Origin of the sequence: Actinoalloteichus hoggarensis (assembly GCF_002234535.1) — a bacterium.
GTDB lineage: Bacteria > Actinomycetota > Actinomycetes > Mycobacteriales > Pseudonocardiaceae > Actinoalloteichus_A > Actinoalloteichus_A hoggarensis.
In genome coordinates this window covers 3,510,722-3,568,392 of record NZ_CP022521.1, presented here as the reverse complement: position 1 = coordinate 3,568,392, position 57,671 = coordinate 3,510,722, and the positions used below count along the sequence as shown (strand labels likewise).

37 protein-coding genes (2 of these 37 running past the window's edge) are annotated in these 57,671 nt (G+C 70.9%); 13 read left to right on the top strand and 24 right to left on the bottom strand.

Annotation, left to right across the window (positions count from 1 at the left end):
* Positions 1–562, top strand: partial view of a MaoC/PaaZ C-terminal domain-containing protein gene (locus AHOG_RS15395; RefSeq protein ID WP_093941977.1) — the end only. Its footprint begins 881 nt before the window's first position; 562 of the gene's 1,443 nt are visible here — the last part of the coding sequence; its start codon lies beyond the left edge, outside the window; its stop codon occupies positions 560–562.
* Positions 563–564: 2 nt separating this feature from the next.
* Positions 565–1,389, top strand: a complete 825-nt coding sequence (locus tag AHOG_RS15390) for an SGNH/GDSL hydrolase family protein (RefSeq protein WP_093941976.1) — start codon at positions 565–567, stop codon at positions 1,387–1,389.
* Between the two features lie 55 nt (positions 1,390–1,444).
* On the opposite strand, the gene AHOG_RS15385 is transcribed toward AHOG_RS15390, so the two are convergent.
* From AHOG_RS15385 to AHOG_RS15290, 20 genes are all read right to left on the bottom strand, one after another.
* On the bottom strand, positions 1,445–2,227 hold the full coding sequence (locus AHOG_RS15385; protein ID WP_093941975.1) for an FkbM family methyltransferase: 783 nt from the start codon (positions 2,225–2,227) through the stop codon (positions 1,445–1,447).
* Positions 2,224–4,491, bottom strand: a complete 2,268-nt coding sequence (locus AHOG_RS15380) for a S41 family peptidase (protein WP_093941974.1) — start codon at positions 4,489–4,491, stop codon at positions 2,224–2,226. The genes AHOG_RS15385 and AHOG_RS15380 overlap by 4 nt, the downstream gene beginning before the upstream one ends.
* A gap of 3 nt (positions 4,492–4,494) precedes the next feature.
* A complete protein-coding gene (locus AHOG_RS15375) occupies positions 4,495–5,970 on the bottom strand; it encodes a TfuA-like protein (protein ID WP_157736836.1) in 1,476 nt (491 codons plus the stop codon).
* Positions 5,971–5,978: 8 nt separating this feature from the next.
* On the bottom strand, positions 5,979–7,166 hold the full coding sequence (locus AHOG_RS15370) for a YcaO-like family protein (protein WP_211290407.1): 1,188 nt from the start codon (positions 7,164–7,166) through the stop codon (positions 5,979–5,981).
* Positions 7,163–7,696, bottom strand: a complete 534-nt coding sequence (locus tag AHOG_RS15365; RefSeq protein ID WP_093941972.1) for a pyridoxamine 5'-phosphate oxidase family protein — start codon at positions 7,694–7,696, stop codon at positions 7,163–7,165. Before AHOG_RS15365 ends, AHOG_RS15370 begins: the two co-directional genes overlap by 4 nt.
* Entirely contained in the window at positions 7,674–10,361 is a 2,688-nt protein-coding gene (locus AHOG_RS15360) for a lantibiotic dehydratase (RefSeq protein WP_157736835.1), read from the bottom strand. Before AHOG_RS15360 ends, AHOG_RS15365 begins: the two co-directional genes overlap by 23 nt.
* The gene (locus AHOG_RS15355) at positions 10,358–11,557 is read right to left on the bottom strand and encodes a cytochrome P450 (protein ID WP_093941970.1); all 1,200 of its coding nucleotides are present in this window, start codon (positions 11,555–11,557) and stop codon (positions 10,358–10,360) included. Before AHOG_RS15355 ends, AHOG_RS15360 begins: the two co-directional genes overlap by 4 nt.
* Entirely contained in the window at positions 11,554–11,982 is a 429-nt protein-coding gene (locus tag AHOG_RS15350; RefSeq protein WP_093941969.1) for an ester cyclase, read from the bottom strand. Before AHOG_RS15350 ends, AHOG_RS15355 begins: the two co-directional genes overlap by 4 nt.
* Before the next feature lie 28 nt (positions 11,983–12,010).
* Entirely contained in the window at positions 12,011–13,261 is a 1,251-nt protein-coding gene (locus AHOG_RS15345; RefSeq protein WP_169725866.1) for an acyl-CoA dehydrogenase family protein, read from the bottom strand.
* Positions 13,258–13,995 (bottom strand): class I SAM-dependent methyltransferase, encoded by a 738-nt coding sequence (locus tag AHOG_RS15340; RefSeq protein WP_157736834.1) that lies wholly within the window; start codon positions 13,993–13,995, stop codon positions 13,258–13,260. The genes AHOG_RS15345 and AHOG_RS15340 overlap by 4 nt, the downstream gene beginning before the upstream one ends.
* On the bottom strand, positions 13,992–15,233 hold the full coding sequence (locus AHOG_RS15335; RefSeq protein ID WP_157736833.1) for an AMP-binding protein: 1,242 nt from the start codon (positions 15,231–15,233) through the stop codon (positions 13,992–13,994). Before AHOG_RS15335 ends, AHOG_RS15340 begins: the two co-directional genes overlap by 4 nt.
* A gap of 38 nt (positions 15,234–15,271) precedes the next feature.
* Complete coding sequence (locus AHOG_RS15330; RefSeq protein ID WP_093941966.1) at positions 15,272–16,663, bottom strand: cytochrome P450; 1,392 nt, start codon at positions 16,661–16,663, stop codon at positions 15,272–15,274.
* A complete protein-coding gene (locus tag AHOG_RS15325) occupies positions 16,641–18,548 on the bottom strand; it encodes a TOMM precursor leader peptide-binding protein (RefSeq protein WP_093941965.1) in 1,908 nt (635 codons plus the stop codon). Before AHOG_RS15325 ends, AHOG_RS15330 begins: the two co-directional genes overlap by 23 nt.
* Positions 18,545–20,341, bottom strand: coding sequence for a hypothetical protein (locus tag AHOG_RS15320; RefSeq protein WP_093941964.1), 1,797 nt, complete (start codon positions 20,339–20,341; stop codon positions 18,545–18,547). Before AHOG_RS15320 ends, AHOG_RS15325 begins: the two co-directional genes overlap by 4 nt.
* On the bottom strand, positions 20,338–21,993 hold the full coding sequence (locus AHOG_RS15315; RefSeq protein ID WP_093941963.1) for a SagB family peptide dehydrogenase: 1,656 nt from the start codon (positions 21,991–21,993) through the stop codon (positions 20,338–20,340). The genes AHOG_RS15320 and AHOG_RS15315 overlap by 4 nt, the downstream gene beginning before the upstream one ends.
* Positions 21,990–23,096: a lantibiotic dehydratase C-terminal domain-containing protein gene (locus tag AHOG_RS15310; RefSeq protein ID WP_093941962.1), complete on the bottom strand. Its 1,107-nt coding sequence runs from the start codon at positions 23,094–23,096 to the stop codon at positions 21,990–21,992. Before AHOG_RS15310 ends, AHOG_RS15315 begins: the two co-directional genes overlap by 4 nt.
* Positions 23,089–24,111 (bottom strand): lantibiotic dehydratase C-terminal domain-containing protein, encoded by a 1,023-nt coding sequence (locus AHOG_RS15305; RefSeq protein WP_093941961.1) that lies wholly within the window; start codon positions 24,109–24,111, stop codon positions 23,089–23,091. Before AHOG_RS15305 ends, AHOG_RS15310 begins: the two co-directional genes overlap by 8 nt.
* Positions 24,104–26,728, bottom strand: coding sequence for a lantibiotic dehydratase (locus AHOG_RS15300; RefSeq protein WP_093941960.1), 2,625 nt, complete (start codon positions 26,726–26,728; stop codon positions 24,104–24,106). Before AHOG_RS15300 ends, AHOG_RS15305 begins: the two co-directional genes overlap by 8 nt.
* Before the next feature lie 18 nt (positions 26,729–26,746).
* Positions 26,747–27,421 (bottom strand): alpha/beta fold hydrolase, encoded by a 675-nt coding sequence (locus tag AHOG_RS15295; protein WP_169725865.1) that lies wholly within the window; start codon positions 27,419–27,421, stop codon positions 26,747–26,749.
* A gap of 480 nt (positions 27,422–27,901) precedes the next feature.
* Positions 27,902–28,090 carry a thiocillin/thiostrepton family thiazolyl peptide gene (locus AHOG_RS15290; RefSeq protein ID WP_093941958.1) on the bottom strand — a complete coding sequence of 63 codons (189 nt, stop codon included), beginning with the start codon at positions 28,088–28,090 and terminating at the stop codon, positions 27,902–27,904.
* A gap of 368 nt (positions 28,091–28,458) precedes the next feature.
* Here AHOG_RS15290 and AHOG_RS15285 point away from each other — a divergent pair, with 368 nt between their 5' ends.
* The 4 genes from AHOG_RS15285 to AHOG_RS15270 all read left to right on the top strand — a co-directional run bounded on the left by AHOG_RS15285 (position 28,459) and on the right by AHOG_RS15270 (position 33,703).
* A complete protein-coding gene (locus AHOG_RS15285; RefSeq protein ID WP_093941957.1) occupies positions 28,459–29,679 on the top strand; it encodes a cytochrome P450 in 1,221 nt (406 codons plus the stop codon).
* A 186-nt stretch (positions 29,680–29,865) separates the two neighbouring features.
* Entirely contained in the window at positions 29,866–31,176 is a 1,311-nt protein-coding gene (locus tag AHOG_RS15280) for a glycosyltransferase (protein ID WP_093941956.1), read from the top strand.
* Positions 31,177–31,352: 176 nt separating this feature from the next.
* Positions 31,353–32,702 (top strand): NDP-hexose 2,3-dehydratase family protein, encoded by a 1,350-nt coding sequence (locus AHOG_RS15275; RefSeq protein WP_245856251.1) that lies wholly within the window; start codon positions 31,353–31,355, stop codon positions 32,700–32,702.
* Positions 32,702–33,703, top strand: a complete 1,002-nt coding sequence (locus tag AHOG_RS15270; protein WP_211290406.1) for a Gfo/Idh/MocA family protein — start codon at positions 32,702–32,704, stop codon at positions 33,701–33,703. The genes AHOG_RS15275 and AHOG_RS15270 overlap by 1 nt, the downstream gene beginning before the upstream one ends.
* Before the next feature lie 413 nt (positions 33,704–34,116).
* Here AHOG_RS15270 and AHOG_RS15265 read toward each other — a convergent pair whose 3' ends face one another.
* The 4 genes from AHOG_RS15265 to AHOG_RS15250 form a co-directional block, all read right to left on the bottom strand.
* Positions 34,117–34,638, bottom strand: coding sequence for a hypothetical protein (locus AHOG_RS15265; protein ID WP_093941955.1), 522 nt, complete (start codon positions 34,636–34,638; stop codon positions 34,117–34,119).
* Between the two features lie 235 nt (positions 34,639–34,873).
* Positions 34,874–35,701 (bottom strand): ABC transporter permease, encoded by an 828-nt coding sequence (locus tag AHOG_RS15260; RefSeq protein WP_093941954.1) that lies wholly within the window; start codon positions 35,699–35,701, stop codon positions 34,874–34,876.
* A gap of 280 nt (positions 35,702–35,981) precedes the next feature.
* Positions 35,982–36,929 carry an ATP-binding cassette domain-containing protein gene (locus AHOG_RS15255; protein ID WP_311770212.1) on the bottom strand — a complete coding sequence of 316 codons (948 nt, stop codon included), beginning with the start codon at positions 36,927–36,929 and terminating at the stop codon, positions 35,982–35,984.
* The gene (locus AHOG_RS15250; RefSeq protein WP_093941953.1) at positions 36,926–37,726 is read right to left on the bottom strand and encodes a thioesterase II family protein; all 801 of its coding nucleotides are present in this window, start codon (positions 37,724–37,726) and stop codon (positions 36,926–36,928) included. Before AHOG_RS15250 ends, AHOG_RS15255 begins: the two co-directional genes overlap by 4 nt.
* Positions 37,727–37,856: 130 nt before the next feature.
* On the opposite strand from AHOG_RS15250, the gene AHOG_RS15245 reads away from it, so the two are divergent.
* The 7 genes from AHOG_RS15245 to AHOG_RS29975 form a co-directional block, all read left to right on the top strand.
* Positions 37,857–39,266, top strand: coding sequence for an NDP-hexose 2,3-dehydratase family protein (locus tag AHOG_RS15245; RefSeq protein WP_245856250.1), 1,410 nt, complete (start codon positions 37,857–37,859; stop codon positions 39,264–39,266).
* Positions 39,263–40,273, top strand: coding sequence for a Gfo/Idh/MocA family protein (locus AHOG_RS30265; protein ID WP_093941952.1), 1,011 nt, complete (start codon positions 39,263–39,265; stop codon positions 40,271–40,273). The genes AHOG_RS15245 and AHOG_RS30265 overlap by 4 nt, the downstream gene beginning before the upstream one ends.
* Positions 40,273–41,052 carry an NAD-dependent epimerase/dehydratase family protein gene (locus tag AHOG_RS15235; protein ID WP_093941951.1) on the top strand — a complete coding sequence of 260 codons (780 nt, stop codon included), beginning with the start codon at positions 40,273–40,275 and terminating at the stop codon, positions 41,050–41,052. Before AHOG_RS30265 ends, AHOG_RS15235 begins: the two co-directional genes overlap by 1 nt.
* A 59-nt stretch (positions 41,053–41,111) precedes the next feature.
* Complete coding sequence (locus AHOG_RS29095; RefSeq protein WP_211290404.1) at positions 41,112–53,318, top strand: type I polyketide synthase; 12,207 nt, start codon at positions 41,112–41,114, stop codon at positions 53,316–53,318.
* Between the two features lie 30 nt (positions 53,319–53,348).
* Entirely contained in the window at positions 53,349–54,140 is a 792-nt protein-coding gene (locus AHOG_RS15225; RefSeq protein ID WP_093941949.1) for an FkbM family methyltransferase, read from the top strand.
* A gap of 334 nt (positions 54,141–54,474) precedes the next feature.
* Entirely contained in the window at positions 54,475–55,368 is an 894-nt protein-coding gene (gene rfbA, locus AHOG_RS15220) for a glucose-1-phosphate thymidylyltransferase RfbA (RefSeq protein ID WP_093941948.1), read from the top strand.
* Between the two features lie 570 nt (positions 55,369–55,938).
* A protein-coding gene (locus AHOG_RS29975) for a type I polyketide synthase (RefSeq protein ID WP_425427609.1) crosses the window boundary here: on the top strand, positions 55,939–57,671 show its 5' portion. 12,958 nt of this gene lie beyond the right edge of the window; only the first 1,733 of its 14,691 coding nucleotides appear in the window; it begins with the start codon at positions 55,939–55,941; the stop codon falls past the right edge of the window.

The window sequence follows — 57,671 nt, the reverse complement described above, 5'->3', positions numbered from 1 at the left end:
CACGGCCGACGAACTACGAGAGCTGGGCGTCGAGGACGACGGGGTGACGTCGATCTCGGGCGATGCGGGGACTCTGGACTGGGCCCGACGGCTGCCCGCGGCGCCGGACATCCTGGTGTGCAGTGCGGCGCCGCCGCTTCGCCCGGTCGGCTTCACCGTCGATTCCGGCGTCGCGGCGCGCTACGTCGCCGACGCCGTGCGGCTGGTGTGGACTCCATTGGCGGCGATGCTGGATCGGCTGGGCGGGCGCCGGGCGCGGTGCGTGATCGTCTCCTCCGACGCCGTCCGCTCGAACCCCTTCGACTGGCCGCATTACGTCGCGGCCAAGTCCGCGATCGAGGGCCTGGTCCGCTGGGCCGCGCACCATCATCCGACCGTGGAGTTCTTCCTCACCAGGCCCGGCGCACTGCGGACGGACCAGATGAACACACCGGGAGCGCGGCTGACGGCCGCCCCCGTCGAGCCCGTGGCGGCTGCCGTGGTCCGACGCCTGTGCGACGCGACACCGCCTGCGGGAAATCCGGAGCTGCTGGACAACGACCAGATACCGAAGCAGGAGTAGCGATGACCAAGAGTGATGTTCACGGAGCTGGTCGGCTCGACCCGCTGAGCGTGGTGGTGATCGGCAACTCCGCCGTGTATCAGCAGGCGCCCGCCCGGAGGCGTCGAGAAGAGGGCGTGTACGCCGAGGAGATGCGCACGCTGTTGCGCGCTCGGGGGATCGACGCGGCGCTGCACATGGAGGGCGGCTGGTTCGACCTGATCACCACGCCGTCCCGACGATACGAGCCGCTGATCCGCAACCATTTCCCCGATGTCGTGATCATTCACTACGGGGCGGCGGAAGCCGGTCCGTACCTCATGCCCTTCGGTCTCCTGCGTCACCTGACCCGTCGCAGCAGTCCGATCGGGCGGGCTGGTGAACTGTACCGACGGGTGGTGGTCGCCAATGCCTGGCGTGTCGCGCGGTGGTACCGCCAGGCCATGTCGGCGGTGGTCGGCGACCGCACCTGGCAGATGCGTCCGACGATCTTCGCCGCGCACCTGACGAACGTCGTCACACAGATCCGGCGGGACCGCAGGCCCCTGGTCCTGGTGGTGGACATCACCCCGGCAGGCGATGCGCTGGAGCACTTCCTCCCCGGCATCAAGAAGCGTCACGAGACATATCGGACCACGATCGCCGAGGCCGTTCGACGACTCGACGACTCGGACGTCCGGGTCGTCCCGATCGTGGACCTGCTCGCCCCGTTGGGCTGGGAGGACGCGGTACCCGACGGTCTGCACTACTCGGCGAAGTCTCATGCGATCCTCGGGCAGTGGCTCGCCGACACCGTGGTCGAGTGGCTCACGGCCGAGGCCGCCGCACGGAGCCGGGCGACCGAGTGACCATCGCGGCGCGGCCCGCGGCCGACGCCGACGCGCGTCGTCCGCGGGCTCGGCGTCACCGGCGTCCGGCCACGACGTTGTAGACGCTGCCGCCCGCGAACAATCGGGCCTGGGTCACGTCGACGCGGAAACCGAGGGTGGCGAGCCTGCCGACGACGACGCCGAGCCGCCCGGCGATGTCGTGCACCTCGACGGCCACTCGTCGGATCGCGGGCCACTGATCGGCTCGAACCCCGTCGATGACGTCGAGCTCGGCGCGCTCGACGTCGATCTTGAGCAGACCCACCTCGCCGTCGACGTGCTGGTCGATGATCGAGGCCACCGTGGTCAGCTCGACGGTGGCCTGCTCCGTCACGACCGGTTGTTCTCGGAAACGCTGCTTGTATCGCTCCTCGATCCCCGAGTTCGTTAGGAAGGCCTCCTGATTGCGTTCGTCGTCGGCGCGGTCCTCGTACAAGGTCGAGGTCGCGGTGGCAAACGGGTGGTAGCTCAGCTCGGCCCTTCCGGTGGCCCGGCCGACCGCGGTCGGGAACACCGTCGCCGTCGGCACGTGTCGGGCCAGGTTGCATCGAAGGCATGCCGATGACGCCCACGCAGGCTCGAAGGCGAGGATCCGTGCCTCGGAGACCCTGCCTGCGAAGAAGATCGACGCCAAGCCGATGTGGGCGCCGACGTCGATGATCGTCGAGCCGGGAGGCAGGCCGTCGGCGGCCGTGGCGTAGGCGGAGTCGCCGTCGAACTCGTTCCAGAGGAACACGGCCTCGCCTGCGTTGACGGCGACGACGTCGTGGCCGCCGAGTTCCAGTTCGACGAGTTCCACGTCCGGACGGCCGGTCATGCGGTCCGCTCCGAAGCCGGTGCCGTCGTGAGAGCGGAGACGGCGGCTTCGAGGACCTCGTCACGCCCGGCACGTACGCCCGCGAGCGTCGGCGTGACGAACACGTCGACCTGGAGTCCCGATCGTTGCAGACATCGGCCGTCGATACCCCGGATGTCGGCTCCGGTGAACATCATTCGCACCCCCTGGGGAAGTCGGATGTCGGTGATCTCCCCGATCGAGCCGTTGGTGGCGCCGCCGACGAACAGCGTCCTCTCACCGGCGGCCGCGGTGATCATCAACCCGATCTCCTCTCCGAGGCTCATCGTCGACTCGTCGACCAGCACGGCGATGTGCCCGCGGTAACAGCTGTCCGGCCGATGAGGGTCCAGCGTCAACGGCGTCTCGTGCACTGCCGAGGCGGCCTCGACGGTGGGAGCGGCCACCCGCCGTATGCCGTAGGCCACTCGACGATCGATCAGCCGCGATGCCACCGCCGCGCCGTCGCACTTCGGGTAGCTGCGCAGGTCGACTATCAGACCCGCGGCCGAGGCGACGGCCTCGAATGCCCGCGGCACCTGGTCCGTGGCGAGCCGGGCGAGGTCGAGGTAGCCGACACCCGCGGGCAGCACGCCGAAGACGGGTCTGCCCTGCCGCGGTTCCGTCGAGATCAACGGGCATCGAGGAACCAGAAGCGTCCGCTCGATCCCCGCCGCGGTGCGGACACGGATGCGGGCCTCGGTGTCCGGCGCCCCCGACAGCAACATCCAGTCGATCATCAGCTCGCCTCCCGCGGCGGAAGAGGACGAGATCCGTCTCCGGAGTCTGCTCCGGCGCTCAGCCGTGTCCTCGTCGTCCACCGCGAGCACGACGTCGCCGACGGCAAGCCCGCCCGCGTCCCCGACGATCTGGACGACGACCGTGTCACCGGCCAGAAGCCGAACGCGAACCGGCACGGAGCAGGAGCCGCCGCGTTCCGAGATCAGGACCGGATGGTTGACGATGGCGTGCCCGTCATTCATGCGAACCGTGAAGTCGGCGACGGCGTGCGCGAAAGCCGTCTCGTCGTCGGCCGCCAGGAATGTCGGCAGGAGATCGGACAGCACGTCCTCCCACGGCGAGTCGCACAGATTCTTGTGCGGGAAGAACCACTCGACGGCGGCCCACATCTCGGCCAGCGCGGCGATCCGGTCGGCGACGCTCAGAGGTCCGGGGGAGACCGGTCGTGGGGGCCTCGCGGGCCGGGGCCATGGAAGCGTGTCGGCGGGTGGCGGCGCGGGCGTCCGCCGTCCACCGAGGAGGTCGAATGCCGCACCCAGAGCGGGGGAGCCGAGATCACCCGGTGTCCCCGCAGGAGCGGTGGCGTCCAGCGGCACGCCGCGACGCCCGTCGGGACCGAGGATGTCCTGCGACCTAACCCGTGCCGCCAAGCCGTGCGGAAGCAGCTCGACGGTCCCCGGGACGGCGGTGGCCCTCGCACCCGCGTGGACCAGCGACACCCGACCGGCGAAGCGGAGCGCCAGCGCCTCGAGATAACCGGGGTCGTTCGCCTCGTCGAACACGAGGACGGTCGGCACCGACACCGGGGAGGTCCACGAGCTGAGCCTGCGCGGAAGCTCCTGACTGATGCCGGACTGATAGACGCCGACCATCCAGGCGTCCTGGGGTCCGATCCCGCGATGCTCCCGCCTGCATCGGCTGGGAGTGCTCACCCCTTCGCCCGCGAGGGCACCGAAGAGGGGAAGCAGACTGAACGCGACGTGGCTGTCGATGCCGCGCATGTCGACGACCAGTGCGGACGCCTCGGCCATCTGATCGAGAAAGCCGGTGACGTGATCGTAGAGTTCGCCCGCGTCACCGCCGAGGTGGGCGAAGCCTGCCAGGACTAGGACCAGTTCACCATTCGGCCCGGTCAGCGCGGCGGGGCCGTCGTAGGATTCTCGGCCTGCGGACGCGCCGCCCTCGGCCGGTGTCGTGTCGACTAACGCGGTCCCGTCGTCGTTCAACACCGCCAGCATGTCACTCACCGCGACGCGGTAATCAGTGTCGTCGCGCCCCGCGAGGACCGCGTCGACGGCGCGGGCCAGGGCCGCTTCCCAGTCGACGGCGTCCCAGACCAGCCAGGGGTGAAAGTGGCGCACCACGCCCCACACCCTGATCAGGCCGGCGAGTCGAGCGACGACCGTGTCCTCGACCCGATCGTGCCCCTTTCCCTGTGGCGTGAGGTCGCCGCCTCCCGGTTCCGGCATGCGGTCGGCGGGTCTCTCGGCTGTGCGCACCGGCATCGGTCAATCCTTCTCTCTGGTCAGACGAACCGCGGCCAGTGCGGATTCGGGTATCAGTCCCGCCCTGGCGAGGAACAGGAACTCGCGACCGAGCTCCCGGAGCTCCGCCACGCCGGTCAGACCCCGATCCCATGCCTGGCATTCCAGCTCGCCACCCCACCGTTCGCGGAAGAACTCGTCGATGACGTCGGCGCGGAGGTGTTCGAGCTGGAACTCGGGATCGCGGGACCGCTTGGCCTCGGTGAGGCGCAGCGCCGCTGCCGCGGCAGTCCTGGCGAGGTGGAGCAACCCGGGAGCGTCGCGCACCATCGCGGGGAATTCGTGCCCCACTCGGACGCCGGGTCCCACGCGATACGAGCGGACCAGGCCGCGTAGTGCGGCCTCGCGCTGATCGAGGTCGTGAGAGGCCAGCTCGGCGGGGGAGCACCATTGTCGAAGCTCGGCGGTCAACGGCTCCTCCCTCGGGCCGACGAGGCCCCGGGCCCTCGCCGCGGCCAACGCCGCCTCCTCCAACGCGACGGTGTCGCCCGACGCCAGGCCTGACGAACTCGGAGGCGTCGGGCGATCGCCGTCCTGGTGCGACGGACCCGTGCCGAGAGCAGCCGTCTCGGAGCCCGGAGCCTGCTGGTCGGCGGCGACGGCCGTGAGCGCGGTGTGCCGATGGATCCGCGGGTATACCGGGAGGAACAGCTGGAGGAAGGCCGACGCCAGACGATCGGGGACCATGCGGCCGCCGACGGCCGCGCCGCGGCTTTCCCAGCGCCAGTCGGCGAGGTACACCGTCTCCAGCGTTCGCGCCGTGTGGTCGGGAAGCTCGGGCACGGTCGGGACGATGGAGACCGCGAGGTCGAGGGCACTGAGCGCGTCCAGCCGTTTCACGTCCGCGTCGGCAGGCCGGGCGGCGAGGTGTGCACGCAGGCGACTCGCCGCCTCCGCCAGGCCTGAGTCCTCCGCCGATCGCCATAGCGACGTCCAACTGCGACGAGGGAAGGGAATCGCCCGCATCGACTCCAGGAGTCCTTCGGCTGCCTCCTGCGACACGGCCTCCGCCGCGACCGCCCGATCCAGCGCATAGCGGACGGCGACCAAGGGGGTCGACACCGCGCGATAGCCGTCCTCGGCCGCGAGATGACTGACCGCGACCTCGTCGTCGGCCGTGACGACGTCATCGGCATACCAGCGGTAGACCTGACCGACTCCGGTCACCCCCAGCCCGCGCAGCTCCGCGGCCCGCAGGGCTCCCATACTGCTCGCCCCGATCACACGAACACCGCATCGAACCAGCTCGAGCATCTCCTTGTGCCGCACGGCGGGTGCCTGGAAGAAGTATCCGTCGAGGACGAGCACGACGTCGCCGTCGCCCACGCCGAGGCGGAGGAGGTCGCCGTGGCCGACAGGCCCGTGTACGACACACCCGGGGGCGCGCCGTCGAATCTCCTCGGCGTCGAGAGTGGGACCACTGAAGACATGCAGCACCATGGAGCTCCTCAGTCTTGGCCGACGGGGCGTGGGCATTCCTCGCCTGCGGTGAACCGCAGGCCGGGAGCGACGACCCGGGTGACGGCGATCGGTCGACCCGCTTCAGTCAGCGGAACGACCAGAACCGGCTGGTCGGTCATCCGTGTGACCTCCGCCGCGCAGGCGGCGAACTCGGCGGCCAGGTCGGTCTCCCGCGATCCGGGCAGCGTCGCGGTGACCTCCGCCCAGGACACCATCCCCTCGTCGGGGGTCACGGGGGCGGCGCGATCCCAGCGATGAGAGCGGTACAGCGAGCCCCGGATGTCGTCCCGAGTCCCGTTGATGACGGTGAGCCTGCTCTGTGCCGCCTCGGTGACGGCCCTGGACAGCGCGACCGCCGGGTCGGTGTGGCAACCGGAGCCCGCGTAGAGGGACGGGTCCTCAGGCGACCACAGATAGCTGACGAAGCAGGGGAAGCGTGGATTCCGAGTCACGTCGACCAGTTCGAGCCACGCCCCGGCCCGGTGGATACGGTCGATCAGCTCGGCACACGAAGGGTCCGTGACCGTGTCCGGGCGGATGTGGCGTCGCGTCTCCACCGGCTCGTCGACGAGGTCCGCCGTCGAATCGCGCTCGACGAGTTCCAGGAGGGCGTGCAGCGCCGCCTCCATCGGATCGTTGCCGCCTGCCAGCCCGTTGGTGGTGACCCGTAACAGCGGGGGCGTCCAGTCCGGAGTCGCCAGGGAGGAGATCCGCACGGAGTCGGCGGGCACCATCGTCGTGGCGTTCGAGCCCGCCACGGTCGCGGGCAGCCAGGACAGCGGCACCCGGGGGTTGAACAGGCTTCGTGCCGCGCGTTGCAACCGTGACACGTCGTAGGGCAGAGCCAGTTCCTCCGCCGGAACGGCCTGCGCGTCGGGGGCAGGTGCCGGGCAGTTCTCCGCGCACCACAACTCGTAGGCCTCCACCCCTGCCGACACCTTCGCGGCGAGATCGGTGACACCCTTTCCTTGACTCACGCTCAGCGTGGTCGCCGTCGGCCGGAACGCGACCCAGACGGGGACCCCCAGGACGTCCAGGCCGGTCACGTCGGCTACGCGGGTGATGCCGGCGCGTGGGAACTCGTTCCGCACGAGCCGCCACGTCTCCGCCGGCTCCCTGCTGCGATGCATACCCCGCAGGTGGGTCTTCTCGCTGCGTCCCGCGACGGCGGTCACCGAGCCACACCACCCTGGGCGGCCTCCACCGAGGAGAGCGCGTCTGCCAGTCTCATCCCGCCTGTACCGTCGGCAACCCAGCGCACGGCATGGAACATCTCGCCCGCCCGCCAGGCACGAACCACCTTCGCGTCGATCGCCACGTTCCGCATGCCTGCCGAGGCCGAGGCGACCAGGTCATAGGTCACGCCGGTGAGCCCCCCGTATTTCTCGGTCAACGCCGTGCTCCAGTCGGTCAGCTCGTCGGAGTCGCTGATCACCCGTGCTCGGCCGTCGACGACCACCACGTCGTCCGCGCTCTCCAGATGCACCGTCACAGCGCGGTTGACGGCGATGTTGCGTGCCTTGACCGTCGACTCCGGTGTGCTGATGAGGAGACTCCCGCGACGCCATACGCCCCACACCGGAACCGCGTGTGGTCGAAGATCCGGGCGCACCGTGCACACCCAGTAGCTTCTGGACTCCGTCAACATGGAGTCGATCTCCGCCCAGGTGAGGGCGGGCCCCTCAGCGACGGTGCTGACGTTCATGACGTACTCCTAGCGAGGTCTCGATGACGAACTCGGTGACCCGATCGGTGGGCTGGTGCGACGGGTCGGGCAGCGGTTCGGTGAAGGTCAGCGGACCGCCGTCTGGGGCCGCCTCGACGCCGAGATGACAGAGGGACTGCGAGAGGTCGAGGTAAGCGGGTTTCCGCAGCGCATCGCCTGCTCGCGACCTGGCCAGCAGCACTCGTTCCTCGGCGGCCTCACCACGCAGGACGTCCCAGGTATCGGGCACCGTCAACCGCCGCAGGAAGACTCGCCGCGGTATGCCGGTGTCCCGACAGAAACGGCGCCAGGCGAGCAGATCCGCTCCGGTTCCGGGCAGGGCGTCCGCCGAGACCTTCCAGGTCCGACGCGCCAGGATCAGCCTGCCCAGGCGAAGTCGCGGATAGTGCCGGACCCCCAGGTCGGCCCGCCGCTCGTCCACTCGGTCCCACAGAGGCAGAGTCGTGCCGAGGGAAGGACCGAAACCGGCGAGCCACCGGTACAGCGGGGGCGCGAGCTGAGGCAGTGTCCCGTTCTGGGGCACGGGGGCGAACACCGTCTTCGTGTCCGCTCCGCCTTCCAACAACAGCCGTCCGGTGTCGGGGTGAACCCGTACTGTGCAGTCACCCAGGTCGACACGAGCCTCGGGATCGGTGGCGACGGCCGCGTTCGGGTATCCCAGCACCGCCGGGAGAAGCCGAACACGATCGTTCACCGACGCACCGAGGGTCGTCCCGATGTCGGCGGGCAGTCCCGCCGATGCCTCCAGAGGCACGTCGACGGCCGCGCTCTCGGCCCACGCGCGCACCTCCTCGAGCGTCTGAGGCGTCATCAGCGCGGTGTGTCGCGCGGCGAAGCGCCCGTAGCCGCTGCTCGCGCCGTTGACCACGAGGAGACCATCGGCGGTGGCCTGCACGGGCCAGGCGACGCACGCCCAGCGGCCGACCGTCGCCGGGAGCGCCTCCGCCAGGTCGTGTAAGGCGGCTCGGTCGCAGTACACCTCGGCCGCGTCGGCCGCGTCGGCCGCGAGCGCGGTCAGCGCGGCCAGCGCCCGGCGTCGCAGCCGCAGCACCTCGCGCAGCACGGGGTGGGTCGACTCGGCGATCAGCCGTTCCGCCGCCGCAGCTCCCTCCTCGCGATGCCAGCGATACGCCGTCAGCGCGGGTACGGCCTCGTGGGAGAACCGGGACCGGAAACAGACGGACTCGGCGATCCGGAGGGACAGCTCGCCCCCTGCCAGCGGCAACACCCGTTGCAACAGCCCCAGATCGCTACGCACCTCGTAATCGAGGGGGAGGAGGTCCTCGGCATTGCCGGACATGCCGTGCAGATCCTCGACGAGGTGATCGGAAGGCACGTCGACGGGTTCGGGACGAGGCCGACCGGTGACGATCCGCTTCTCACCCGCGGCGTCCCCGTCATCGTCGGCGTCAGCGCCGCGCACCGGAGCGCCTGCGCCGTCCGAGAACGTCCCCGGTGGCCGGGGCGCGGCGGCCTGTGCCACCGTAATCCGAGGCGGCGCGGACATCGTGTCGGAGAGCACGCCCGCAAGCTCCTCGGTTGTGGCGCGTGTCGCGCGGATCAGCGCCGACGGCTCACCACGTGCCTCTTCCGGCCAGGTCCGCTCGATCGCTCGCAGCGTGTCGAGCGCGGTGGCCGCAGGCGTGCGCGGATCGAGGACGGCGTCCCGCGTCCCCGGGGGGAACCCGATCTCGAGAAGTCCACGTCTCAGTAGCGCGGCGAGGACCGGTGGAACTCGGTCGGTGCCGGTCGCACCGAATTCGGCTAGCAGGACGGGCCGTCGGAGCCGGGTGAGGAGCCGAGCGAGCCGAGACGAACACGGCGCACGCAGGAGACGTTCGCCTCCGGAGCTGTCAAGCCACTCCACTCGGTCCTCGGTGAGGCGTGCCGTCGGATTGGTGGTGATCCACAGTGCGTCGTGCGGCGCGGGCGGCGGGTCGCCTGCGGACGCCCATGCCCGCAACTCGTCACGGAGATCGGCGGCGAGTCGCACGTGACCCCGAGGCGGACGATGTGCGGCTCCGGGCATGACGAACACCGATTCGACGAACCGGGCGAACGGTGTCGGCTTGGTGGCGGCGCGGTAGGCCAGCCGCAGCAGGGTCAGTGCCTGCCGTCGCGAGCGCGCGCCGTCCGCGGGGTCCGGCGGGGCGGACGAACGCAGGGTCGAGGCCAGCCGGGGTACCGCGACCTCCAGAGCTGCGGCGAAGTCGGCGTTCGCCAGCACCCGCGTCGAGGTCGCGAGAACGCGCAGGCGCAGGTCGTCCTCCAAGCGCGTACGGCGCCTCGCCAGTGTGTCCGCCTCGGAGGCGGCGGCCTGGTATCGACCAAGCGCGAGGGGCTGCGGGTCGAGCACCCTCATCGGGGCGAGGTCGGATTCGGACGCCGTCCGGCCGTTGAAGACCGCACGACGCAGGCGCAGCAGCTGCCCGCGTGTCGTCCGATCGGCTGCGGGGACGAGTCCGGCGATCACTTCGGCCAGTTCGACGCCTGCGCGGGCTCGTCGTGCCTCGGCATCGAGCTGCGCCTCGGCGGTTCTCCACAGCGTCCCGTCGCCGAGGTCGCGCACGGCGTCGAACGGCAGAAGGCACCGCCGTACCACCTGAAACGGGGCCGCCACGGGGGTGGGAGCGTATTTCGTCACCGCCGCCACACGACCTCCAACGGGAGTTCGACCAGACCCCGATGCAGAAAGTGCGGGCTCCACCTCGCGGCTCCCCCCGACCGGATTCGAGACAGGCGACGAGCGAGGACGTCCAACATGACCACGCCTTCCATGCGCGCGACATGCGCGCCGAGGCAGACATGCCTGCCCTCGCCGAACGCGAGCCCGCCGGGCGGGCCGGTGAGCCCCGCGTCGTGAAGCGGATCGTGGTTGGCGGCGCCGAGCATGACGCGCAGCGGGGTGCCTGCACGGATCACCCGGCCAGCCAGTTCGGTGTCCTCGTCGGACACCCGCACCGTGAACGTCAACGGCGCCTCCGTTCTGAGCACCTCGTCGACCAGCGCGGACCGGTTCGCCCGCCCCGTCGCCACCGCGTCGAACAGGCCGTCCTCGTCGGCCAGGCGATGCAGCAGTGCGCTGAGCAGGTTGCGGGACGTGTCGTGGCCCGCGAGGTAGAGGCTGAACACGGTGGCGACGACCTGCGGCTCGGTGAGTGCGTCCGGCCCCTCCCGGAACCGAGCCGTTCGGCCCAGTACGGAGTCGCCCGTGCCGGGAACGGACTCCTCGTCGCCGACGGGCCAGGTACGAATGCGATCGCGTAGCTCCCGCACTCCGGCGACCGAGGCGGCCACGGCGTCGGCGTCCGGGACGGAGTCGGCGAGCCCACCCCCTCGGCTGATCCGCCTGCACAACGCACTGATCTCGTCCCGCTCCGCCGCCGGGATACCGACGAGGTCGCCGACGACGTCGACCGGAAGACGTCCGCTGATCGCCTCCACCGCGTCGAAACGGCTTCGGCCGGCCTCGACGGCGTCGAGCAGCCCGTCCATCATCGCTTCGGTGCGGCGGGCGCGGGCACGCACCGCGCGGGGCCCGAACACCGGCCCCAGTATCCGTCGCAGCCTCTCGTGATCGGCGCCCTCCGTCTCCAGCATCATGCCGAGGACGAAGCCGCTCAGCTCCGGGTCCCGCATCCAGCGCGAGTCCGTGGCAGGACGCGGCATGCGATAGCGGGTGTCACGAAGCACGACCCGTGCCAGCTCGAAGCCGACGACGAGCCAGCAGCTCGCCTTCTCGTTCCATTGCAGCGGTCCGTCGCGGTGCAGGCGTTCATACAGCAGAGCGGGCCGCCGCAGCACCATCTCGCGCGCCGCCGCCGTGCCGCGAGTGCTCACCGAGCAGACTCCGGTCGGTCCGGCAGCAGGCCGAGCTGCCGGTGCAGACCAAGCAGGTCCATCTCGTCCCAGTGCTCGGCGAACCTGCCGTCGGCGATACGCCAGATGTCGATGATCCCGAGACTGAACGACCGGCCGGTGACGGGCAGGCCCAGCAGCGGACCGGTCTGTCTGCCCGTGACGGTGAGTCGGGCGACGACCCGCTGCTCGCCTGCGATGACGTCGTCGGCGTGCACCCGCAGGTCGGTGACGAAGGATCGCCACCTGGTCACCGTGCCGCGCAATCCCGCACGCCCCGGCGGGACGTCGGGATTGTGCTGCACGTAGTCCTCGGCGATGCACTCGTCCAGGTGCGCGAGGTTCCCGGTGTTGAAGGCCTCGGTGAAGTGGTGCACGAGGCGTCGTGCCTCGGCGGGCGTCGGCATGTCGTCGGCTCTCCTATGGTCGAACTCGTCACCAGGGGATGGTGGCGGTCAGCAATGCGGCTCCGGGGGTCTGCGCAGGCAGTGTCTCCACGTCGGGACGTCGTTCCGCCGCGACCGAACGGCCCAGGACGGTGTCGGCGATGAGGTCCATCGCGTCGGTGGTGCTGTAGGGGTGGACCGTGCCCGCTCGAACGTCGCGCCAGGCACGCTCGAACACACTGCCCGCCCTCATCACCGAGGAGCCGACGATGCGGGCGACGAGATCGACGACCTCGACGGCGGTGATCGTGGCGACGTGCTTGGCCAGTACGACGCGCGCCATGCCGTCCTGAACGGTGCCGTCGCGCCACAGACCGTTGCCCATCACCTCCTCGGCCACCGCGCTCACGAGAGCCCAGGCGGAGGACTGGCGCATCTCGGCCTCGCTGAGCAGCGCTCGGACCCCGCTCCGGTCCTGCCAGCCTCGCCGGTCCACCTCGGCGATCGCGGCGGTGAGCGCTCCTCGTGCGATGCCCAGGTAGACGGCGCCGAACGAGGGCATCGACCAGCCCCACAGGTTCTGTAGCAGCGAGCCGTCGAGCATCCCCTCCGGGAAGCTGAAGGTGACCGCGTCCTCCGGGACGAAGACATCGAGCAGCTCGACGTCCTGACTGACGGTGGCGCGCATGCCGCCGCTGTGCCAGGTGCCTGCGACCGGCTGGATCGTCTCGGAGTCCACGGGCACGCGAAAGCCGATCACGTGGGGTCCGTCCGGATGATCGACGTCGAGCGCGATCGACACCAGGTGCGTCATCACCTCGGAGTTGGTCCCGAACACCTTCCTGCCACGCACGCGGAATCCGCCGTCGACGCGTGTCGCCTTGCTTCCCGTGCTGCGGACCAGCGAATGACCTGGTTCGGCCGTGATGGGCGCGAAGAGCACCCGGCCGGCGACGACCTCGCCCAGCAGTTCGGTGAGCCGTCCGGTCGGAGCCGCTCGCCATCGTCGGGCGAGCTGACCGGTGATGGACAGGTGCATGTTCGCGGCGAGCGCCGTCGGCCCGGAGGCAGCGGCGAGCCGTTCCTGCGCGATGATCATCTCGGGTAGCGCCGCGCCGTGACCCCCGAGCTCCTCCGGCGCCGTCAACGCCAGGTAGCCCGCGGACCGCAGGTCGTCGAAGTCCTGGTGAGGGAAGGTGCCGTCCGCGTCGTGGCGAGCCGCGCGTTCGCTGATCGCCGGAGCCACCCCGTCCGCCAGCAGCCACGCGCGTCGGCCGGACTCAGTGCAGACTCGTCTCATCGGGACCTCTCCTCCTCGGCTTGCCTGTGTGCTTCCAGTAGCCAGGTCACGACGTCGTCGTCGTCCTCTGGTCGGCCGACTCCGGTGCTGCGGTCGGTGAGAATCCATCCGTGCGGTCGCAGCCAGGCCGCAGGGTCCGCGACCGCCGACCGCCAGGGAGAACCGCGATCGGCCATGAATCGCAGCCATCGCCGAACCTCCGGCAGCCGGGTCCCGGCCGTGGCGACATGGTCGAGGGCAAGGATCGATCCCTGCGTCGAGCGGGCACCCACCTGGTGGAGCAGCGTGCGGACCTCGTCGGGCGTCAGGTAGTAGAGAAGGCCCTCGGCGATCCAGAGGATCGGCCTGGCGAAGTCCAGTCGGGTGTCGTCCAAGGCGTCGAGGCCGTCGGCGACCACGTCGGCCGCCACGGTCGAGCGTCGACAGCGGGGGAGGGCATCGCCGATCCTCCTTCCCTTCTCGGCGAGCACCTCGGGTAGATCGACCTCGATGAGGAGCAGGTCATCGGGGAGATCGAGTCGAAATGCCCGTTGGTCGTAACCGGCGCCGAGCACGACGACCTGGCGGTGGCCCGCGACGGCCCACTCGGTGAGCACCGTGTCGAAGAATCGGGCGCGATCGGTGAAGAAGGCGGACCCGATGGCCGCTAGGCCCGCGTCGGCGGCCTCGTGCTTCGGCGCCTCGGCCCGGGCGGTGGCCAGCCATGCCGCGGTGTCGGCGACCGGCCGGTTCACAACCGCACCTTCCCGCGTGCGGTGTAGGAGCCTTCGACCGCCGGCCTGATCGACACCCGGTGCGGCACGACAGGTTGGGGCAGCGCGGCACAGGCGGCGCGCACGGCCTCCTCGTCGACGGTGCCGATCACCACGACGACGATCCGGTCCACCGGCCCGTCTCGTTCGACGGTGACGGCGGCGTCCACCGCACCGTCGACGGCTCGGACGGCGGCGGCGACCCGGCCTGGGTAGACGCTGATGCCGTCCACCTTCACCAGGTCGTCGCTGCGGCCGTCGAGGACGAAGCCGCCGTGGGCGCGGTCGCGGTGGGCGAGGTCTCCGGTGCTCACGGCGCCGTCCGGCCCCACCAGCAGCGGGCCGCCCCTCGCCGCGAAGCGGGTGTCCGGCCCCCGTGTCCACATCATGCCGACGCCGTCGGCGCCGACGGCGTCCAGCCACACCGGTTTGCCCGGAAGCGGGACGCCGACGTAGCCGTCGTCGCGCACCGTCCTGGTGACCGTGAGCAGGCCGGTCTCGGTCGAGCCGAGCATGGTCAAGAAGCCCGCGCCGCTGAAGCCCGCGGTGATGCGCTCCGCCCTGCGGATGGTCAGACCGCCGCCCGCCGGGACGAACGAGACGCCCCGGTAGTCGGCTCCCGCCTGTGCGGACCTGGCCCCCAGCACCTCCAGCGCGGGCGGAGCCACACAGATCCCCGACCGTCCCGCCAGTTCGCGGGCGGGAAGCCGCCAGTCCCCCGAACCGAACAACACCAGATCGCGACCGAGCAGCAACGCCGGGATCAACGCCATATAGAAGGCGGCGGCGAAGTCCAACGGAGAGCAGGTCGCGAACACCTCCGCGGCCGCGTACTCCGGCAGACCCGAGGTGTACGTCTCGACGGCGCGAGGGAGGCCGTGCGGGTGCCCGAACAGCAGACGAGGAGTGCCAGAGCTTCCCGACGTGGCCGTGGCGTACACCGGCTCCGCCGTCGCGGGCGAAGGGGGGCCTGCGTGCTCGGCGGCGGGCCGCAGCAGATCCTCGAACCACGGTGCGTCGGGATCCGCCCAGCGAGCGTCGCCGAGGACCCAGCTCGGCGCGGGCTCGGCCATGCCGAGGATCAGCAGCCCCAGTACGGTCTGCTCGCCGCGATCCGCGGGCAGCACCCAGCCATGTGGGGACGCGGGCAGCCTGGCGGCGAGTTGCTCGGCACGCCTGATCAGCTCACGCCACGACGTACGGCCGTCAGCGGTGACCACCCCTGCTTCGCGCTCACCAGGCGACTCGCGTAGGCATGTCAGCCATGCGGGTTCTCCACCCATGCCACCCACCCCCTGATCGTCTTCGGCCGTCGGAGCGGCTCAGGCAACGTGACCCCGTGCTCGGTGAGGACGACCGCGGCGACCTCGCGCTCGAGTGAGGTCAACGGTCGGTCACGGTCGTGTTCCTCCAAGGCGCTCTCCAGCGCGGTCGCCACGGTGGCGGCGGCCGTGCGTGCAGGCGACGTGTCGGTGGGGGAGATCTCCGCGGCGGGCGGCTCCGGGCCGACCCGCCCCGGGGCGGGACAGTTCAGAGGGAGTCGGCGCGGCATGTCGAATCGGATGTGACGCACCCGTTCCACCCTGGTGTCGGTCGCCGTCACACCGGGTGCGACGGCACGGAGCGCATCGAACAGCGCCAACGCCTCGGCGCGGGCCATCCGAGCCCCGAGACAGCGATACAGCCCCCAGCCGTAGGAGAGAACCGCTGTTCCGGCGGCGTCCCCGCCAGAGTTCGCCGCCGCGACGCGGACGGACACGATCTGGCCCGCGCGGAGCAGATGCCCGTCCACGTTGATCGACGATCGGGCGACACGTTCCAGCGTCTTCAGGGGCGGCTCGTGGCGCACCGCCTCGTCGATCGCCGTCGCCGTCGACACCGGATCGGCCAGGGTCCCCGGGGCGCCGAGGATCCGCACCGCGCCGTTGCCGATCATTCCGGCGACCGTCTCCAGCGAGGCCTGCACCAGCATCACCACGTTGGCCTCGGCGTCGGCGTCGGACAGCCCGCTGATGCCGGAGTCACGCCACTCGGCGAGAACGGTGTCGCGCGGGGCCGTCGCCCGAGCCTCACGGATCAGGGCACGCATCCGAGTCAGCGCGTCGTGGCCCTCACGAAGGGTGTCCGCCGGGTCCTGGGAGCGCAGCGCGTAGGCGACCACCGCCAGCCGTTGACTGAGCCGGTGCAGCCGCAGGAAGTCTGCGGTGGGAAGGCCGAGCAGGCGAGACGCCACGGCCGCCGCGTACGGGAAGGCCACCGCTGTCATGAAGTCTCCGCCGCCCGCCGCGGCCAGCGTGCCCACCACCCGCTCGGCGTCGGCGCGCATCCCGGGAACCATTGCGTCGACGGCGTCGGCGGTGAAGAAACGGCCGAACGCCCTTCGCAGCACCCGGTGGCGCTCGGGAGCGGCCTGCAGCATGATTCGCGACGCGAAGTCACCCAGGTCTTCGGCCGTCGCCTGAAGGTCAGGCGGGAGTCGATCGGCGAGAGCGGCCATCACCGGCCCTGCCTCGACGACGCCGAGACCTTCGTGGGACAGCAGCCGCACCGCCAACGCCCGATCGGAGACCAGCCAGCCGAGTCCGCCGGGCAGCGGCTCGGCGCCCGGCGGCGCCTCAGTCGTGCCTTCAGGGGAAGGGATGCGGGTCATGACGCACCTCCGAGGTGATCGAGGCTCCATGTCGACGGCGGAACTCGGTGATGCTCGCCGGGCTGGGCATCCGTCGATGCGGGTGACCGAAGGTCATCGGCGCGAGTCCGGGGACCACGGCCTTGAGAGCGGTGAGCCCGGCGCCACGCAGCTCCGGTGTCGTGTGATCGACCACGATCACCTCATGCCCGGTCTTCTCCGCAGCGGTGAGAAGCACCGCGAGATCCGCGGCCACATCGCCACGCGGACGGTGCACCGGTCGGACCGGGTCGGGCGCCGCGGCCGGATCGAGGAGGAACGCGAACCGCTCACGCTGAGCGGGCAATGCGGCGGCGAGCGCGTGGTCGGTCATGTGCCTTACCAGCTGCGGGGCGGCCGCCATCGGTTCAAGCTCGTCACGGCGCTGTCGGTAGTTCGCCGCTATAGCAGGTCCTGAGGTCGCCATTTCGTGCACCGCACCGAGAAGTGCTCTCTCGACGTCGAGGCCGCAGCCCGCCGTGATCAACGTGGCCGGTTCGGCCTGCTCGTCGGACAGCGAGACGAGCAGCACCACGGGCAGACCGAGTTCGCCGCGGGCGAGAAAGGCACGGAGCGTTCTGCCGAGCCGCAGCCGCAGCGCTCGCAGGGCCTGTGCCGTCGCACCCTCGAAGTCGGTCAGCGGCAGCTCGGGGAGCGGAGTTCGGGAGTACCAGGCACGGAGGAAGGCATCCCGCTCGACCAGTTCGAGCAGACAGGCGAGCAGCGCCTCCTCCGGACCGGCCCCGACGGCGCAGCCGTTGGAGTTCTCGTAGACGAAGGACGGTCCGGCGTCGGGATCTCGGGTGGCTCCGTAGTAGGCGACGTGGAACGGCACCAGCACCGGCCTGCCCGAGGACACGACGTGCGCCCGTGCCCAGGCCACGCGGGTATCGGGATGAAAGGGCACGTACTCGAACGTCGGATCGCCGTATGCCTCGTCCTCGTGCAGGAGCAGCCTTCTCGGGTCGACGGCGTCGTCCAGGTCGGCGAACGTCGCGACGGCGGCGGGACCGCGCCCCGCGCAGTGCCAGCCCGCATACCGTTCCAGGCCCTCCAGCACGGCGGCGGTTCGCGCGTCGGCGAAGTTGTTCGAGTGCCCGATCGCGATCTCGTGGAAGCCCCACTCGGTCGGGACCGAAGCCTGTACCGCAGGCAGCGCTGCCTCGCCCGCGAGGCTCGGTGCGGTCACCAACCCGGACCACGAGTCGAGGTAGACGTCCTGCATCCGCGAACGATGGTGCGCGAGGTCGAATCGGCGGGTGCCGCCGGACGTGCTCGCGGGCAGCCGGCGAGTGAGGTCCGGCAACGGCGGCGGCGACTCTCGGGCGGCGTCGCGACACGACGGCGAGGAGCAGCGGACGTGCGGGACGACCGGATGCCAGCGGCCAGCGAGGGTTCGGATGTTCAACGCGAACGCGGCGTCGCGGCTGCGTGGTTCCTTCCCTGAGGAGATCCTGCCTGCCTCGTCTCGCACGAGCGCAGCCACCAGGGGTACGGCGGCCGCGGGCCACCACGGTGTGAATCTGGCGGACAGCGCCGTCAACGGCTCGGCGGATCGGCCGGTCCACTCGGGACGTCCTGTCCCGCGGACTCGCAACGCCAGGCACTGCGGGCAGCCGGGGCGGCCCGGCTCCACGAGCGGACCGAGAACCAGCCGTCCCCCGACGCCGTGCACGGGCAGCACCGGACCGGAGGGCACGGGCAGCGCACGGAGATCGGCGTCCCAGCGGTCGTCCACCAGCAGCACCAGGCCCGTGCCGTCCTGAGGATACGGTGTCACCGCTTCCCCCAGGAGCGCATGCAGCGCCGCGGCCAGGCCGGTGTCACCGACCGCACGAGGCTCGGACTCGGTCGTGAGCCCGGTCATCGCTCGGCGCCCCGGTGTTCGGAGACGGCGGCCGTCGCACCGCCGCCGAAGGCAGGCGTCGCGACGCCGACCTCCACCGCGGTGACGATGTCGGCAGCCGACGGCGGCGGCGCCAGGGGCGAGCAGTGCAGGTTGAGCGTGTGAAGGAGGGCTTCAGTGTCCGCCGAGTACGTCGAGACGGCAGGCGACAACGGCGTCGCGGGCTCGCCTTCGGCAGGCGGCGTCCTGCGGGCGACGGCCAGCAGCAGCGCGGCCTCGATCGCGGGCCGCGCGGCGACGTCGACCACCGGTGCGGTCGCACCGACTCGTGCCCGCCACAGCCCGGCGGGGTGCCGCTCCAACCGGACGGAGAGGTCTTCCGACTCTGTGAGTTCGCGGAGCCTCCGCACGTCCGCCTCAGCGGCGGCGGCCTCGGGCTCCTCGGCGGGGTCGGGGTCTGCCCAGCCGGTCAGCTCGACGTCTTGTGCCCAGGAACGGATCGCTCGTGCCAGCGCTTCGGACTTGTCACGCCCCGCACCGACCGAAGCACCGTGGCGGGCGACACCGAGCACCGCCTCCAGACTGAGCAGCCCGGCTTCGCGGCGGACGTCCGGCATGTTCTCACCGACGACCAGGACGTCCGCGACCGAGGCGGCTGGTTCGACGCGCCCGGGGCGGTTCACTCGGAGACGGGCCGAGGCGAGCGGGAGCTGTGGAAGATCTTCCGGAGAGCAGGCGGCCACCGGCCCGAAGCAGGAGGCACTGAGGAGCCGCTCGGCCAGCACACCGCCCCAGTCCGCCGGGTCCGATGTCGGCGCGCTCCCGGAGGCTTCGTCGTGTGCGGGGGCGGTGACTCCGACGTGTCCGGCGGTGCCGAGGAGATCGCAGGTCGGATCGACGTCCACCGGCTGACGCCAGATGCTCAGGCGCGTCAGATCGACGACCACGCCTTCGGATTCCGGGGGCCTTCCGGCGCCGACGGCACCGCTGACGTGGCGGAACAGATCGTGGACGAGGACCGCGCCCGCGATGGACACCGGAACCGGGCCCAGTCCCGGTGCACAGGGGAGGGCTGTCGCGGCGTGCACGAGGCGCCGCCAGGCACAACGTATGCAGGCGGCGTCCGAACCGGGAATCTGGGCCTTGAGCAGCATGGCCTGGCCGCGGGTGAGCCCGAGCCAGCTTCCTCGCCCCTCGGCCAGCGCCGTCTCGGCGACGCGGAGCGCGGTGGCGTCCTCGCCGTCGGCGAACACCCCGAGCACATGGGCTCCGACATCGCGTGTCGCCCGGCGGACCCGCGCTGGAACGCCGAGGGCCTCGGGCAGGTTCGACAACTCCGCTGTCGGCTCGGCATCGAGCAGGGACACGTCGCCGAAACCGGACTCCAGGAGGATCGCCGCGAGTGGAGCGGCCCGTTCCACCGGTCCCGCCACGGACACGGGACAGGCGCGTACCGCCGTCATCGCGGCTCCGGGATCGGCCACGAGATGGCGGAGGAACTCCACCTGCTGTGGGAACGCTCGCTCGACGTCCACCGGTATGGGGGCCGCCTCAGGGTCTTCTCGGCGCACTACCCCGTGCCGTTCCAGCGCGCTCAGCAGAGTCCGCACGAACCCGGCCTGCTCCGTGGGCAGCGACGCCAGCAGTCTGTCCGGAGCGACACCCCGGTCCAGCAGCGGCGCGAGCCTCTCCACCCAGGTCGCGACGGTGCGACCTCGCAGGCGGAAGGACCCGTCGGTGGTGCGGATCCACACCCCGTCGGCGACGGGAACGTAGTATGCGTCGGCACGTAGTCGGAGCAGGGGCTCTGTCATCGGTCGACCTCGGCTGCGCTCGGCACGGCAAGGGGATTCAGACTGGATTCCAGGTACAGCGCCCGGCGGTACAGGCCGAACGGCATGAGTAGCAGCGACGTCCAGCCGAGTGCTTCCACACCGGTCGGTCGGTCCAGCGTCGCGCTGGTGAAGCCGAGCACCGGATGTCCGGTGACTCCGTCGGAGGCTGCGGCCACGAGCAGCCGTTGAGCGATCACGCCTGCGACGTGATGCTGAACGCGGTAGGCCAACGCACCGTTTCTGCCGAGTTGAGGATCGGCCGCACCGACCAACGCCACGACCAGCGGTGCCTGTACGAGGTTCATGTACTGGCCGAACATCGCGGCACCCACCACGGCGCCGAACTCGCCCTCGGCGAGGCGCATGAGTGACCGCCCGTGTGCGGTGGACAGGTAGGCACCCGGGCGAAGTCCCTCGACCGCGCGGATCAGCAGGACACAGCGGACATGGTCCAGCCCGGTCTCCGCGCCGGGAAGATCCGCGTTCAACGGAGCCGCGGCCTGGACGAGCCAGCGCGCGACGGCTGCCGACGGCAGTGGAGTGGAACGGAGCTGCTCGCCCAGTGCCGTACGGGACCAGGATTCGGCAACCGACGGGACGTCGACGGCCCCGACATCGGGCAGGGTGATCAGCTCCGAGCCCGAGACGCGCGTGTCCTGCGGATCCGGGTCGGGCAGTGCGGGCAGGTCGACCGGCAGTCCGGTGCCTCTGTCGGCGGTCAGTGTGGCGGCGTGCATCCGGGAGGCGCCCGCCTGCGGCGGCGGGCCTCCCGCCGCGCCTCGCCACGCCGTCAGGTCGGCCGTCGGGACTCGTCCCGGCTGGGAACGGCGGGTCGTCGCCGGTTCGGCCGAGGGCGGGTCGACGTCGAGTACGGCGATCACCGCCTCCTGACGTGCGTCCAGACCCAGCTCGGCCAAGACGGCTCGCTCGTCGGCGTCGAAGGACACCCTGCATCCCCAGCCCCAGCGGTGGGCGACGAGCGCGTACTGCCCCACCACGGTGCCCGAGTCCAATGCGGCGAGCCGGTAGGAGAAGTCGCTGTACTTGAAGTAGTTCTTCCACAGCGGCGCGGTGAGCAGCAGCCGGATTCCGCTGTGACGCACCGCCGGCATATCGGCCCGCGATCCCTCGTACGGGTCGTTCGGTGCGGACAGAGGCACGAGCGCGTGTCGGGTCGCGTCGTAGTGATACCTGCCTGCCGGCAGATCGGCCGTCGATCCGGACAGCACGTAGCACTCCACCGGGAAGGTCACCCCTCCGGAGGGCACCGGTCGGCGAAGTTGGTAGTGCGGCTCGCGGTGCACCGGCTTCGGCTCGTCAGGGCTGCTCTTGGCGATCCCCTCCGGATACCAGCGGACACCGCTCACCCCGTAGGAGGCCTGGAGGATCGCGCCCAGCTGGTTGAGCCTGCCGCCCGTCCGGCCCGACGTCGTGACGGCATCGCCGAGTGCCGCGGCTCGCGGCAGCGGCGGCAGGTCGATCCGAACAGGGCTCTCATACCAGCGGAAGGGACTGGGAATCGCGGACCAGTCGATGCTCCATCGGTCGGGATACACCTCGTCGAAGGTGCCGCGGAGCCGCTGTACGAAGCGGTCCACCTCGACGGCGTCGAACGGCAGCGGATCCCTCATCGCGCCGACTCGGGTTCGGGCTTGACCGACCGGATCAACGCGACGGCGTCGAGGTCGAACTCCTCTTCGAAACTGCGTGCCACCAGATAGAACAGCGTGTACCGGTCAGCGAGGGTGAAACCCAGACGGTAAAGATGCCAGTTCGTGTATCCCTGCGCGAGGCGTGATGCGAGGAACCGTCGGTCCTCTCGGATCATTCCCTGGAAATAAGGGTTGTCTGCGATGGCGCGGTGGATTCCGGCGACGGGTGGTACGGGAGCATCGGCGAGCCACGGCACGTCGGGCCGTCGGTAGAGGCCGTCCGGCGACGGCGCGAGCCTGGCCAGCTCCTTGTTGCGGGGATTGGCGTAGAGGAACAGCCGGCCCTCGTCGAAGCCCTCCTGGATCGCGGGCAGGTAGCCGTTCATCGTCCGCACCCACCGGGCGGCCAGGTTCGGCAGCCGGTCGAAGTCGGGAACCGGCTCGTCCATCACCTCGATGATCTCCCGCGTCCGTGCGCGGAGCAGGTCGCGATTGAGCTCGAATCTCCTGGCGTACCTGGCCCGTGCCGACTCGGGGTCACGAATGAGCAGCAGATAGCCCTCGAAGGTGGCGAGGTAGGACACATACCCCGCTCGGAACCCCATCTCACCCAGCCGTCCAGGCAGCCGAGGAGCCAGCAGCGCGCCGTTGGCGACGAGCAGGTCGAAGGCCAGCGCCAGCCGACGTGTCGTGTCACCCCGGGTCGCTCGGAGCGACTCCAGTGCGAGCGGGGTCGTCTCAGCCCAGAACGAATGCATCATGTCCACGCCGCCGGGACCGCCCAGCCAACTGTGCTCGTAGTTGTAGTCGTGGAACCGGAAGACCTCGTCCGACCTCGCCGCGGTGCCGACCTGTTCGACGATGTGTGCCTTGAGTCTCGGTAACACCGAAGGGCTCCGAGTGCGGACGACCAGCCGCAGATAGGCGTTACCCCGTTGATTCTCCCGAAGATAGAACCACGACGCCGACTCGCCGAGTTCGACCGACGTGTCGAGCAACGGCGCCGCGACGTCGAGCAGCAGATCTTCCTGCACCGCCCAGGGGACGTTGACGGTCAGCTGTTCACTGGTCTCGTCAGCCATCGACGCTTACCCCGTTTCCTGTGACACCGACTGTGATCTGCTTCGGATCGATGCCCAGACGGCCGAGTACGGCCCGCCAGGCCAGGTAGGCCACGAAGCACTCGCCCTGCGGCCGGACGTTGATCCGATTGTTCGTGGTGTGCGTGTACTGGCAGACGAGCGCGGCCTCCGCGACGAACGCGGGGGCCGACCGGTCCACCTCCGCGGGCCACACCTCGCCCGAGGCCACCAGCGGGCGAACCCGACAGACGGCCTCGTGAATCAGCCGCTCCCATTCACGGCCGACGCCCCGGCCCACGTCGAGGCCGTCGGCGATCGCGTCGGCGAGGGTGCGATAGGCCGATTCCTGATGCCGGTACTGCTCGTCCCACGCCGCGAAGAGACGTTCGCGGTCCGGGAGATAGCCGACCCATCGTTCCTGATAGTGCCGGAGGAAGATCGCACGGCCGTCGTCGTCGAGCCCCAACGCCCTGGTACCGAGCAGCAGTAGTTGCAGCGCGACGCCCAGTCGCGCACGGTCGCTGTCGACACCACGCAGGATGTGGTCGCTGACCACCGTGCTGGAATCGAAGACGTCCTCGGCGACGGCGATGCCCTTCGGCCCGCCGTACTTGGCGAACTCGGGCTCGTAGTCGATCCAGTGCAGCGAGTTCGGCGGCAGGATTCGGGCCGATGCCGCCGGGTCGGAGACACCGGTCTCCAACGTCGCCAGTCGGCCGAGGGATCTGCCCAGCCGTTCCGGGTCGACGTCTGCGGGCCCGGGATGCTCGGCGAGATGACCCAGCACCGATCGCTGGAACTCGGTCCGGATCCGCTCGGCTTGACGGAGCGGGACCTGGAGACGAACCCGTACGTGCGGCCCCTGCTCCCAGTGCCGGAGGAAGAAGGCCCGACGTGCCGAGCCCTCGTCTCGCAGTCGCCGGATCAGCGGGAGCAGCAGGTCCGTGAGCAACGGGTCGGAGTCCGCATGGTAGAAGACGTGGGCCGACAGCCAGACGAGTTCGTCTTCAGACATGGCGTCCTCCGATCGTCTCCACCACGTATTCGTTGACGTGTTCCGTCGGCGACTCCGCAGGCAGTGGCAGGCACTCTTGGAAGGTCATGTCGGCGTGGACCTTGCGCAGTGCGCGCTGCCAGGCGGCGACACCGGTGACACTGGTGAAGTCGAGCAGTACGGGCTTGCGCTCCGCTGCGGTCGGGAATCGGACGGGGCCGGACGGGACGCCGTTCTCGCCGACGTCCATCGGCACCATCGGGTCCGGCAGGGTGAGCTGCCGATAGAAGACCTGATCAGGCAGGCCGTTGGCGTGCTGCCACCGCCTGATCTCCAGGTGGGACCTCGCACGGTCAGGCCCGGTCTGGTCGGGAAGCTCAGTCCGCGGAATCTTCCAGGTGCGACGGTCCAGGATGACGTCGCCGACCCGGACTCTCGGATAGCGACGGATTCCGGCACGGTCGGGCCGCCGCTGGTCGACTCGATCCCACCACGAGAAGTTGGCGAGACTCCCCATCGCGAAGAAGCCGAGGAACCGATAGAGCTGCGGCGCCAGATCGTTGAGCAGGAAGTTCAGCGGAATGAGCCGCAGTCTCCTGCCGTCTCGGCCCTGCCAGAGCTCCAACGTTCCGTCGTTCGTCCTCACCCAGCAGTCCTCCAGGGATACACGATCTCCGGACCAGCCGCCTGAGGTTCCGCACGGATAGCCGAGGTGCCGGGGGAGCAGGGCGGGATGCACGTTCCCGTTGATCCCGAGCACACCTGCCAGGTCCGTCAGCGGCGAGGCGGGGTCGTCCTCTGCGGTCAACTCCGCGCGCATCGACTCCACGATCCGAGCCGATGTCGGCTCGGCGGCGGCGAAGGAGGTCAGGAATCGGGACATCGCCCGGCCGTAGCCGATGGCTCCGGCGTTCACCACGAGTCGCTCTCGCCCCATGACGCTCCCGCGTTGCAGGTTCCAACTCACCCTCGGCCACGACGAGACCCAGGACGGCGCCTGCTCGGAAAGGGCGGTGAGTCGTTCGATCCCGATCGTCACCTCGTCGGCGTCCGTGTCGTAGGGCGCTTCGGCGAGTACTCGGTCTTGGATGGCACGCAGCGCGGTGGGCACTGGAGCGCTCAGGTCGAGAAGCCGAGTGCCCAGCGCGGCCCTGGCCTTGGGCGCGGACAACGCGGTGTAGAGCGGGAGCAGTCGGTGTGGACCAGAGCCGAACAGCTCCGTGACGACCTCGGCGACGATGGCCCGTACATGCGCGTCATCGTCGAACAACGGAACCAGGCGATGCAGTGCGGTCAGCGCGGGCGAGTGCGGGGTCCATCGCGCGGCGGACTCGACGAGTGGTCGTGTCACCACTCCGTCGTCGTAGATCAGAGTCCGTGCGACGCTGAGGGGCGGCTCGGCGACTCGGCATGCCAGCGCCACCTCCGTCGTCCTGCGCTGGATGTCCTTCAGCAGCCTGACTCGGTCTTCGGGCGTTCCTCGCCCGAAGGTCTTCTCCGCGTGGAGCAGCGCGGTCAGGGGTTCACGCAGCTCTGCGGGCGCCTCCGGCGTCAGTCGTTCGACCAGCGTCGACATCGGATCGGGGTCCTGCTCGTCGATGCCGAGATCGCGGGCGAGCACGTCGTCGTCGATGAGCTGATCGAGGACGTCCGGACCGTCGTCGAACTCCTCGACTCGGCGGCGCAGGACGGTCTCCGAGATCGGAGCGCCCTCCGGCTCGGCCAGGATCACATCGAGGACGGCCCCACGCCGGACTCGCACGATGCGCTCTCTGGCGGCAGGCTGGTTCGTGCCGTCCCGGCCGCGGACGAAGAACGAACCGACCTCGGCGGACAGCGCCACGACGGGCGCGCGCCGAAGCACCGTCTGCTCGCGTGACATCGGATGGGCCGCGACGCTGCGATGAACCCACTCCACCAGCTGCCGAGGCAGTCGACATACCGAGTGGACGATCGGGGCGACCGCGAGATCGGCCGGCTGAGGCGCCGGCGTCTCAGTCAGGATCTCGACCGGCCGAACATGAACGAGCTGTCCGAACGGAGACGGCTTGAGCGCACTCCTGCTGATCAGGTTGACCAGGGTCGCCTCCGTCGTGCGGGATCGCTTGTCATGGCCCCGACCCGCGTCGACCTCGGCTCTGTAGCGGTCGATGTTGCGGAGCAGCCCGTCGGAGGTGAGCTGTGCGCTGGCCCGGATCTCGTGGAGGCCGCCGAGCTCGGCGAGGGCTTGCCGTTCGTCCGCCCACGACTCGTCGTACACGGCGACGAAGCGTTCGCGCAGCACCGACCGCCTGTCGGCGAGACTCGTCAGTTCCTGGAGCCACGGCGGCTCCACGCCGTGGTCCAGCGCGCGCGAGATGTCAGCGCCTTCGACCGGCAGCGCCCGGTTGAGACGTCGGCGCAGAGCGAGAACACTCGCGCGGCGACGGCGGTCGACGATCACGGGAACCAGGGCGGTCAGGGCCGCGGCCGCGGCCGGGGCCGATCGAGCCCAGTGTTCGTCGAGCGAGCGCAGCTCGTCGGCGAGGTCCGTGAGTGTGCGAGATCGCAGCCGCTCCAACACGGACGCCGGCAGACTGCAGACCCGGGTGACACCGTGTCCGGCGATTCGCAGGTTCGTGTCAGCCGCGCGGGGCATGGACGTCTCCTTTCGCGGTCAGGCCGACGCCGAATCGCGCTCGGCATCCGACGACCACGGCACCCGCGCCTGATCCGATGTCTGTCGGCGGTGATGGAACACTGTCCGCCTCTCGTCGATGCGGACGGTGAACTCCTCGATCAGGGCGGCGAAGGTTCTGGGACTGTCCTGTGGAACCACGTGGCCCGCGCCCGCGACGACGGCCACGTCGGCGCCTGCCCGCGACGCGGGTTCGACGGCACGGCGTTCGTTCTCCAGCAGCGCGCCGTTGACCAGCATGACCGGGCTCTCCAGTCGAGCCAGGTCGTCGCGGTCGGGGAGCGCCAGACACCCGTCCCCGAGTTCGTCGAGCGTCGCGCTCAACAGCCGGGGCCAGCGGGGCCCGTGCAGCGCGGCGAAGTGGGCGGCGCTGCGGGGCTGTGTCTGTGCCATGCGGGTGAAGCCGGTGAGCCAACGGCGCAAGGTCGTCTGGTCGACGGTGAAGGAGTAGCCCGACACGACTACGCCTCGAACCGCGGCGCCGAGTCCGGCCGCGGCACGCAGCACCACCGCGGCCCCCAGGTAGGACAGTCCGACCAGCAGCGGGGGCTCCGGCCGGTCGAGCACTGCCTCTCGAACGCGCTCCACCGCCGTCCGCATCGGATGCTCGGGTATGTCGTCCGATTCGTGTCCCGGCAGTTCCAGCCCGATCACCGGGTGTGTCCACCAGGGTCGACATGGGCCGTAATGTTCATTCACCGTACCCATCAGTCCCGGTACGAGAACCAGGGGGCAACCCATTCTAGGATTCCCTTCGCAGGCTGAACGGGAGAAGTCGAACTGAGGTGGATCTACCTGTCGGCTGCCGCGTTTGTCGGTCGAAGATACGACGCGGTTCGGTGTCGAGTCGGGTTTGTCACGATGATTCCTGGACGTCGTACGGCGGTCCAGGAATGGGCCGACCAGGTTGCCTGCCTGGTTGTATGGTGCGTGCTCCGTGACCGCAGCGGTCGGTATACGACGTGCTGATCTCGCCGAGGGCAGTCGCCTGCCGTCGTCGGCGCGCCGTGGAACACCGTACTCGCCCGGAGTCGCTCTCCGAGGATCAACCACATACCGCACGGCCTCGCCCCGGAGAGCGACCATGTGCAGGACAGACGCGCCTACACTGCTAGATCAGGACCGGAACCGACGTCACGAGCTGCAGCTGCAGGTGCAGATGCACGTCGTGCAGGACGACGACGAGGTCATCGTCTCGGTCAGGTCGGTGGTGTCCAGAACGGTCTCGTCCAGGTAGTCACCGATTTCGAGAGTGTCGACGTCGAGGCCCGTGAGGCCCTCGATGCCGACGTCGACACTGGCCACGGAATTAGCGTTCATCATTTTCCTTTCACCTGGTGAGCGCGACTTGCGGCCGCGATTACACCTACTGAAGGAGACCCACAAAGGTGTGGTCCGTCCCGATGGAACCACAGGTCTCTCCGGGTCGTCAAGCGTTGATTTCCTGACGGCTAAGCGACCCCTTGCGAGGCCCCGATTAGGCGTGTAGCTTGACTTTTACGGTGCGGTTGCAGTGTTACTTCCGCATATTTTCGACAACTTATTGAATGATGGTGAGAGGGCGTCCTGTCTTTTGCTGGACGCTCTCGGTGTCGTCACGGGCGCGAATGATCGAGGCGATTGTCATCGACTTCCCAGGAAGGTCGGGAAGCAGACTTCACCGTTAATTTCCCCTTGAGGAGGTCGCCGCGATGAAGGCCGACGTCAGTATGGACGACCTGGTGTACCCGTTCGGGCGACAGGATGCCGACACTCCTGCCCTCGAGTATGCCTGGCTGCGTGAGCACCATCCCCTGGCCAGGGTCACCACCACGTATGGGACCGACGCGTGGCTGGTGACCGGCTATGAGACGGTCCGCTCCATCCTCAGTGACGACCGCTTCAGTTCGCGGATGCCGGTGACCTCTGGTGCCGAGATGCCCGAGCCTCGGGACGATCCGACGCGGTCGTTGTTCAACATCGATCCACCCGATCACACCCGTCTCCGCCGGGTCCTGGCTGGTGCGTTCACCGCCGCGCAGATCCAGCAACGTCGCGACGCGATGACGACACTCGCGCGAGGACTGGTCGACGAACTCGTCGAGACCCGATCGACCGCGGACCTCATCACCTGCTTCGTCGTGCCGTTCACGACGGGGGTGATCTGGGACCTCCTGGCCGTGCCGCCGAACCTCCGCCCCGACTTCGCCCAGTGGGTACTCGATCACCAGGCGATCCGCGAGCCCTCATGGGATCCGAATCCGGACACCAACCCCGTGCTGATCAATCGGATCAGCCTGCGTCGGCACGTGGAGGAGCTGATCGCAGCGCGCCGGGACGACCTCGGCGACGACGTCGTCAGCAGGCTGATCAAGGCTCGAGACGCGGGCGAGATAGACGACGACGCGGACGTCGTCGTTCAGCTCACGGGCCTGATCATCGCCGCCTACGAACCCGCCTTCAACACCCTCGGTCTCGCTCTTCTCGCGCTGCTCGCCGATCCCGAGCGTCTCCGATCACTGCGGAGCAGGCCCGAAGCCGTGCCCGCCGCGATCGAGGAGCTTCTGCGTCATCTCGCGCCGACGGACATCGGCTTCGTACGGGTGGCCTCCGAGGACGTCGAGATCGGCACGGAGAAGGTGCACGCGGGGGAGATTCTCATTCTGTCGCTCGAGTCGGCCAACCATGACGAGAACGTGTTCGCGGCCGCGGATCGACTCGTCCTCGACCGATCGCCGAACCCGCATATGGCGTTCGGGCACGGACGTCACCACTGCCTGGGCGCTCCACTGGCTCGTGCCGAGCTGGCCGTCGCCCTGACGACGATCGCCGAGCGGTTGCCGACGTTGCGCCTAGAGGTTCCGCCGGAGTCCGTGCCGCGTCGCACCGCCCTCGCGCAACTCGGGCCGCTCGAACTTCCGGTGTCGTGGTGACCGATCGGTGACGGCGAGTCGGAATCGTCCTTTCCACGTATCGGGGGTACTCGAGGTGCTCACGTGTGAAGACCAGCCTCATGACCGGGTGGGTCGCCACGTCCGCGTCCCGGCCTCCGCGCCGCGCAGCCATCGGACTCGCCCGGCCGTATCACTCCCTCTGAACCCTGAGGAGGCCTCAGGTCGATGAAGATCCTGGTCTATGCCTATGGCACCCGCGGCGACGTGCAGCCCTACCTCGCCCTCGCCGCCGCCCTCGGACGCGCAGGCCACGAGGCGATCCTGTCGGCACCCGCCAGGTTCGAGACGCTGGCCTCCGCACACGGCGTCGAGTTCCGGGGCCGAGACGACGAGTGGCTGGGTATCCTCGAAGACCCGGATGTGCGGCGCATCCTCGCGATGGGCGGCATGCGCAAGGCACTCGACAAGGACGCGCGCCGCAGGGCCCGCACTCGCCTGCACGACGATTTCCGCAGGCTCTTCCCGAAGATCCTGGCCGACACCGCCGCTGCGGCCGACAGTGACGTCGATCTCGTGGTGCACTCACAGGAGTACGTCGATCAGGGAGGGCAGATCGCCGAGAAGCTCGGAGTGCCCTCGGTCCTCGCGCTGCTGCATCCCTTCATCGTGCCCAGCTGGGAGTACCCCAGCGGACTGTTCCCCTTCGACACACGGCTGCCCCGGCTGCTCAACCGGCTGAGTCACGTCCCGCTGCGCTTCCTCCGGCTCGAACGGCGGACGTTGGCGCGGTGGCGCTCGGAGGACCTGGGGCTGCCGCCGCGACCCCGAAGTCATGACATGCAGCGCAGGCCCGACGGCGGGCGGGTGACCGTGTTGCACGGCTTCAGCAGGCACGTCGTCACCCCCGCGTCGGACTGGCCCTCGGAAGTGCACACCACGGGGTTCTGGCTGTTGCCTGGCGGCGATTCGTGGACCCCGCCACCCGCGCTCGCGGCATTCCTCGACGCGGGCGAGCCGCCGGTGTTCATCGGCTTCGGGAGTCTCGCCGGACTCGATCCACGCGAGACCGGCCGCGCCGTCGTGGCGGCGGTTCGTGCGGCCGGAGTTCGTGCGGTGGTCAGCTCCGGCTGGGGCAGCATCGAGATCGACGATCCACCGGAGGACGTGCTGATCGTCGAGGAGGTGCCGTATGACCGTCTCTTCCCGAGAATGCGGGCCGTCGTGCACGCCGGCTCCGCCGGAGCGATGAACGAGGCGCTGGCGGCGGGCGTCCCACAGGCAGCCTGCCCACTGCATCGGGAGCAGGAACTGTGGGGGAATCGCGTTCATCGGCTTGGGATCGGTCCGGCACCTGTGCGTCAGCGTGACCTGAACGCGGCGGTCCTGACCGAGATCATCCGCCAGGTCGTCACCGATCGGACGATGGCCGAGCGTGCCGCCAGGATGCGCACGCTGGTGCGTGCCGAGGACGGGGCACGGGTCGCCGCGACGGTGCTCACCGACCTGTTCGACGCGACGGCGACTCATACCGGATAGCGGCCCGAGCATGGTCGCTCACAGATCATGACGAGGCCGCTCGATCCACTCCACGTCGCTCGCGAGGACACACCTGAGAGGAGACGATCCTGCACGACACCGTGGAACGGCCGCGCCGCGGCCACCCCGTGATGCCGTCGCGCATCGCGGAGTCGGCCGCGGCACGTGACGGAGTCATGACCAGTGCGGAGGTGATGTCGTGGGTGGTCGAACGTCGACATGCGCGACGACAGCGGGTGCGGCGGCTGCCACTCACGGCGATGAGCGATTGGAGCTTCGACGTCGACACCGGCAACCTGGGACACGTCTCGGGTCGGTTTTTCACCGTCGAGGGACTGCGGGTTCGGACGGACTTCGGACCGGTCCGTGAGTGGAGCCAGCCGATCATCCATCAGGCGGAGATCGGCGTACTGGGCATCGCGATGCGCGAGATCGACGGCCTGCTGCACTGCCTCATGCAGACCAAGATCGAGCCGGGGAACATCGACGGGGTGCAGTTGGCACCGACCGTGCAGGCCACCAGGAGCAACTACCTGCGGGTGCATGGCGGTGCCGCGGTTCCCTACCTGGAATGCTTCATCGGCGTCGACCCCGGACACGTCGTCGCCGATGTGCTCCAGTCGGAACAGGGCTCGTGGTTCTATCGGAAGCGCAATCGCAACATGGTCGTCGAGGTCGGTGACGACGTCGAGGCGACCGAGGACTTCCGCTGGCTCACCCTCGGGCAGGTGTACGAGCTGCTACGAGTCGACAACCTCGTGAGTATGGACGCGCGCACGGTGCTGTCCTGTCTGACCCGCGACACGGCTGCTGCGGCAGGACGACCGGGCGACGCCGTACCGGCCGATTTCGAGCGGTCGCTGGCCAGCTCCGGCGATGCCGACGAGAACGGCCTGCACACGGAGACGGAGGTCCTGAGCTGGGTCACCGAGATGCACGCGCGCTACGAACTCGGCTCGACGCTCGTACCGTTGAACGAGATCACCCGATGGCAGCGTTCATCGCATGCCATAGCCCACGAGCTCGGTGTGTTCTTCAACGTCGTCGCGCTGGACGTCGAGTCCGAGGGCCGGGAGGTGCGTGCCTGGCAGCAGCCGATCATCGAGCCCGTCGGCATCGGAGTCTGTGCGCTGCTCGTCCGTTCCTTCGGAGGCGTGCTGCACGCTCTGGTCCAGGCGCGTGTCGAGCCGGGCTGCCTCGACGTGATCGAACTGGCCCCGACCGTGCAGTGCACGCCGACCAGCTACGCCCGGCTTCCTCCTGGTAGCGCGCCGCCACTCCTGGATCTGGTGTTGGCCGGCCGCCCCGAGAAGATCCGCTTCGATGCCGAGCTGTCTGAGGAAGGCGGCCGGTTCCTGCACGCCCGTAGCAGGTATCTGATCATCGAGGTCGACGAGGAGATCGGGGCAGCGGCTCCGCCTGGATTCCACTGGCTGACCGTGCGTCAGCTGGGCGATCTGCTGACACACAGTCATTACGTCAATGTGCAGGCACGGACGCTGATCGCCTGCCTGGTGTCGCTGTGATGAGCTCGCCGATCCGCTTCGGTGTACTGGGTTGTGGTGCCTTCGCCCAGCGCAGGATGATCCCCGCACTGCTGGCGAACCCGAATACCACCGTCACGGCGGTGGCGAGTCGGGACCACGCCACAGCGGCCCGGGTCGCCGCCCGGTTCGGCTGCGTGCCGACCGGCTACGTCGAGTTGCTGGACCGCGACGACATCGACGCGGTCTACCTGGCACAGCCGCCCGCCTCGCACGAGCGATGGGTGCGTGCCGTGCTCGCCTCCGGGCGCCACGTCCTGATCGAGAAGCCGCTGGCGACCTCCGAGTCGACTGCCCGGGAGCTGGTCGCCCTGGCGCGGGTGGCTGGGCGGGTGCTTCGGGAGAACTTCCTGTTCCCGCACCATCCGCGGAATCACGCGGTACGGGGGATGCTGGCCGAGAAGCGGGTCGGTGCTCCTCGGTTCCTGACCGCGTCCTTCCGGATCCCGCCCCTGCCGGACGGCGATATCCGTTACTCGGCGGAGCTGGGCGGCGGCGCGTTGACGGACCTGGGGGTGTATCCGCTTCGGCTCGCGCAGTACTTCCTCGGAGACGATGTGGCCGTGGCCGGGGCGACCTTGCGCATGGACCGGACTCGGAGCGTCGATCTCTCCGGGCAGGTTCTGCTCGTCTCCTCCGCCGGTGTGCTGGCCGCTCTCGACTTCGGGCTGGAGCACTCCTATTTCTCGCGTTATTCGCTTGCGGGAGAGACCGGCCGGTTGATCGTGGACCGAGCTTTCACACCGACCGCCGACTGGCGTCCGGGCGTGCGAATCGAGGAACAGGATCACGTCGAGGAGTCCACGTTTCCTGCGGCGGACCAGTTGGACGCCGGGATCGCCTCCTTCGCCGCCGCGGTGCGGTCTGGGCGAGGCGCGGACGTGGAATCACGCGAGTGGGATGAGGCGGCAGTCGCGACCGCGCGTCTGGTGGAGGCCGTGAACCGACTCGCGATCCGGGTGGCCGTCGATGACGCCGACTGAGGGAGCCACGTCGCGACCGCGAAGCCTGTGTCGTGCTGGTGATCGGCGGCGATTCACGGGCGGGACCGGGCGATCACGAAGGTGAATCCGGCGACGCCGGGTCAGGAGGACGCACCGCGTGGCGATACCAGGGCTTCGACACGACCAGGGACGTCTTGATCCCCCGGCCGACGCCCAACACGTCGTTCGGAGCCGAGAGCATCGATGCGCTCCGCGCCCACGTGGCGAACCGTCAGGTCGGTCGCCGTGGCGATCGGCACCGGTCACGCAGGCCGTGGCGTGGGACGGGTGCGCGAGAGGCGCCGCCACCACGGGCAGGCCGGGACCGGGTCGGACCGAAGTCGAGGTCAGCCGACCGATCACAGGCCGGTCGATTCGCCCGGGCCCGTGCCGCTAACGTCCGCCGGTGTCGATCAGACCGGCTCGGTCTGGAAGGCGAACTCGAAGTCCTCCCCGACCAGGCCCGCAACGCAGCCGACCGACGCCGTGACGCCGTCGTCGACGGTGCAGGACCAGCCGTCGGACAGCTCGACGTTCCCGAGGGACGCCTCCGCCTTCTCCTCGTCGGGCAGCTGGATGAACTCGTCGATGACGTCGAGCGCCTCGGGGCAGCCGACCTGGCCGCCCGCCGCAGGCAGCGCGATCAGTGTGTGGGTGGTGTCCTCGTCGAGCTCGACCTCACCGCAGTCCACCGGTTCCAGGCCGTCCGTCGCGCTCGGGGGCGATGCGGCATCGGAGCCGGGGTCGTCGCCCTCGGCGGAGCCGTCGGTGCCGGGCGAGGCGTCGGTCTCCGGCAGACCGTCGCCCTCGGAGGCCGCCGTGGCGGGTGCCTCCGCCGTCGGGGCCGAGTCCTGATCGGACGCCTGCCCGCACGCGGTCAAGAACAGGCCGCCCGCCGCCAGCAGCGCGGGAACGAACATCCTTCGCCGATTCATCGCGATCCCTCCTGTCTGTCGTGGTCTCTCACCCGTTCAGACGCACGCCGCGGATCGAGGTTGCCCGAATCGGAACATAGTGTTGGAAAATCACCGCCGCGCGTCGATCGTACGCGGCCGGCCGCCGACGGCGCGGGGTGGCGCGGAAGCGGCGGCGACGGCCGACGGTCCGCGATCGGCCCGCGCGAGGGGGCACCCGGTTTCGGCGGCCGACGGTGCGGCACGGCGGGCGGGCTCACCGCGGCCGGCGGAAGCCTGCGACGGCGAACACCGCGCCGAGCACGGCGATCACCAGGCTGATCGCCGTGGCGGCCAGGACCGCGCCCACGCCGGGCAGGTCCAGCGACACCGCGCGGGCCGCGTCCACCGCGTACGTCAGCGGGTTGACCGTCGCCACCGCGGCCAGCCAGCCGGGCAGATCGGCGATCGGGACGTACGCGCTGGAGACGAACATGAGGGGGATCATGGTGAGCACGCTGATGCTCTGCATCAGCTCCGCGTTACGCAGCCAGGCGCCCAGCGCGAGGAACACCCAGCTCATTCCCCAGCCCACCACCAACGCCAGTCCGAGCGTGCCGACCACGCCCACCGCCCCGGTGACGGGCAGGTAGCCGAAGAACACGATCGCCAGGACGTAGATCACCAGCAGTTGGAACGCGGTGCGCGTCAGATCCGAGACGCTGCGGGCGACGAGGATCGAACCCGATCGGATCGGCATCGAGCGCAACCGGTTCAACATCCCGTTCCGCATGTCGTCCACCAGGCCGACGCCCGACTGGATCGAGCACTGCATCGAGGTGTTGACCAGGATCGCGGGCATCAGGAAGTCGATGTAGTCCACGCCCGCCGGGAAGCTCGCCGAGTTCGCCAGACTCCCGAAGACCTGGGTGAACAGGACCAGGATCACCATCGGCTGGATCACGTTCAGCGTGACGACCCGGTGGTCGCCGAGGGACGCGCGCAGCGATCGACCCGTGAGCACCGAGACCTGTGTGAGCACGGAACTGCCGCGCCAACGAGACGGCGCCTGCTCGGCTGCGGAGATGATGATCGGAGCTCCCATGATCAGCCCGTCTTCTCGTGATGCGGACGTCGGTGGCGGATCGTGCTGTTCGCCTGCCGCGCACCGCCGGTGCGCTCCCGGCGGCGTCGACGCGCCGGACCGGCCGAGAGCGCCACGGTCGTCGCGTGCTCCGCCCGTCTCGCGCCGTCACCGCGGTCGACGAGAGTGCCCGGCCGCCGGACGGCCGCCCGTCCCGGCCTAGGTGTTCGCCTCGACGGGCGGCCTGGACGCGAACGGTCCTCGGCCGATGCCGCCGCGTCCCGCGACTCCCGGACACGGATCAGGCCTTCACCGGTGCGGCGCGTCTGGCGAGCGTCAGGTAGACGTCGTCCAGAGTCGGTTCGCCGAACGCCAGTTCGGAGGCCTCGACGGCGACCTCGTCCAGCGCCCGGACCACGGTGGCGACCTCCCGGTTGGCGCCGATCGGAGTGGTGAGCGTCTGCGTCTCCGCGTTGATCATGGGTCGCAGTCCGGCCCGCTCCAGTGCCTCGGCGGCGATGCCGAGATCCTCGGAGGAGCCGACGGTCACCGTCGCGGTGCGCTGGCCGACGCGGGCCTTCAACTCCGATGGGGTGCCCGCGGCCACCACCGCCCCGCCGGAGAGCACGGTGATCGTGTCGGCCAGCTGGTCGGCCTCGTCGAGATACTGCGTGGTGAGCAGCACGGTGGCGCCCTCGCCGACCAGACCGCGCACCAGGGACCACACGGTGCGGCGGCTCTCCGGGTCGAGCCCGGTGGTGGGCTCGTCGAGGAAGATCACCTCCGGCCTGCCCACGATGGAGGAGGCGATGTCGAGGCGTCGGCGCATGCCGCCGGAATAGCGGCGTGCCTGGCGGAGCGCCGCATCGGTCAGCCCGAACAGCTCCAGCAGCTCGTCGGCGCGGGCCCTGGCCTGTCGGCGCCCGGCGCCGAGCAGCCGGGCCACCATCACCAGGTTCTCCCGGCCGCTGAGCTGCTCGTCCACCGAGGCGAACTGACCGGTGAGGCCGATCCTCCTGCGCACCTCGTGGACGTGCTCGGTGACGTCCAGCCCGGCGACCCACGCGCGGCCCGACGTCGGCGGCAGCATCGTCGTCAGGACGTTGACCAGGGTCGTCTTGCCCGCGCCGTTGTGGCCGAGCAGACCGAGCACCTCGCCTCTCGGCACACACAGGCTCACCGAGTCCAGGGCGGTCAGCCTGCCGAAGGTCCGGCCGACCGCCCGCGTCTCGATCATCGGTTCCGTCACGAGCGGGCCGCCGCCTGCAGTTCGGCGCGGATCACGTCGAGTACCTCGGCGGTGTGCTGGAGCAGGTAGAAGTGTCCGCCGCCGAACACCCGCACGGTGCACTCGGCCTCGGTGTGCTCACGCCACCGCCGGGCCTCCTCGACCGTCGACTTCGGATCGTCGTCGCCGATGAGGACGGTGATCGGACTGTGCAGCGGCGGCCCCGGCCGGTAGCGGTAGGTCTCGGCGGCCTTGTAGTCGCCGCGGATCGACGGCATGGCCATCCGCATGATCTCCTCGTCGCCCAACGCCTGACCGTCGGTGCCGCTGAGCGACCGCAGCTCCTCGATCAACTCGTCGTCGCCGCGCAGATGCATCCGCTCGTCGCGGGGGGCGGACGGGGCACGCCGCCCCGAGACGAACAGCCGCGACGGCGGGTCGCCGCCCTCGGCCTCGATCCGGCGGGCGATCTCGAACGCGAGCGTGGCACCCATGCTGTGGCCGAACAGCACCACGGGTCCGATCAGCTCGGGTCGCAGCGCCCGGAACGTCTGCTCGGCCAACTCGTCCAGGTCTTCGATGAGCGGCTCGTGTCGGCGGTCCTGTCGTCCCGGATACTGCACGGTCACCACGTCCGCGACGGGCGCGAGGCTTCGTGCCATCGGCAGGTAGAAGCTCGCGGACCCGCCCGCGTGCGGCAGGCAGATCAGCCGCGGCGTGGCGGGCGACGCGGCGGCGAACCGGCGGACCCAGAGGCTGCCGTCCTCGGGCGGCGTGTGCCTGCTCTCGCCCCGCCCCGCGGCGACTCGGTGTGCCATATGACCGTCCCTGACCTCGGCGGCGAACGTCGAATCCTGCCGCGAACGGTGCCAGTCCCGCGTTGAGGAAAATGCCAATCGAGCGCCGCTACTGTCGGCCCGGTCGCCCTATGTCCGAAGGAAGGGGCCCGTGGTGAACGGAGTCTCCACCGGTGCCGGTGAATTCAAGGGCCCCGCGTTGCGATTCGCCGATCCGCGCAGGCCGTGGTCGGTGGAGCAGTCCTATGCGGTCGTGTCCGGCGTGTCCGGCGGCCTTCCTGACGTGCTCGACTGGATCGCCGACAAACGCGGAGCCCAGAACCACCGAGTGAGCAGAATTCCTTTCGGCGCCATGCGGAACTGGCATTTCGAGGACGATACCGGCGATCTCCGGCACGACAGCGGACGATTCTTCTCCATCCAGGGTCTTGCGGTGGAGACCGATTTCGGCACCGTCCGATCCTGGTCCCAACCGATCATCAACCAGCCGGAGATCGGCATCCTCGGCATCCTGGTCAAGGAGTTCGACGGAGTACTGCACTGCCTGATGCAGGCGAAGTCGGAGCCGGGCAATCTCGACGGCGTCCAGCTCTCCCCGACGGTGCAGGCCACCTGGAGCAACTACAGCGGAGTGCATCGCGGTCGCGAGGTGCCGTATCTGGCGTACTTCCGTGATCCGCCGCCCGCCGACGTGCTGACCGACGTGCTCCAGTCCGAACAGGGCTCCTGGTTCTACCGCAAGCGGAACCGGAACATGATCGTGCAGACCACCGACGACGTGCCGCTGCTCGACGACTTCCGCTGGCTGACCTTCGGCCAGATCCAGGAGATGCTGCGCATCGACAACCTGGTGAACATGGACACCCGGACGGTGCTCTCCTGCGCTCCCGCCGACGGGCTGTCACCGGGTGACGACTGGGGCAGCCTGCTCACCGAGACCGAGATGCTGAGCTGGATCACCACCCGACAGGCCGAGTATCAGCTGCACACCCGGCCCATGCCACTGGCCTCGGTCCGGTCGTGGACCCGTACCGAGGACGTCATCGCACACGAACGCGGCCTGTACTTCCGGATCATCGCGGTCGACGTGAGCACCGACAGTCGGGAGGTCGACTCGTGGAGCCAGCCGCTGATCGCCCCCCACGGGCGCGGCGTGATCGCCCTGCTGGTGAAACGGGTGGACGGCGTCCTACACGCCCTGTTCAACGCCAGAGTGGAGCCCGGATACCTCGACGTCGTCGAGCTGGCGCCCACCGTGCAGTGCACCCCGGAGAACTACGCGCACCTGTCGCAGGCGGAGCGGCCGCCGTTCCTGGACGTCGTCCTCGCCGCCAGACCGGAGGACGTCCTGTTCGACACCGAGATGTCGGAGGAGGGCGGGCGCTTCTACGAGGCGCGCAACCGATACCTGGTCATCCAGGTGGACGAGGACTTCCCGGACGACGTCTGGCCGGACTTCCGCTGGCTCACCCTGCATCAGACCGGCAGGCTGCTCCAGCACAGCCACTACGTCAACGTCCAGGCCCGCAGCCTGATCGCCTGCATGCGGGGGCTGCGATGAGCGGGCGACTCGGCATCGGCGTGCTGGGCTGCTCGGCGATCGCCTGGAAGCGGACCCTGCCCGCCTTCGAGGCCGAGCCGGGCATCGAGATCGTCGCCGTCGCGAGCCGGGACCCGGCGAAGGCCCGTACCTTCGCGGACCGTTTCGACTGCGCGGCCACCGACTACGCGGGGCTGCTCGCACACCCGGAGGTGGAGGCCGTCTATCTGCCGCTGCCCCCGTCGCTGCACCTGAGCTGGGGCGCCGAGGTGCTGCGCTCCGGGCGTCACCTGCTCACCGAGAAGCCGATGGCGACCACCGCCGCCGAGGCCCGCGAACTGATCGCGCTGGGTGCCGAACTCGGCCTCGTCGTCCGCGAGAACTCGATGTTCGTCCACCATGCACAGCACGCGCGGGTGCGGGAGGTGGTGGCCGAGGGCAGGCTCGGCACGCCGAGGTCCCTGCGCGCGGCGTTCTGCATCCCGCCGCTGCCGTCCACCGACATCCGGTACGCGCCGGACCTCGGCGGCGGTGCGCTCCTGGACACCGGCGTGTACCCGATCCGCGCCGCTCAGCTGCTGCTCGGTGACGAGCTGACGGTCGTCGGAGCGGTGTTGCGCTGCAGTAGCGTGACCGGCGTGGACATCGGCGGTCAGGCCTTACTGGTCTCGTCGAGCGGTGTGACGGCCTCGCTCGAGTTCGGCTTCGAGCATGCCTACGGCTCCTTCTACTCGATCTGGGGCAGTGCCGCCCGCCTGCACCTCGACCGGGCGTTCACCCCGCCGCCCGCCTGGCAGCCCCGGCTGCGCATCGAGGGCCAGGACCGCACCGAGGAGCGTCTGCTCGCCGCCGACCACCAGTTCGCCAACTCGGTGCGCTCGTTCGCCGCCGCCGCCTCGGCCGGGCGCAGTGCGGCCCATCCCGAGGAACAGCCCTGGTGCGTCGCCTCGATCCGGAACATGGAGCTGGTCGACCGGATTCGTGCGACCGCCGCGCGGGTGCCGGTCCAGGACGAGACGGGACAGTGATGGAGATCGTCGGCGACGGCTTCCTTGCCCGGCACCTGCGCGCCGCCTTCGGCGCCCGTCATCCGGGAGTGATCGCGATCGCCGCCGGAGTCAGCTCCACGGGCCGCACGCCGCTGGAGAGCCTGGATCGCGAAGCCGAACTGGTCTACGACGTCATCCGCCGAGGCCGGGACACCGGTGGCAAGGTCGTGATCTTCTCGACCAGCTCGCATGCCCTTTACGGCGCGGCGGACTCCCCGGGGACCGAGGACGGCCCGGTGTTCCCGGTGTCCGCCTACGGCAGGCACAAGCTGGGCCTGGAGGCCGTCGTCTCCCGTGAGGACGTCGACTGGCTGGTGGTCCGCTCCACCCATCTCGTCGGGTCGGGACAGCCCGCACACCAGCTGCTGCCGAGCCTGGTCGCTCAGGTGCGCTCGGGCACCGCCACCGTCTACCGAGGTCACCACCGCGACCTGCTCGACGTCCGCCATCTGGTGCTGGCGCTGGACGGCCTGCTGACCGCCGGGGTGAACCGCCGGATCGTCAACGTCGCCTCCGGCACGCCGATCCCGATCGAACGCATCGTGGCCGAGATCGAGACGAGGCTCGGCGTCACCGCGACGAAGCGATTCGTCGACGGCCCCGGCATGCGCACACAGGTCTCCACCGAGCTGCTGCGGTCGCTGGTCCCCGGCTGGGGCGACCTGGACTTCGGGGAGTCCTACCTGCGAGAGCTCGTCGAACGCTACGTCGCGGCCGAGACCGCGGGCGGAGCGGTCCCCTCCCTACAGCAGAGCTGACAGCCGATCGCGCGGCTCGGTTCCGGGCCCGCGGCATGCGTGGATGGTGGTTCGTCGTCATGACCAAGGCAGAATCCGAGCCGATCGCGATCGTGGGTGTGTCGTGCCGCTTCCCGCAGGCGCCCGATCCGGTCGCCTTCTGGCGGCTGCTGGCCGACGGCGCGGAGGCGATCCGTCCCGCGCCCGAAGACCGGTTCCCGGCGGGCACCTCGGCGGGATTCCTCGACGAGGTGGACCGTTTCGACGCCGCCTTCTTCGGACTGTCCGCCCACGAGGCCGCCAGGATGGACCCGCAGCAGCGGCTCGTCCTGGAACTCAGCTGGGAGGCGTTGGAAAGCGCGGGCGTCCTGCCCGCGACGCTGGCGGGCGGATCGACGGGGGTGTTCGTCGGCGCGATGGCCGAGGATTACCGGATCGTGGCGGGCCGGGAGGCCCGCGACGGATACGCACCGGTCGGCCTCTATCGCAGCATGATCGCCAACCGGGTCTCCTACTTCCTGCGGCTGCGCGGGCCGAGCCTCACCGTCGACACGGGACAGTCCTCCTCCCTGGTGTCGGTGCACCTGGCCTGCGAGAGTCTGCGTGCCGGGGAGTCCACCCTGGCGTTGGCGGGCGGCGTGCAGCTCGACCTGACGCCGGAGAGCACCGAGTCGCTGGCCGCGCTCGGCGTGCTGTCCCCGGACGGGCGATGCCACACCCTCGATCACCGGGCGAACGGGATCGTGCGCGGTGAGGGCGGCGGAGTCGTGGTGCTCAAGCGGCTCTCCGACGCGGTGTCCGACGGCGACGTCGTGCACGCACTGATCCTGGGCAGCGCGACCAACAACGACGGCGGCGGCGCGAGTCTCACCGCACCGAGCGGGAGCGCTCAGGAGGAGCTGCTCCGCACCGCCTGCGCACGTGCGGGCGTCGACCCCGCCGAGGTCCAGTACGTGGAGCTGCACGGCACGGGCACCCGCGTCGGCGACCCCGTCGAGGCCGGCGCGCTCGGCGCCGCGCTCGGGACGAGCCGTCCGGCCGAGACACCGTTGCTCGTCGGCTCCGTGAAGACCAACATCGGCCATCTGGAAGGTGCCGCGGGCATCGCGAGCCTGCTCAAGACCGTGCTCGCGATGCGGCACGGGGAACTGCCGCCCTCGTTGCACTTCGAGCGCTCCGCTCCGAGCGTCTCGCTGCCGGGTCTCGGGCTGCGTGTGCAGACCGAGCGGTCGGACTGGCCTCGGGGGGCCCGCCGGGTGGCCGGGGTGTCCTCCTTCGGCATCGGCGGCACCAACTGTCACGTGGTGCTCGCGGACTCGGCGCCCGAAGTCGTCCCGGAGATCTCGGCGGCGCCCGTTCGACCGGCGCGGGGCAGGCAGCCACGGAGCGCGGCCGAGGGGACTTCCGCCGGGCACGCACCGATCGTGCCGGGAGACCAGGCGCCGGAGCAGTCGGTGCAGGGCGGGTCAGTGCCGAGGTCGGCGGGCCTGGTGACGCCCACCTGGCTGCTCGCCGCCCGTGATCCGCAGGCCCTGCGAGCCCAGGCCGAGCGGCTCGCCGCCTTCGCGACGGAGCGCACGGACCTGTCCGCCGAGTCGATCGGCGCCGCGCTGCGCGACACCCGCACCGCCTTCGAGCATCGCGCGGTGCTGCGTGGCGACACCAGAGCGGAGCTGCTGGCGGCGACCCGTGCGCTGGCGCTGGGCGAACCCGCCGCGAACCTGGTGACCGGACAGGCGGACGTCGGCGGTCGGACCGTCTTCGTGTTCCCCGGTCAGGGAGCGCAGTGGCCGGGAATGGCGGTGGAGCTGCTGGACACCGTACCGGTGTTCGCCGAGCACCTGGAGGCCTGCGCGGCGGCCCTGGCCCCGCACATCGACTGGTCGCTGCTCGACGTGCTGCGCGGTGCCGATGGCGCCGCCGATCTGACACGGATCGAGGTGCTTCAGCCCACGCTGTTCGCGATGGCGGTGTCGTTGGCGCAGACCTGGCGTGCGGCCGGGGTCGAACCCGATGCCGTCATCGGCCATTCGCAGGGCGAGGTCGCCGCGGCCTACGTCGCCGGTGCGCTGTCGCTGACGGACGCCGCGAAGGTCGCCGCGCTGCGGGCGCGGGTGACCGCCGATCTCCTCGGCGATTCCGGCGGCGGGCTGCTCGCCGTCGGCGTGAGCGAGCAGGAGTACGGCGAGCGGTTCGCGGCGGCGGCCCCGCGACTGTCGATCGCCGCGTTGAACAGTCCGACGGCGATCGTGCTGGCGGGCCCCGGGCCCGCCTTGGACGATCTCGCGGCCCTCGCCGCCGCGCAGGGCGTGCGCTGTCGCCGGGTGCCCGCCGCCGAGTACGCCTCGCACTCGGCCGCGGTGGAACCGGCGGAACAGGCGCTTCGGGCCGCCGTCGCCGACATCACGCCCCGGCGGTGTCCGGTGCGCTTCCTCTCCACGGCGACCGGCGACTGGGTCGACGGCGCCGACCTGGACGCCGACTACTGGTATCGCAACCTGCGGAACACCGTGCGCTTCGCGCCGGGCATCCGGGCTCTCGCCGCGTCGGGACACGACGTCTTCGTCGAGGCGAGCCCGCATCCGCTGCTGGTCCCCGCCATCGAGGAGACGTTGGCGGCCGAGGACTCCCGGCCGCACGTGGCCGTCGGGACCCTGCGCCGCGACGAGCCCGCGGTGGCCAGGATCCTGTCCGGGGCGGCCCAGCTGCATGTCCGAGGGCGCTCCCCGGACTGGACGGCCCTGCTCCCGCCGCATGCGGGGGAACCGGTGGAACTGCCCACCTATGCCTTTCGACGCCGTAGGCACTGGCTGGGCGGCACGGTCGCCGAACGACCGGCCGAATCGCGAGTGCCCGTACGGGACGCCGCCGAGCTGGAGCGACTCGTCGTCCGACTGCTCGAAGCCGTCCTCGGCAGGTCGCCGGTGGACGCGCACCGCCGGTTCAAGGATCTGAACTGCGACTCGATGGCCCTGGTCGAGCTGCGTAACCAGGTCGGCACGGCCGTCGGCCGTACCATCCCGGTGTCGGCCCTGTTCAGCCATCCCACACCGGCGGCGTTGGCGGCCTACCTCGCCGCCGAGGACGTCGCCGAGGCCGCGGACTCCGTCGACGACGACGCCGTGCTTCACGACGTGGCCGGCGCCGTCGGCGGTCCGGCTGCCGACGATCCGGTGGCGATCGTGTCGATGGCCTGTCGGTTCCCCGGCGAGGCGACCTCCCCCGAGGCCCTGTGGGCCGCCGTGGCGGCGGGCGCCGACCTGGTGTCGGAGTGGCCGCTCGACCGGGGCTGGGACGTGGCGGGCGGCTACGACCCGGAACCGGGCGTCCCCGGCCGGTCCTACACCAGGCATGGCGGCTTCCTCGACGGGGCGAGCGGCTTCGACGCGGACTTCTTCGAGGTGTCCCCTCGGGAGGCGTCGGCGATGGACCCGCAGCAACGGCTGCTGCTGGAGACCTCCTGGGAGGCGGTCGAGCGGGCCGGACTGGCTCCGACGTCCCTCCACGGCACCGATACCGGCGTGTTCGTCGGCACCATGACCCAGGAGTACGGCGCTCGGCTGCACGAGGCCGACGACGACTCGGGCGGCTACACGCTCACCGGCAGCGCGGCCAGCGTGGCCTCGGGCCGGATCGCCTACACGCTCGGCCTGTCGGGTCCCTCGATGACGGTGGACACGGCCTGTTCGTCCTCCCTGGTGGCGTTGCACCTGGCCGTCCGCGCGCTGCGGCAGGGCGAGTGCTCGATGGCGTTGGTGGGCGGCGCGACGGTGATGGCCACGCCGGGCGTCTTCGTGGAGTTCAGTCGGCAGCGTGGGCTGGCACCGGACGGCCGGTGCAAGGCGTTCGCCGAGGGGGCCGACGGCACGGGCTGGTCCGAAGGGGTCGGCGTGCTCGTGGTGGAGCGGTTGTCGGATGCCCGTCGCCTCGGGCATCCGGTGTTGGCGGTGGTGCGGGGTTCGGCGGTGAACTCCGACGGGGCATCGAACGGGTTGACGGCGCCGAACGGTGCCGCTCAGGAACGGGTCATCCGTCGTGCGCTGGCCGACGCGGGACTCGCCGCCCACGACGTGGCCGCGGTGGAGGCGCACGGCACTGGAACGGTGTTGGGCGATCCGATCGAGGCGCAGGCCTTGTTGGCGACGTACGGGCGGGATCGGCCGGCGGGTCGGCCGTTGTGGTTGGGGTCGTTGAAGTCGAACATCGGTCATACCCAGGCGGCGGCGGGTGTGGCGGGTGTGATCAAGATGGTGGAGGCGATGCGGCACGGGGTGCTGCCGAAGACGTTGCACGTCGACGCGCCGTCCTCGCACGTGGACTGGGATTCCGGAGCGGTGCGACTGCTGACCGAGCCGGTGTCGTGGGACGGTGGTGATCGGCCGCGGCGCGCGGGGGTGTCGTCGTTCGGGATCAGCGGCACCAACGCCCACGTGATCCTCGAGGAGGCGCCACAACTCGCGTCGAGCCCCGAGCCGAAGCCGTCGGCACGGCACTCCGAGACACGGCAGCCCACTGTGGAGTCGACCGACGAGGCGGCCGTCGTACCGTGGCTGCTGTCGGCGCGCTCACCCGCCGCGCTGGCGGCGCAGGCCGACCGGCTGGCCGCCTTCGTGTCCGGCGAACCGGAGTACGACCCGGCCGACGTGGGCTGGTCGCTGGCCACCACACGCTCGGTGCTCGACCACCGCATGGTGATCGTGGGCGCGGGCCGCCGCGAACTGCTCGCCGGCCTGACCGAGCCCGTGGCGGACGTCGTCCGCGCCGGGGCCGCGGGCCGCGTCGTCCTGGTGTTCCCTGGTCAGGGTTCGCAGTGGGTGGGGATGGGTCGGGAGTTGTTGGCCTGTTCTCCGGTGTTCGCGGCGCGGTTCGGTGAGTGTGTCGATGCTTTGGGTGAGTGGGTGGATTTCGCGCCGTTGGCGGCGTTGGGCGATGAGGTCCTGTTGTCGCGGGTTGATGTGGTGCAGCCGTTGTTGTTCGCGGTGTTGGTGTCGTTGGCGGCGGTGTGGGAGTCGTTCGGTGTGGTGCCGGATGCGGTGGTGGGTCATTCGCAGGGTGAGATCGCGGCGGCGGTGGTGGCGGGTGGTCTGTCGTTGGCCGACGGTGCTCGGGTGGTGTGCGTCCGCTCGCGGCTCATCGCCCAGACCCTCGCCGGCCACGGCGGCATGTACTCGGTGGCCGAGGCCGTCGACGCCGTACGTGCGCGGGTGACCGGGGAGTTCGACGGGCGAGTGTCGGTGGCGGCGGTGAACGGACCGGCCTCGGTGGTCGTCTCCGGTGACCCGACGGCACTGGCGGAGTTCGCCGCGCGCTGCGAGGCCGACGGCGTGCGGGCCCGGCGGATTCCGGTGGACTACGCCTCGCACTCGGCGCAGGTGGAGCGCATCGAACACGACCTGCCCGCCGCGCTGGACGGAATCACTCCCCGCGGGGGCTCCGTCCGATTCTTCTCCACCGTGACCGGGGACTGGCTGGACACCGCCGAGCTGACCCCGGAGTACTGGTACCGGAGCCTGCGGCAGACCGTGCGCTTCCATCCGGCGATCACCGCGCTGGTGGACCAGGGCTACACCGGTTTCGTCGAGTCCTCCCCGCACCCGGTGCTCACCATGGCGATCCAGGAGACGCTCGACGCCGTGGACGCCGATCAGCCGGCATGGGTGACCGGGACGCTGCGGCGGGACGACGGCGGACCGCGTCGCCTCTACGACAGCCTCGCGCAGGCCTGGACCCGCGGTCATCCCGTCGACTGGACGCCCGCCTTCGGCGACCATGCCCGACGCGTCCCGCTGCCCACCTACCCCTTCCAGCACAGCCGCTACTGGCTGACGAGCCGCCCCGCCGCGCCTCGGGAGCCCACCGGAACGGAGTGGGGCTACCGCGTCGACTGGCAGCCGCTCACAACGGGAGACGCCGTGCGGCTCGCCGGAACGTGGCTGCTGGTGCACCTCGGCGCCGACGCAGGCGGCGCGGCGGCGGGACTGGCCGAGCACGGTGCGACCGTGCGCACCGTCTCGTGGGACGGACACGGCGACCTCGCCGAATCCCTGCGCGCCGCCGTCGACCCCGACGAACCACCCGCCGGTGTGCTGCTGCTGTTCGGCGCGGCCGACGGTCGACCGCGCCCCCTCGCCGCCGGGGCGGCCGTCACCACGCGACTGCTCCGCGCCCTCGCCTCGGCCGAGATCGACGCGCCGCTGTGGTGCGTCACCCGAGGCGCTGTGGCCGCGGACGACACCGACCGCCTGGTGGACCCGGACCAGGCCGCCGTCTGGGGACTCGGCCGGGTCGCCGCGCTGGAGCACCCGCGGCGGTGGGGCGGCCTGATCGACCTGCCCGTCGCAGGCGACGGTGACGGGGCGAACCCGCTGGCGGCGGCGTTGTCTCGCACAGACGGCGAAGACCAGATCGCGATCCGCGCCGCGGGCACCTTCGGCAGGCGCCTGGTCCGAGCACCGCTGTCCGCCGCCGCGGCTCGGCCGCGTGGCCCGCACGGCACGGTGCTCGTCACCGGCGGCACCGGCGCCCTCGGCGCGCACCTCGCCCGCCGACTCGCCGAAGGCGGTGCCGAGCACCTCGTCCTCGTCGGCCGCCGGGGCGCCGAGGCCGCCGGCGTCGACGAACTCGTCGCCGAGCTCACCGAGGCGGGCACCGAGGTGACCGTCGCCGCCTGCGACGTCGCCGACCGAGCCTCGGTCGCCGCCCTCGCCGAACGGCTGACCGCCGCCGGGACCCCGGTGCGCTCCCTCGTGCACGCGGCGGGCATCGGACCACTGGAGCCGCTGAGCGAACTCGGCGAGGACTCGCTCGACGACGTGTTCGCCGCCAAGGTCGGGGGACTGCACAACCTGGACGAGGCGTTCGACCTCGCGGGCATGGACGACGTGCTGCTGTTCTCCTCGATCTCGGCCGTCTGGGGGGTGGCCGACCATGCCGCCTACGCCGCCGCCAACGCCTATCTCGACGCCTTCGCCCTGCGGCGAGCGGCTGACGGCGCACCCGTCCGGTCGATCGCGTGGGGTCCGTGGGGCGGCGGCGCGGGGATGATCCCCGCCGCGCTCGCGGACACCCTGCGCCGCCGGGGCGTCCCGGTGCTCGACCCGGCCGCCGCCGTGCGCTTCCTGGACCGCGCCGACGACACGGCAGACCCGGTGACGATCGTCGCCGAGGTCGACTGGCCGCGCTTCCTGCCGGTCTTCACCTCGGCCCGCCCCGCGCCCCTGTTCAGCGCCTTCGACGGTGAGCTGGACGGCGGGCGGGATCACACGGAGCCGACCCGGTCGCGTGACGGCGGGCTGCGCGCCGACCTGGTCGGCCGCTCCGCGAGCGAACGTGGGCGGATGCTGCTCGATCTCGTGCGCAGGCACACCGCCGCCGTCCTCGGCCGCCCCGGACACGACGCGCTCGACGCCCGGCGTGCCTTCACCGAACTCGGCTTCGACTCGCTCACCGCCGTCGAACTGCGCAACCGACTGACCAAGGCGACCGGCCTCCGGCTGCCCACCACCCTGGTCTACGACCACCCGTCGCCCTCGGAGCTCGCTCGACTCCTGGAGACGGAGCTGGTCGCCGACGCGGCCGCCGCCCCGGCGACGACGGCCCCGCGGCCGACGGAACCGGCCCACGCCGTCGACGCGGCGGAGCCGATCGCGATCGTCGCCATGAGCTGTCGCCTGCCCGGCGGCCTGCGCAGCCCCGAGGAGCTGTGGGAGTTCGTGGCCGCGGGCGGCGACGCGATCGGCGGCTTCCCGCTCGATCGCGGCTGGGATCTCGGCGCGCTCTTCAGCCGAGACCAGCGGGCCCGGGGGCGCAGCTACGTCCGAGAGGGCGGCTTCCTCCAAGACGTCGCGGGCTTCGACGCGGGTTTCTTCGGGATCTCGCCTCGAGAGGCGCTGGCCATGGACCCGCAGCAACGGCTGCTGCTCGAGACGGCCTGGGAGGCGTTGGAACGCGGCGGCATCGACCCCCGATCGCTGCGGGGCAGCCGATCCGGGGTGTTCGTCGGACTCGCCGAGCAGTACTACGGCTCGGTGCTGCGCCGTGACGAGAGTGCGGACGAGAGCTACGCGGTCACCGGGGAGGCAGCCAGCATCGCCTCCGGGCGGATCGCCTACGTCCTCGGTGCGGAAGGCCCCGCCCTGACCGTCGACACGGCCTGCTCCTCCTCGTTGGTCGCCCTGCACCTGGCCGTCCGCGCCCTGCGAGCGGGGGAGTGCGGCCTTGCGCTGGCGGGTGCGGCCATGGTGATGTCCACGCCGTCGCAGTTCACCGGTTTCAGCCGCCAGCGTGGGCTGGCACCGGACGGCCGGTGCAAGGCCTTCGCCGAGGCCGCCGACGGCTTCGCCCTCGCCGAGGGCGCCGGGATGCTCGTGCTGCAGACGCTGTCGGCGGCGCGACGCGACGGCCATCCGGTGTTGGCGGTGGTACGAGGCTCGGCGGTCAACTCCGACGGTGCGTCCAACGGACTGACCGCACCGAACGGCCCCTCCCAGCAGCGGGTGATCCGGGCGGCGCTGGCCGACGCCGGCTTGGCGCCGTCCGAGGTGGATGCCGTGGAGGCACACGGCACCGGTACCAGGCTGGGCGACCCGATCGAGGCGCAGGCCCTGCTGGCGACCTACGGACGCGACCGCGCCGAGGACCGCCCGCTGTGGCTCGGCTCGGTGAAGTCGAACATCGGCCACACCCAGACCGTCGCGGGCCTCGCCGGTGTGATCAAGATGGTGGAGGCCATGCGGCACGGCGTGCTGCCCACGACGATGCACGTCGACGCGCCGACCTCGCGGGTGGACTGGGACTCCGGCGCGGTCCGACTGCTCACCGAGCCGCGGGACTGGCCGGCGACCGGCGCACCGCGCCGCGCGGGCGTCTCCGCCTTCGGGATCAGCGGCACCAACGCGCACGTCCTGCTGGAGCAGGCGCCCGAGGACTTCGAGCCCGCGTCCGACCCCCAGCAGGCGCCCGACCCCGTACCGTCGACATCCGACCCGGCGGCCGTCGTGCCCTGGCTGCTGTCGGCGCGCTCACCGGCGGCGCTGCGGGCGCAGGCGGGCCTGCTGGCCGAGCACGTCGAAGCCCGCCCCGACCTGTCCCCGGTCGATCTGGGGCACTCACTGGTGCGGTCGCGGTCGGCCTTCGAATGCCGCGCCGTGGTCGTGGGCGCCGAGCGCGACGAGCTGCTCGCGGGACTGGCCGCCGTCGACGCCGCGATGACGGCGGGCCCGGCCGGGCGGTCGGCCCTGGTGTTTCCTGGTCAGGGTTCGCAGTGGGTGGGGATGGGTCGGGAGTTGTTGGCCTGTTCTCCGGTGTTCGCGGCGCGGTTCGGTGAGTGTGTCGAGGCTTTGGGTGAGTGGGTGGATTTCGCGCCGTTGGCGGCGTTGGGCGATGAGGTCCTGTTGTCGCGGGTTGATGTGGTGCAGCCGTTGTTGTTCGCGGTGTTGGTGTCGTTGGCTTCGGTGTGGGAGTCGTTCGGTGTGGTGCCGGATGCGGTGGTGGGTCATTCGCAGGGTGAGATCGCGGCGGCGGTGGTGGCGGGTGGTCTGTCGTTGGCCGACGGTGCTCGGGTGGTGTGCGTCCGCTCGCGGCTCATCGCCCAGACCCTCGCCGGCCACGGCGGCATGTACTCGGTGGCCCTGCCGGAGGACGGAATCCGTGACCGGCTGACCGGATTCGCGAGCCTGTCCGTGGCGGCGGTGAACGGGCCGTCGTCCGTCGTGGTCTCCGGTGACCCGACGGAGTTGGCGGAGTTCGCCGCGCGCTGCGAGGCCGACGGCGTGCGCGCCCGACCGATCCCGGTGGACTACGCCTCCCATTCGGTCCACGTCGAGCGCATCGCGACGGATCTGCCCACCGCCCTGGCCGGGATCACGCCGCGGAGCAGCGAGGTCGGATTCTTCTCCACGGTCACGGGCGACTGGCTGGACACGGCCGAGCTGACCCCGGAGTACTGGTACCGGAATCTGCGCCAGACGGTGCGCTTCCACTCCGCGATCACGGCGTTGACCGACCACGGCTACACCGGCTTCGTCGAATCCTCACCGCACCCCGTGCTCACGCTGCCCGTCCAGGAGACGCTGGACGCCGCCGACCTCCCGGACCCCGACGGCATCCTGGTGACCGGGACGCTGCGGCGGGACGACGGCGGCCTGCGTCGTCTCTACGACAGCCTCGGCCAGGCCTGGACGCGCGGCTACGCCGTCGACTGGACACCTGCCTTCGGCGACCACCCCCGCCGCGTCCCCCTGCCCACCTACCCGTTCCAACGCGCCCGCTACTGGCCCGCCGTCGCCGCACCCGCCGACCCGGTCGACTCCTGGCGATACCGGGTGGCCTGGCCCCGCGTCGACGTCGCCGCGCCGGAGACCGGCGGAACCTGGCTGCTCGTCGGCCCGGACCCCGACGACCCGCTGACCCAGGCCTGCGCCGACCGACTGGAACACCGGGGTACGACGGTCGTGCGGCTCGACGCCGGCGGGGCGGACCGGGCCGGGCTGGCCGAGCGGCTGCGCACCGCCTCGGCCGGGCTGGATCTGCGCGGCGTGCTCTCGACGCTCGCCGTCGACGACCGACCGGACCCCGTCGAGCCCGCGCTGCGGCGCGGCCTGACCGGAACCCTCCGCCTCACCCAGGCCCTGCTCGACACCGACCTCACCGCCGCGCTGTGGACGGTGACCCGGTCCGCCGTGGCCGTCGCCGAAGAGCCCGTCGCACATCCGGAACAGGCCGCGGCCTGGGGCCTCGGCGTCGTCGCCTCCCTCGACCTGCCCGACCGCTGGGGCGGGCTGATCGACCTGCCCGCCGAGCCGACCGAAGCGGACCTCGACCTGCTGTGCGCGGCCGTGTCCGGCGCCGGCGCCGAGGATCAGCTCGCGGTGCGGGCCGACGGACTCCACGCCAGACGACTCGTGCGCGCGGCCGGTCTCGCGGCCGCGCCGTGGACGCCGCGCGGCACCATCGTGATCACCGGCGGAACCGGTGCCCTCGGCGCACACACCGCCCGGTGGCTCGCCGCGCACGGTGCCGAACACCTCGTGCTCACCAGCAGGCGGGGCGCCGACGCTCCGGGCGCCGCGGCACTGGCCGACGAGCTGACCGCGCTGGGCGCGCGCGTCACCCTCGCCGCCTGCGACGTCGCCGACCGCGACGCGGTGGCCGGGCTGCTGGACTCCCTGCCCGGCCGGCCGACCGCGATCGTGCACGCCGCGGGCGTGGTCGACACCGAGGTCCCGCTCACCGAACTCGGCCTCGGCGAACTGGCGGACCTCTTCGGCGCCAAGGTCGCGGGCGCCGAGCATCTCGACGCGCTGACCAGAGACCTCGATCTCGACGCCTTCGTGCTGTTCTCCTCCGGCGCCGGGGTGTGGGGCAACACCGGCCAGGCGGGCTACGCCGCCGCCAACGCCTGCCTGGACGCCCTCGCCCATCGACGGCACGCGCTCGGCCTCCCCGCCGCGTCCCTCTCCTGGGGGGCCTGGGCGGGCGGCGGCATGGTGGACGAGCAGGTGGCGGACCGGCTGCGGCAGCGCGGCGTCCCGGCGATGGCGCCGGAACTCGCCGTCACCGCCGTGGCCGCCGCCGTGGGCTCGGGCCTGCCGCACCTCGTCCTCGCCGACCTCGACTGGGCGCGCTTCGCCCCCGCCTACACCATGGCCAGGCCTCGACCTCTCGTCGGCGACCTGCCCGAGGTGCGGGCGCTCGCCGACACCGACGCCGGATCCGACGGCGGAACCCGGGACGGCGGCGATGCCGTGTCGGGCGAGAACGATCGGACGGACTTCGTCACGACGCTGGCCGGGCTCGGACCCGCCGAACGGCGACGGCGACTGGTCGACCTCGTCGCCACCGCGGCCGCGGACGTACTCGGCCACGACGGCGCCCTCACCGGGCCGGGGCGGCAGACCTTCCGCGAACTCGGCTTCGACTCCGTCACCGCGGTCGACTTCCGCAACCGACTCGGCGCCGTCGTCGGACGGCGCCTGCCCGCCACGCTGGTCTTCGACTTCCCCACGCCCACCGCGCTGGCCGATCAGCTGCTCGCCACGGTGATCACGCCCGAGGAGCGGCCCGACGTCCGCGACCCGCTGGCCGAGCTGGACCGATTCGAACGCGGGCTGACCGAGACCCCGCCCACCGCCGCCGAACGCGCCGCACTCGCGGGCCGCCTGGAGGCGCTGCTGCACCGGTGGGCGGCGCCCGCCGAGTCCGAGCCCGCGACGGCGGCGGACCCGCTGGACGCCGCGACCGACGACGAGATGTTCGAGCTCATCGACAGGGAACTCGGCCTCGCCTGAATCGGCGGGCCGGACGACGAAGGGACACGGATGACCGAGCAGACGACCACCGAGCCGGGCGAGGTGCTGCTGGACGGCGGCCTCCGAGTGGCGTGCTGGAACGAGGACGAGGCCAGGTACGCCTGGGAGCAGGTGCGCGACAACCCGGCATACCGGCGGGCCGTCGACGGGCTCGGCGCGGGCGACGTGATCCTGGACGTCGGCGGGCACATCGGACTGTCGGCGCTGCTCTTCGCGCAGCAGGCGCCGGGCTCGCGGATCTATGCCTTCGAACCGGCGCCCCGCGTCTTCGACTGTCTCCACCGGACGATGGCGGCGTCCGTGCCCGGGGGAGTCGCCCTGCGGACCGCCGTCGGGGCCGAGGACACCCGCGCGGAACTGACCTTCTACCCGCAGATGAGCATGATGTCGACGCTGCACGTCAACCGCGCCGACGACGAGCTGAACTCCGGCCTGATGCTCGACAGGTTCGGCATCACCGGCCCCGTGCGCGAGCAGTTCTTCCAGTCGCGCTTCGAGGACGAGGCGGAACGGCACGACGTCGAGGTGACCAGCCTCAGCACCTTCCTGCGTCGCCACGAACTCACCGAGGTGGCGCTGCTGAAGATCGACGTCGAACGGGCGGAGCTCGACGTGCTGCGCGGCATCGACGAGGAGCACTGGCCGGGCATCCGCAGGCTCGCGGTGGAGGTCCACGACGTCGACGGCGGGCTGGCGGAGGTTCGGAGGCTGCTCACCGAGCGCGGCTACGACGTCGAGGTCGGTCAGGAGGACTTCTTCGCGGGAGGCAGCGTCCACATGCTGTCGGCCACCCGAGCCTGAGTCGGACGCGGACCGGGATGCGGGCCGCCGGGGCGAGGACGCCGATCGGCGGCACCCGCCGCGCGACCGGTCGCGTCCGCCGGGACGAGCCGTGTGACGGGCGGACCCGCTGGTCTCCGACAGTCCGACACGGCCGACTCCGCGGGCGGCGGCCGGCCGGTCGGGCGGACCGTTCGGCGGGCCGCCGCGCACCCGCGCGATCAGCTCCCGCCGGAATCGACCCCCGCAGGCGGACACACCGCCACGATCTCGCAGGACTCGGTGCGGTCCTGCACGGTGACGCGCTCGCCGTCGTGGTGGTCCGACGCATCGCGACGGAAGTCAGGTACTCCAGATGAAGGGCATCGTCCTGGCCGGGGGCAGCGGAACCCGGCTGCATCCGCTCACCCTCGCCGTGTCCAAGCAACTGCTGCCGGTCTATGACAAGCCGATGATCTACTACCCGCTGTCGGTGCTCATGCTCACCGACATCCGGGACATCCTCGTCATCTCCACGCCCCACGACCTGCCGCACTTCCGGCGGCTGCTGGGCGACGGCGGCGAACTCGGGCTGCGCATCAGCTACGCGGAGCAGCCGCAGCCGGGCGGCCTGTCCGAGGCCTTCCTCATCGGCGCCGACCACATCGGCGACGACCCGGTCACCCTCGTCCTCGGCGACAACATCTTCCACGGGACGGGATTCGCGAAGCTGCTCCAGCGCAGCGCGGCCGAACTCGACGGCTGCACGCTGTTCGGCTACCCGGTCTCCGACCCCGAGCGGTACGGCGTCGGGGAGACGGACGCGAGCGGCAGACTGATCGGCATCGAGGAGAAGCCCGCCCGGCCCCGCGGCAACCGGGCGATCACCGGCCTGTACATGTGCGACAACCAGGTCGTCGACATCGCCAGGACCCTGCGTCCGTCGGCGCGCGGCGAACTGGAGATCACCGACGTCATCCGGGCCTATCAGCGGCAGGGCCGGGCCAGGGTCATCGACCTCGGCCGGGGCTTCGCCTGGCTGGACACCGGCACCCACGACTCGCTGACCGAGGCCTCGCACTACGTCCAGATCCTGGAGAACCGGCAGGGCTCGCGGACGGCCTGCCTGGAGGAGATCGCGCTGCGCATGGGCTTCATCGACGCGCAGGAGTGCCTGGCGCTGGGACGGAAGCTGTCCAAGTCCGGTTACGGTCAGTACGTGATGCGGGTCGCGGAGGGCGAGCTCGGCTGGGACGCGACGAACGGGTGACCACCGCTGGGGGCGGTGCCGCGCGCGGCGGCCGGGGCGCGTCCTGCGGCCCGTCGAGACCGCGCCCGCCCGACCCGCCTACGCCGGTCCGGCCGGGGCCGCGGACGTAGGGGACGAGCATGCGCCGACCGCCCACGTAGCAGGTCGTCGACGCCGTACCGATCGCGCCCGCCGGGGCGCGACCGGCCGCCTAAGGCGTCGCGCCGCCGCGCTCGGGCATCGCGGACGTGGGAGCTCGATCAATCCGGCCGCGCGACGGCGGCGTCCGGCCACAGGCGTCGGGGCCCCGTCGACGCGCCGCCGGACCTTGCCCGCGCGACTCGGCCGCCGCCTCCGGACCTCGGCCGCAGACTGCGCAGCGTGACATCGAGTGCCGTGAAGGCTGGTCGGCCGCCGTCGCGCCGGACCGGTCGCTCGGCCGCCGAAACATTGAAGTTTTTGCTAGTCGGGCTCTGGCAGATTCTCGATCACGGTCACGAGTTCGCGCCGCCACACCGACGTCCGGTGACGGTGTGCGTTCGGCTCGGCGATCCGATGTCGCCGCATCCGTCGAGGAGTTGGTGGTAGATGGTGGACGAGGGCAAGCTTCGCGACTACCTGAAGAAGGTGACCGCGGACCTGCGACAGACTCGTCAGCGGCTTCGGCAGGTCGAGGCGGGCAGGCACGAACCCATCGCCGTCGTGTCGATGGCCTGCCGTCTCCCCGGCGGCGTCGACTCGCCGGAGGATCTCTGGGACGTCGTCGCCACCGGCCGGGACGTGATGTCCGCCTGGCCGGAGGACCGAGGATTCGACGCCGCGCGGTTCTACGACCCCGATCCGGAGCGACAGGGCCGGTCCTACGTGCGTGAGGGCGGCTTCCTCACCGGTGCCGCCGGATTCGACGCGGGCTTCTTCGGACTGTCCCCGCGTGAGGCGCTGGCCATGGACCCGCAGCAGCGTCTCCTGCTGGAGGTCTCCTGGGAGGCGGTGGAACGGGCGGGCCTGGCACCGGATTCTCTGCGCGGCAGCGGTACCGGCGTCTTCGTCGGCTCCAGCAATCAGGGCTACGGCGCGGGCGTCGACGGCGCCGTCGACGGCGTCGAGGGACACCTCTTGACCGGTTCGTCCAGCGCGGTGCTCTCCGGGCGGATCGCCTACACCTTCGGCTTCGAGGGACCCGCCGTCACCATCGACACGATGTGCTCCTCCTCGCTGGTGGCGACGCATCTCGCGATCCGCGCCCTGCGCCAGCAGGAGTGCTCGCTGGCGCTGGTCGGCGGGGCGACGGTGATGGCCACGCCCCGCAACTTCGTGGAGTTCAGCAGGCAGCGCGGGCTCGCCCCGGACGGCCGGTGCAAGCCGTTCGCGGAGGCGGCCGACGGCACGGCGTGGTCCGAGGGCGTGGGCGTCCTGTTGTTGGAGCGGCTGTCGGACGCCCGGCGCAACGGGCACCGCGTCCTCGCCGTGCTGCGCGGCTCGGCGACCAATCAGGACGGCGCGTCCAACGGACTGACCGCACCCAGCGGGCCCGCGCAGCAGCGGGTGATCCGCGAGGCGTTGCGGGACGCGGGGCTCTCTCCGGCGGAGATCGACGCCGTCGAGGCCCACGGCACCGGAACCGAACTCGGCGACCCGATCGAGGTGCAGGCGTTGCTGGCCACCTACGGGCAGCACCGCGAGGACGACCGACCGCTGCTGCTCGGCTCCGTCAAGTCGAACATCGGGCACGCGCAGGCCGCCTCCGGCGTCGCCGGGATCATCAAGACCGTCCTCTCGTTGCAGCACGCCACTGTGCCCGCGACGCTGCACGTGGACCGGCCGACGTCGCATGTGGACTGGGCGTCGGGGCGGGTGGAGCTGGTCACCGAGCCCACGGCCTGGCCCGAGACCGGCGCGCCGCGACGGTCGGGCGTCTCCTCGTTCGGCGGCAGCGGGACGAACGCCCACGTCATCGTGGAACAGGCCCCCGAAGCGGAACACGGTGCCGGACCGGAACAGGCTGCCGGACCGGAGACGGCGGCGGGCAGAGCGGCCGCGTCCGAGCCGGCGCGGCCCGCCGATTCCGCCCACCCCGAGCCGCTGCCGTGGCTGCTGTCGGCGCGGTCGGCGGCGGCGCTGCCCGCCCAGGCCGACCGGCTGATCGAGCATGTCCGCACGCACGAGCCCGCGCCCCTGGACACGGCGTTCACGCTGGCGACGGCCCGCGACGCGATGGAGCACCGCGCGGTGGTGGTGGCCGCCGAATCGGCGGAGCTGTTCTCGGCGGCGGGCGCCCTGGCCGAGGGCGGCGCCGATCCCGCCCTGGTGACAGGCGTGACCGG

What these genes read in the sequence shown, in the direction of transcription:
- AHOG_RS15390 (WP_093941976.1), top strand. Translation starts at nt 565, where the DNA reads ATGACCAAGAGTGATGTTCACGGAGCTGGTCGGCTCGACCCGCTGAGC.
- AHOG_RS15385 (WP_093941975.1), bottom strand. Translation starts at nt 2,227, where the DNA reads ATGACCGGCCGTCCGGACGTGGAACTCGTCGAACTGGAACTCGGCGGC.
- AHOG_RS15380 (WP_093941974.1), bottom strand. Translation starts at nt 4,491, where the DNA reads ATGCCGGTGCGCACAGCCGAGAGACCCGCCGACCGCATGCCGGAACCG.
- AHOG_RS15375 (WP_157736836.1), bottom strand. Translation starts at nt 5,970, where the DNA reads ATGGTGCTGCATGTCTTCAGTGGTCCCACTCTCGACGCCGAGGAGATT.
- AHOG_RS15365 (WP_093941972.1), bottom strand. Translation starts at nt 7,696, where the DNA reads ATGAACGTCAGCACCGTCGCTGAGGGGCCCGCCCTCACCTGGGCGGAG.
- AHOG_RS15350 (WP_093941969.1), bottom strand. Translation starts at nt 11,982, where the DNA reads ATGCCGACGCCCGCCGAGGCACGACGCCTCGTGCACCACTTCACCGAG.
- AHOG_RS15345 (WP_169725866.1), bottom strand. Translation starts at nt 13,261, where the DNA reads ATGAGACGAGTCTGCACTGAGTCCGGCCGACGCGCGTGGCTGCTGGCG.
- AHOG_RS15330 (WP_093941966.1), bottom strand. Translation starts at nt 16,663, where the DNA reads ATGACCCGCATCCCTTCCCCTGAAGGCACGACTGAGGCGCCGCCGGGC.
- AHOG_RS15325 (WP_093941965.1), bottom strand. Translation starts at nt 18,548, where the DNA reads ATGACCGGGCTCACGACCGAGTCCGAGCCTCGTGCGGTCGGTGACACC.
- AHOG_RS15320 (WP_093941964.1), bottom strand. Translation starts at nt 20,341, where the DNA reads ATGACAGAGCCCCTGCTCCGACTACGTGCCGACGCATACTACGTTCCC.
- AHOG_RS15315 (WP_093941963.1), bottom strand. Translation starts at nt 21,993, where the DNA reads ATGAGGGATCCGCTGCCGTTCGACGCCGTCGAGGTGGACCGCTTCGTA.
- AHOG_RS15310 (WP_093941962.1), bottom strand. Translation starts at nt 23,096, where the DNA reads ATGGCTGACGAGACCAGTGAACAGCTGACCGTCAACGTCCCCTGGGCG.
- AHOG_RS15305 (WP_093941961.1), bottom strand. Translation starts at nt 24,111, where the DNA reads ATGTCTGAAGACGAACTCGTCTGGCTGTCGGCCCACGTCTTCTACCAT.
- AHOG_RS15300 (WP_093941960.1), bottom strand. Translation starts at nt 26,728, where the DNA reads ATGCCCCGCGCGGCTGACACGAACCTGCGAATCGCCGGACACGGTGTC.
- AHOG_RS15290 (WP_093941958.1), bottom strand. Translation starts at nt 28,090, where the DNA reads ATGATGAACGCTAATTCCGTGGCCAGTGTCGACGTCGGCATCGAGGGC.
- AHOG_RS15285 (WP_093941957.1), top strand. Translation starts at nt 28,459, where the DNA reads ATGAAGGCCGACGTCAGTATGGACGACCTGGTGTACCCGTTCGGGCGA.
- AHOG_RS15280 (WP_093941956.1), top strand. Translation starts at nt 29,866, where the DNA reads ATGAAGATCCTGGTCTATGCCTATGGCACCCGCGGCGACGTGCAGCCC.
- AHOG_RS15275 (WP_245856251.1), top strand. Translation starts at nt 31,353, where the DNA reads ATGACCAGTGCGGAGGTGATGTCGTGGGTGGTCGAACGTCGACATGCG.
- AHOG_RS15270 (WP_211290406.1), top strand. Translation starts at nt 32,702, where the DNA reads ATGAGCTCGCCGATCCGCTTCGGTGTACTGGGTTGTGGTGCCTTCGCC.
- AHOG_RS15265 (WP_093941955.1), bottom strand. Translation starts at nt 34,638, where the DNA reads ATGAATCGGCGAAGGATGTTCGTTCCCGCGCTGCTGGCGGCGGGCGGC.
- AHOG_RS15260 (WP_093941954.1), bottom strand. Translation starts at nt 35,701, where the DNA reads ATGGGAGCTCCGATCATCATCTCCGCAGCCGAGCAGGCGCCGTCTCGT.
- AHOG_RS15250 (WP_093941953.1), bottom strand. Translation starts at nt 37,726, where the DNA reads ATGGCACACCGAGTCGCCGCGGGGCGGGGCGAGAGCAGGCACACGCCG.
- AHOG_RS30265 (WP_093941952.1), top strand. Translation starts at nt 39,263, where the DNA reads ATGAGCGGGCGACTCGGCATCGGCGTGCTGGGCTGCTCGGCGATCGCC.
- AHOG_RS15235 (WP_093941951.1), top strand. Translation starts at nt 40,273, where the DNA reads ATGGAGATCGTCGGCGACGGCTTCCTTGCCCGGCACCTGCGCGCCGCC.
- AHOG_RS29095 (WP_211290404.1), top strand. Translation starts at nt 41,112, where the DNA reads ATGACCAAGGCAGAATCCGAGCCGATCGCGATCGTGGGTGTGTCGTGC.
- AHOG_RS15225 (WP_093941949.1), top strand. Translation starts at nt 53,349, where the DNA reads ATGACCGAGCAGACGACCACCGAGCCGGGCGAGGTGCTGCTGGACGGC.
- rfbA (WP_093941948.1), top strand. Translation starts at nt 54,475, where the DNA reads ATGAAGGGCATCGTCCTGGCCGGGGGCAGCGGAACCCGGCTGCATCCG.